Here is a 54544-nt window from a genome sequence, read left to right on the forward strand (position 1 = left end):
CCACGAGACCGCGCCGCCCTCGACGTCACCCCGGCCGACGCCCGCCTCCGCCGGCTCCGCGCCACCGCGGGGCACGATGCGGCCGGCCGCACTTCCCTCGTCATCTCCTCGGACCAGGGCCCCGCCGTCATCGGCTCCTTGGGGCCCGCCGTCGGCGGTCGCCCGGTCGGTGGCGGTTCCGTCGGGCGTGGTCCCGGTGGTGGCCGGGCGGTCGCGGGTGGTGTGTTCGGATTCTTCGTGGACGGCGAGGAGCCCGGCGCGTTCGGCGGCGTGGCGGGCCTCCGCGCGGGCGCGTTCGGCGAGGCCTGCCGCCGTGCGGGCCGCCGCTTCGGCCTCGGCGGCGAGCTCCTGCTTGGCCGTGACCGCGCGGGCCGCGTGCCCGGCCTGGTCGCGCAGGCGGGCGGCCGCCTCGTGCGCCGCCTGCGCCTCCGTGCGCAGGCGGTGCAGGTCGCGCCCGGACTGGTACGCCTCGCTCTCCTTGAGCCCGTCGATCTGCGCGGCCAGGGCGAGCTCCTGCGCCTCCTGCTCCCCCAGCCGCGCGGTGGTCGCGTCGAGCTCCCGCTCGGCCTCCTTGAGCGTCTCCCGCCTGCCCCTGACCTCGGCGGCCAGCGACTCCAGCGCCGAGCCGGCCGAGGTCACCGCCGCGGCGGCGGCGCGCAGCACCCGCTGGGCGTAGCCGCGCTGCCGGCCGGCGAGCCGTTCGGCCTCCGCCACGTCGCGGTCGAGCAGCCGCAGCTCCTCCCGCTGCCGGTCGAGCCGCTCGAACCCTTCGGCGATCTCGTGGATCTCGCCCTCCCCCAGCGGCGGCAGCGCGCTCGACAGCAGGTCGGACAGCAGCCCTGGGTCGAGCCGTTCGGACAGCTTGGGGGTGCGCAGCTGGCGCAGCGCGGTGAGCAGCGAGTCGTAGCGCTGCTCGTTGAGGCCGCGGTAGAGCGTCTGGCGCACGACCGTGCGGTACGCCTCCGCGGAGTCGTACACGGTGCCGGAGGCCCCGAGCTCCTCGGCGAGCTGGGCCCTGGTGAGGGGCTGCCCGTTCTCGCCGCTGAGCCGGATGCCGTCGGCGGTGTCGACCCGCGCCTCGGAGGTGAAGTACGCGGCGGTCACGTTCTTGGTGTGCACGGTGGCCTGCAGCCGGGCACCGCAGGTGAACCAGCGCCCGTCGCCGTGCCCGAACTCCAGCCACACGTACCCGACCCTGGTGGCGCCGCCGGTGCCGTCGCCCATGAGGTTCCAGTGCATGGTGCGCTCGGTGCCGCCGAACGTGGACAGCCGGCTCGGCTTGAGACTCGCGTCCAGCACGTACGGCAGCAGCAGCTCCAGCACCTTCGACTTGCCGCTGCCGTTGGGGCCGCGCAGCAGCACCCGGCCCCGGTGGAACTCGAACACCTCGTCGTAGTAGCGCCACACGTTGAGGATCCCGGCGCGTACGGGGATCCAGCGGGCGTCCACGCCCCGCGCGGCACGGGGCGCGGCGAGCTCGGTCACGGTCATCGGTCCTCCTGATCGTCCGGCCCGGGATCGACCCGGTAGCGGGCGGCGGCGGGCAGTGCGGCGACCCGCTCCCCCGTCCGGCGGGCCAGGCCGAAAAGGGTGAGCACCTCCAGCGCGTCGGCCGCCAGCCGCGGCCCGCCGCCGTCGGACTGGTAGGCCTTGGCCCACTGCGGGAAGCGGCGCAGCAGGTCGGCGGCCTCGGCGTCGAGGCGGGCCGTCGTGACGGGCCCGGCGGTGACGAGGAGGTCGAGCAGGAGCAGGGCGGCCACCTTGGCGTGGCCGCCGTCGTCGGGGAAGCGGGTGTCGGTGGCGATCGCGTCGGCGTCCACCAGCAGCAGGCCCTCGGCCCGCTCCTCCAGCACGAACCCGGCCTCCTCGGCCGCGCGGCGGATGAGCCGCCGGCCGGTCGCCGAGGCGGCGTACGCGGCCTCGGCGGGGGGCAGCTCGTGGCGGTAGACGACGGGCTCGTCCAGCAGGCGGCGGATGAGCGAGTGGCGGGCCTGCAGGGCGCGCTGGGTCGCCGTCTGTTCCCCGCCCTGTTCCTCGCCCTGTTCCTCGCCGCCGTAGCGGGACTCGGTGGTGAGCGAGCCGGGCAGGCCGCGGGCGTCGGCGCGCGAGGGCGGCACGGGCGCGGCGAGCAGCCTGATCACGAGCGTGGTGTCGACCCGGTAGAGCACCTTGGCGTCCTCGTCGCCGAGGTAGGAGTCGGTGACTCCGTCCATGGCGGTGAGGGCGCCGTAGTGCTCCAGCAGCTTGAGTGCGTCCGCGAACGCGGCCCGCTCGTCGCTCCTGACCGGGTCGAACGCCGGCACGCCCGGCTCGACCGCGGCCGCCTGGGCGACCCGCCGGGCCAGCATCCCGATGGTGGTGACCGGCGCGGCGAGCAGCTCGGCCGCGCACAGGCACAGCAGCGTGTAGCGGCGGCGGTCGAAGGGCGCCCCCGTGGCGCGACGGCGGCGCGCGGGCCGGGTGGCGGCGGGCTCGGACCTGACCTTGACCAGGCGGGCGTAGCCCTGGCGCGGCTCGACGACGAGCCGCCAGCCGCAGAAGTAGTCGAACCACTGCACGAGCGGCCGGCGGCGTTTCCTGATGAGGTCGAACGCGGCAGGGTCGTCGTGCCGGGACACGAGCGGCCGGCCGAGGAGGGTCCTGATCGCGCGGGCGATCTCCTCCTTCTCGGCCCTGACGAGCTGGTTGGCCAGACTGCTCATGCGCCCGCCGCCCTGACCGCCATCGGGGCCTCGCCGGCCGCCGCTCCTGCCGCCGCTCCGCCCGCCGCTCCGGCCGCCGTTCTGGTCGCCGTTCTGGTCGCCGTTCTGGTGGCCATCGGGGCCTCGCCGATCGCGCGGACGTCGACGAGGTAGTCCGGCCCGCGCAGCCATCCTTCCGGGGTGCGCAGCACCGCCACGGCCCCGTCGCCGGGGGCCCGCAGCATGATCTCCACCCGCCCGTCGGAGGTGACCGCCCGCCGGACGCCGGTCGCGTCGGGGCGCTCGGCCAGGGCCCGGCCGAGCAGGTCGAGGAGCCGGCCGAACGTGTCGTGATCGAGCTCGCCGAGCTCCGACAGCCGCAGCGCGCCGGTGGTCGCCAGCGCCGCCCAGGCGGCCTCCAGCTCGGCGCGTTCCTTCTCGGCCCTGGCCCGGCGCTCGGCCCGCAGCGCCGCCACGTCGCGGATCCGGCCGGTGCGGCCCATGCGTTCGGTGCGGCCGCTGGAGCGCAGCAGCGCCGACACCTCGACCGGCTCCGCCTGCGCCCACGGGATGCCGGGCGGGATCAGCTCGGCGTCGGCGTGGCCGAGGTGGGCGTGCCGGGCCGAGCCAAGCCCGAACGCGGCGTCCCACAGCCGGTGGGCGTCGTCCTCGCCGGGTGCGGTGGCGAACCAGCGGGCCAGCGTACGGAAGTCGGCGGCGGCGCTGGAGGAGCGGCGGCGGGAGTCGGTGATCCGGTCGAGCACCTGCAGCAGCGCCACGATGGCCCGCCGGGCCACGTCGTGCAGCAGGCGCACCCGCGGCACGGCGCCGGCCTCGCCGGGCGCGAACCACAGCAGCAGCCCCTCCCACCGCTCCCGCCGCGCCGCCAGCCAGTCGGCCGCGGGGTCGGCGCCCGGGGTCTGGGGAAGGTCGGCGCCGTCGAGCGCGCGGGCGTGCAGCACGCCGACGCCGTGCGCCGCCACCGCGCGCAGGGCGGCGGCGATGCTGTCGCCGCGCTGCTCCAGGTCGGTCACGAACTCCTGCAGGTAGGCCACCGTGGCGGCCTTGACCTCGTGGAACGTGGCCAGGTCGGCGCCCTCGACGCGCAGCAGGCGCTGCAGCTCGCCGTTGAACCGCCGGGTGTTGCCGCGCAGCGCGTCAAGGTGGGCCTCCAGCTCCTGCAGGCTCGTGAAGATGCGCCGGTTGCGGCCGGGGTCGGGGTCGCCGACCAGGCCGTCCAGCTCGGCCAGCCGGTCGGCGACGGCGTCGAGCACGGCGGTCTGCAGCGCGCCCGCCGAGGCCAGCACGGCCATCGCGTGCTGCATCCCGGCGAGGGCGGCCTCGCCGCGCCTGGTGAGCGCGTACTGCAGGTTTCTGCGTTCGTACTCCTCGGCGGTGGCGAAGGTGCCCGCGTGGTTGAAGATCACGTCGAGCAGGCCCCAGCCGGTCAGCTGCTTCAGCGTGCCGGCCAGGTCGTGCTCGCCGACCGGCGCGTACCAGCCCACCGCGCGCAGCCGCTCGCGCACCTCCTCCGCCGTCAGCGCCGTCTCCAGCCGCTCGTCGGCCTCGCCGAAGGCGTGGAGCACCGCGGTGTGCAGGTCCGCCCGCTCGGTGGTGGTGAACCGGAACATCTCGGGCGGCACTCGTGGCGGCTCCGCCATCACCCCGCTCCCTCCCCCCGGACGATTACAACGAGCAACCGTAGCGTCACAGGGCTTCGCGGCGACCGCTGTTTGCGAGCACATCACGGGGGTACGGCGCCACCATTATCGGAACCCGGGGGGACGGCAATGGCGGAGTTCGAGGCGACGCGCGGGATGCCCGCGGAGAGCATGGTCGTCTTCGGCGTCGCGTCCGACGTCGAACTCATGGACCGCTGGCTGCCTCAGGGCCTGTCGGTGCACGACACCGGGCCCGGCACCATCGAGGCCGACGGCGACCTCATCCCCGGCACGGGCCACCACGAGGGCCTGTTCCGCGTCTCGGAGGAGCAGCTCAGGGTCGAGTGGGGCGGGCGTGACCACTCCGACTACTCGGGCTGGCTGCAGGTTTCCGACGCGGCCAGCGGGACCAGCGAGGTGACCGTGCACATCAGCCTCCTCGACGAGCCCGACTCAGGGCCGCGGGCCGACGAGGTGCGTGAGCTGCTCGACCGCTCCCTCGACCGCCTGGCAGAAGAGGTCGACAGCCGTATCCACGACGCAGGATGATCTACCTTCGGCCGGAAACCACGGCCTGACAGGGCATGCCGCGGCGAGGACGGGAAAGCGCAGCACTAGCGGTACTGGCGGTTCAGATGTGACCGGGAATTTTACCCGTCATGGTATTCGTTCGACCCTCTGAGCTCCGCTACCCTGATTGGGACGTTTCCCGCAAACGATCTATTCGGCCGTCAATCTAGCGCGTCGGATCCTTTGCCGTCCACCCCTTGGAACCATGCGAATCCTGTCAAAACTTCTTTCGCCTGTTATGGCAGGCGCGCTCGCCATGTCGGGATTCACCGGCACGGCCGAAGCGGCGGCCCCTGGAAAGCTGGACCGTTTCTACGGCCAGCATCTGACCTGGGGAGACTGCGGCAGCGGTTTCGAATGCAGCAAAATGTCCGTACCACTGGACTATGCGCAGCCCGAAGCCGACCAGATTCAGATCTCGCTGATCCGCCTGCCCGCCACAGGAAAGAAGATCGGCTCGATCGTCCTCAATTTCGGCGGCCCCGGCGCGTCCGGTGTCGAGTCGCTGAAAGACAGCAACGGAACCGTTTCCCCTGCCGTTCGCGAGCATTTCGACGTGGTCAGTTTCGACCCGCGCGGCGTCGGCGGCTCCTCACCGGTGCACTGCATGGGCACCCTCGGCCTCGACGCCTACCTGTCGATCGACCCGACGCCCGACACGCCGCGCGAGGAGAAGCAGTCCGAGCGCTGGGACAGCACGTTCGCCAAGAACTGCCTGGAGCGTTCCGGCAAGAAGCTCCTCGCCCACGTCGGCACGGTCGACGCGGCGCGCGACATGGACGTGATGCGGGCCACCCTGGGCGACGCCGGCCTGACGTACCTGGGCTTCTCCTACGGCACCTACCTGGGCTCGCTCTACGCGGACATGTACCCGAAGCGGGTGCGGGCCATGGTGCTGGACGGCGCCGAGGACCCGTCGCTGGACATGGACGCGTTCACGGAGGACCAGGACCGCGGTTTCCAGATCGCGACCGAGTCGTTCCTGCGCGACTGCTTCAAGTCCGCCGACTGCCCGTTCCGCACGCGCTCGGTCAAGGGCGCGCTGGACGAGCTCGACAAGCTCTACATGCGGGCCGACGACGCGCCGCTGCGCAACACCCGCGACGCCCGCCAGGTGAACGAGGCGGTCGTGCGGGCGGCGGTGGACTTCTCGATGTACCAGACGTCGTCGTGGCCGCACCTGCGCCAGGCGCTGACGGACGCGTTCAAGGGTGACGGGACGAAGCTGCTGCGCCTGGCCGACGTCGGCAACGGGCGGCGCTCCGACGGCACCTACGACAACGACTTCGAGGCCCTCATGGCCATCAACTGCGTCGACCACCCCGAGGCGCCATGCCCGCACTGGCCGGTCAAGGGCACCCGCTACCCGAAGAAGGTGCGGGCCGAGGGCTCGCCCCCGATCGTGGTCGTGGGCACGACGCGTGACCCGGCGACGCCGTACAAGCTGGCCAAGTCGCTGGCCAAGCAGCTGGCCAACGGCGTGCTGCTGACCAACGACGCCGACGGCCACACCGCCTACGGCGGGTCGTACTGCCTCGACCGGAAGATCGACGAATACCTGATCAGTGCGAAGCGCCCGCAGGACGGCGCCTGCAAGGCGTAACTCCCCCGCGCTCAGCCACCGGCCCCGCACCGTCCCACACGACGGTGTGGGGCCGGTGACGTTCGGGTCAATCCCGGGAGCGCCTGCGCTGCGGCGGTGACATGACGGGGCAGATTGGGCGGACGTACCCGGAGATTCCCGCCCGAGGAGCCCATGGAGTCGCTGCTGGTCCTGCACGCGGTCGCGGCCGTCTGCGCTCCCTGGCTCGCCGCGCGCCTGGGCCGCGCCTCGTTCTTCCCGCTGGCCGTTCCCCCGGCCGCCGCCTTCGGCTACACGGTGTGGCTGGCGGTGCGCGGCCTGCCCGCGCGGGAGAGCCGGCCGTGGGCGCCGGTGCTGGGTCTGGAGCTGTCGTTCCGCGCCGACACCCTGGCGGTGCTGATGATGGCGCTGGTCACCGGCGTGGGCGCGCTCGTGCTGGTCTACAGCGTGCGCTACTTCGGCCGCGGCGACGACGGGCTCGGCCGCTACGGCGGCGCCATGGTGGCCTTCGCCGGGTCGATGCTGGGCCTGGTGGCGGCCGACGACCTGATCCTGCTGTACGTCTTCTGGGAGCTGACCACCGTCTTCTCCTACCTGCTCATCGGCTACGACCCCGAGAGCCGGGCCAGCCGACAGGCGGCGATGAAGGCGCTGACGGTCACCACGTTCGGCGGCCTGGCCATGCTGGCCGGGTTCGTCCTGATCGGGGAGGCGGCCGGCAGCTACCGGATCTCGGAGATCGCCGCCCGCCCGCCGGACGCCGGGCCGGTGGCCCTCGTGCTGGTGCTGACAGGGGCGCTGGCCAAGTCGGCGATCTTCCCGTTCAGCACGTGGCTGCCGGCGGCGATGGCCGCGCCCACGCCGGTGTCGGCGTACCTGCACGCGGCGGCCATGGTGAAGGCCGGGGTGTACCTGGTGGCCCGCCTGGGGCCGGTGTTCGGCGACGTGATGGTGTGGCGGACGGTGGCGGTGCCGCTCGGGCTGGTGACGATGTTGCTGGGCGGGTGGCGGGCGCTGCGCGAGACGGACCTGAAGCGCCTGCTCGCGTACGGCACCGTCAGCCAGCTCGGATTCCTCGTTGCGCTGTTCGGCTCGGGGAACCAGGGGGCGGCGCTGGCCGCGGTGGCGATGCTGCTGGCGCACGCGCTGTTCAAGGCGTCGTTGTTCCTGGTGGTGGGCATCGTCGACCACGCGGCCGGCACGCGGGAGCTGGGCGAGCTGAGCGGGGTGGGCCGGCGGATGCCGTGGGTGTGCGCGGCGGCCGTGCTCGCGGGCGCGTCCATGGCCGGGCTGCCGCCGCTGGCGGGGTTCGTCGCCAAGGAGGCGGCGCTGGAGGCGTTCCTGGAGGATCCGTTCGCGCTGGCGGGCGTGGTGGCGGGGGCGGCGCTGACGGCGGCGTACACGCTGCGGTTCCTGTGGGGGGCGTTCGCCGCGAAGCCGGGCGTGGCGGCGTCCGAGGTGCACGGGACACCGGCCGTCATGTACGTGCCGGCGGCGCTGCTGTCGGTGCTGGGGCTGCTGCTCGCGCCCCTGGCCTCCTCGTACGCGGGCGCGATGTCCGGCTACACGGGCACCTTCCGCGACCCTGGCCACGAGACGCACCTGGTGCTCTGGGCCGGTTTCTCTCTCCCGCTGCTGCTGTCGGCGGTGGCGCTGGCCGCCGGGGTGGTGCTGTTCCTGGCCGGCGAGCCGGTGGCGCGGGTGGGGGCGGCACTGCACGCGGTGGACTCCTCGCGGCTGTTCTGGGCGGTCGTACGGCGGCTCGACCGGTTCGCGGTCCAGGCCACCGGGTTCGTCCAGCGCGGCTCGCTGCCCGACTACCTGGTGCTCGCGCTGGCGACCACGGTCGGGGTGGGCCTGTTCTCCGTGACGTACGGCGGCGCGCCCCGCCTGGGCCTGCCGGTCGTGGCCTGGCAGCGGCTCGAGCAGCCGATCGTGGCCGTGCTGCTGATCGCGGCGGCGGTGCTGGCCCTGTTCACCCGGGCCTACATCGCGCTCGCCGTCGTCGTCGGTATGACCGGGTACGGCGCCGCGCTGCTGTTCCTCGCCCACGGCTCCCCCGACCTGGCGCTGACCCAGTTCCTGGCCGAGACGCTGAGCCTCGTGATGTTCGCGCTGGTGCTGCGGCGGCTGCCGATCGAACCTCCGAGGGGACGGCTGCGCTTCCGGTTCCGCCTGGCGCTCGGGCTGGCGGTCGGCGTGGTGGCGACCGGCGGGGCCATGCTCGCGATGAGCGCGCGGACGACGCGGCCGGTCGGAGAGCTCATCGGCGCGGCGGCCGAGCGGCAGGGCATCCGCAACATCGTCAGCGCGATCATCCTGGACGTCCGCGCCTGGGACACGATGGGCGAGAGCGCGGTGCTGGTCGTGCTGACCCTGGGCGTGACGAGCCTGGTGTTCCTGCGGCGCACGGCGTACCGGATCGAGCGCGTCGGGACGCGGGCACGACGGGACCGGGGGCCGCACTGGCTGGCCTCCACGCTGCCGCGCGGGCAGTGGGCGCTGGCGTTCGAGGTGGTGGCCACGCTGACGTTCCACACGGTGCTGGTGCTGTCGGTGTTCCTGCTGTTCATCGGGCACAGCGGGGTCGGCGGCGGGTTCGCGGGCGGCATCGTGGCCGGCCTGGCGATCACCGTGCGGTACCTGGCGGGCGGCAGGAACGAGCTGGCCGCGGCCGTGCCGATGCACGCGGGCGTGCTCATGGGGGTGGGGCTGACATTGTCGACGGGCACCGCGCTGGCCGGGTTGCTGTTCGGCCGCGCGGCCCTGGAGATGCTGGCCACGGACGTGACCGTGCCGCTCGTCGGCCACCTGCACCTGTCCACCGATCTGATCTTCGACCTCGGCGTGTACGTCTCCGTCGTCGGGATGGTGCAGGACGTGCTGCGCGGCCTCGGCGCCGAGCTGGACCGGCAGATCGACGCGGAGAGCGAGTCGTGAGCATCTCCCTGCTGCCCTTCCTGGCCTGTGGCGCGCTGATCGCCGCGGGTGTGACCCTGCTGCTCGAACGGAGCCTGGTCCGGGTGCTGACCGGCGTCATCATGCTGGGCAACGGGGTCAACCTGCTCATCGTCACCTCGGGCGGCGACGCCGGCCACCCTCCCTTCGTCGGCACGGCCGGCATGGCCGACCCGCTGCCGCAGGCCATGGTGCTCACCGCCATCGTCATCACCCTCGGCGTGACGGCGTTCCTGCTGGCGCTGGTCCACCGCACGTGGCAGCTGTCCGGCAGCGACGAGGTCCAGGACGACACCGAGGACCGCCGGATCCGGCTGCGCTCGCGGCGCGGCGAGCTCAGCGACGCCGTACGCGCCCGCCGCGACGCCTACCGGCGGCTGGTGGCCGAGCAGCGGGCCGAGCTGGCGCACCTGGAGGCCGAGCAGGCCGAGCGGGAGCGGCTTCAGGAGGCCGACCTGGAGCAGCGCATCTCCCGCGTGCACACGGAGCTGGAGGAGTGGTCGCGCGGGCTGCGCGAGGCGGGGGTGCCGGAGGAGGAGCTGCACCGCCGCCTGGAGGAGGCGGGGCTGCGCGCGGAGCAGGCCGCCATGGACAACCAGGAACGCATCGAGCAGCTGCGCCGGGAGCACACGCGCGGCCGGGAGGAGCAGGCGGCCAGGGAACGGGATCTGCGCAGGCGGCTCAAGGCGCGCCAGCGGGAGGCGCGCCGCCAGATGCGGGCGGCGATCAGGGACGAGCGGGAGCGGCAGGCCCTGGCGCAGGACCCGGAGCTGGAAGGCGAGGACTGACCCGTGTCGCTGGAGAGCCTGATCTGCGTGCCCGTGCTGCTGCCGCTGCTGGCGGCCGGGGTGAAGCTGGCCATCGGAGGGCGGCTGCGCCACGTGCAGGCGCTCATCAGCCTCGGCACGCTCTGCGTGACGCTGGCGGTGTCGGTGGTGCTGCTGGTCGCGGCCGACCGGCACGGGCCGCTGGTGACGGAGATCGGCGGCTGGGCCGCACCGGTCGGGATCAGCCTGGTGGCCGACCGGCTGTCCACGCTGGTGCTGGTGGTCTCGCAGGCGGTGACGCTGTGCGTGATGACGTACTCGGTGTCCAACGCCTACGACCGGCAGGAGCACGACGCTCCCATGGCGATCTTCCATCCGGCGTTCCTCGTGATGGTGGCGGGGGTGAGCGACGCGTTCCTGTCGGGCGACCTGTTCAACCTGTTCGTGGCGTTCGAGCTGCTGCTGAGCGGCTCGTACGTGCTGCTGACGTTCGGCGGGACGGAGTCGCGGATCCGGGCGGGGGCGACGTACACGCTGATGGCGCTGGCCTCGTCGATGTTGTTCCTGATCGCGCTGGCCATCACGTACGCCGCCACGGGGACGCTGTCGCTGGCGCAACTCGCCGTGCGCTTCGGCGGCCTGCCGGAGCAGGTGAAGCTGCTGGTGGAGCTGACGCTGCTGCTGGTGTTCGCGATCAAGGCGGCGATCTTCCCGCTGTCGGCGTGGCTGCCCGACTCCTACCCGACGGCGCCGGCCCCGGCGACAGCGGTGTTCGCCGGGCTGCTCACCAAGGTCGGCGTCTACTCGATCATCCGGCTGGAGGCGCTGCTTTTCCCCGGCGGGCCGGTGGCGGGGCTGCTGATGTGGATGGCGCTGGCCACGATGCTGGTCGGGGTGCTGGGCGCGGTCGCGCAGACCGACATGAAACGCATGATCTCCTTCACGCTGGTCAGCCACATCGGCTACATGGTGTTCGGCGTCGCGTTGTCCACGGTGGCGGGCCTGGCGGGCGCCATCTTCTACGTGGTGCACCACATCACCGTGCAGACCACCCTGTTCCTGGTGGCGGGCATGATCGAACGGCGCACCGGCACGACGTCGGTGAACCGGCTGGGCGGGCTGATGAAGGCGACGCCGCTGATCGCCGTGCTGTTCTTCGTGCCCGCGATGAACCTGTCCGGCATCCCGCCCCTGTCCGGGTTCCTGGGCAAGCTCATGCTCGTGCAGGCCGGGCTGAGCGCCGGGGGCTGGCACGCGTTCATGCTGGTGGCCGGCAGCCTGGTGACGAGCCTGCTGACGCTGTACGCGGTCGCGAAGACGTGGGGCAAGGCGTTCTGGCGCCTGCCGCGCGAAGACCGGGTGGGCACCGTGGTGGAGAGCGAGGAGGCCACCGGTGAGGAGCCGACCGTGACGACGGTCGCGCTGCCGGCGGCGCTGCCGCTGTCGGTGACGGCCCTGGTCGCGCTCGGGCTGGCGTTCACGGTGCTGGCCGGGCCGCTGTCAGGGCTGGCGCAGCGGGCGGCCGGCGAGCTGATGGCGCGCGATCCGTACATCTCGGCCGTCCTGGGGAGGCAGCGGTGAACCCTGAGCGGCTGGCGCCGCGGCTGTTCGGCCGGCGAGTGCCGCTGGTCCTGGTGGCCTGGCTGGCGGCGGTGTGGGTGACGTTGTGGGGCGACCTGTCGGTGGGCAACGTACTCGGCGGGCTGGTGGCCGGGCTCGTGGTGACATGGCTGCTGCCGATGCCGGTGCTGGACCCGGGGTTGCGGGTGCGGCCGGTCGCGCTCGTGTCGTTCCTCGTGTGGTTCGCGTGGGACCTGGTGCTCTCGACCGCGCGGGTGGTGTTCTGGGTGGGGCATCCGGGCCGGCCGCCGTCGCAGGTCGTCCGCACGCCGCTGCGGACGACGTCCGACTCCATGGTGGTGCTCGTCCTGGTCGCGCTGAGCACGGTGCCCGGCACCCTCGTCCTGGAGGTGGACGGGCAGGAGCTGGTGGTGCACGTCCTGGGCCGGCGGGGCGACGCGACGCAGATCGCGCGGGCGGACGTGGCGGATCTGGAGTCGCGGATCGTGCGGGCGTTCGGCACCCGCCGCGACCGGGAGGAGCTCGGATGACGGCGGTGTACCTGGTGACGCTGGTGCTGCTGGCGTGCGGGGCGGCGGCCTCCCTCTACCGGCTGGCGCGCGGGCCGTCCATGCTGGACCGGGCGGTGGCGCTCGACGTGCTGACGGCGCTGTCGATGTGCGGCGTGGGGGCGTTCGCCGTGGCCAGGGACGACTACTCCGACCTGCCGATCCTGCTGGTGCTGTCGCTGCTGGGGTTCGTCGGCGCGGTGTCGCTGGCGCGGTTCTACTCGGGGAGATCCCAATGAGCGCGTTCGACGTGGCGGTGGCGGTCTGCCTGCTGACAGGCGCGGCGCTCGCGCTGACGGCGGGCGTCGGGCTGATGCGCTTCGGCACCACTCTGGACCGCATGCACGCCGGGACGAAGCCGCAGATCCTCGGCGTGCTGCTGGTGCTGCTGGCGATGTGGCTGCACCGGCCCTCCTGGGCCTACGCCGGGCCGCTGCTGCTGGTGGGGGCCGCGCAGGTGGTCACCGTGTCGGTGGCGGCGTACATGGTGGCGCGCGCCGACTACCGGGGTCGGTCCGCCGGCGACGACGGCTCCTCGGGCGAGTGATCCGAGCGGTTGAGCGCCGCCTGCCCGAACCACGTCCACAGCGACAGCGCGGCAAGCGCGCCCGCGGTGATCCAGGCGAGCACCGCGTCGAACAGGTAGTCGATCACGAACATGGTGGACGTCGTCATCGACACCGCCAGGGCCAGCGCGCCGAAGATGCCGTAGAAGTTGGAGCGGCGTACCAGGATCTCCTTGCGGCCCTGGCGGAACAGCACGCGGTGCTGCGCGGTCGGCGCGATGTAGCAGATCGACGCGAGCGCTGCGCTGACCAGCGCCGCGTAGTACAGCCACCGGTCGGTCTGGTCGAGCCGGGCGAAGGCGGAGGAGAACGGCACCGTCAGCAGGAACGCGAACAGCACCTGCACCCCGGTCACCGCGACGCGCGCGCCCTGCAACAATTCCACGAAGTTCCGGTCCGCGCGCTCCTCGTGCGACTCGTTCTTCACGTGTCCCTGCCTCCCGCCCTGCAAACGAGAGACTTCTTCTTCCTTGCCAAGAGAGGCTAAAACCTCGGCATCAGGATCTTGTCCGGTGTGATGGGCAGTTCGCGCACGCGGTGGCCGGTGGCGTGGTACACCGCGTTGCCGATCGCGGCGGCCGTGCCGACGATGCCGATCTCGCCGATGCCCTTGCTGGCCATCGGGTTGAGCTCGGCGTCGCGCTCGTCCAGCCAGACGGCCTCCACGTCGGGCACGTCGGCGCAGGCGGGCACGTGGTACTGCGCGAGGTCGCGGCGCAGGAAGCCGCCGAACTCCTCGTCGGTGAGCGTCTCCTCCATCAGCCCCATGCCCATGCCCATCGTCATGCCGCCGATGAACTGCGACCTGGCGAGCTTGGGGTCCACGATGCGGCCGGCGGCGAAGACGCCGAGCAGGCGCGGGACGCGTACCTCGCCGGTGACGGAGCTGACCCGCACTTCGACGAACTGGGCGCCGAAGGCGTGCCGGGAGAACGCGGCGTCCCCCCGGACCTCCTCGGTGGTGTCGGCGAGGCCCTCCTTGCCGTCGCTCTTGAGCTCCTCGCAGGCGCGCACGATCGCCGACCCCCACGACGCGGTGCCCATCGAGCCGCCCGCGACGGGCGCCTCGGGCAGGTCGCTGTCGCCCAGTTCCACGTGCACCCGCTCCGGGGCGACGCCGAGCGCCTCCGCCGCGATCCTGGTCAGCGCCGTACGCGCGCCGGTGCCGATGTCGGCGGCGGCCACCTGGACGAGGAAGTCGCCGTCGTCCTCCACCACGGCCCTGGCCTTCGACGGCCGGCGCCTGGCCGGGTAGGTGGAGGCGGCCACGCCGGTGCCGATCAGCCACTCCCCGTCGCGCCGGACGCCGGGCGTCGGGTCGCGGTGCTCCCAGCCGAAGCGGCGGGCGCCCTCGCGCAGGCAGCCCACCAGGTTGCGGGAGCTGAACGGCAGCCCACTGTCGGGCTCGGTCTCCGGCTCGTTGACCACGCGCAGCTCGACCGGGTCCATGCCGAGGGCGTAGGCGAGCTCGTCCATGGCGGACTCCAGCGCGTACATGCCGGGGCACTCGCCGGGGGCGCGCATCCACGACGGGGTGGCGACGTCCAGGCGGACCAGGCGGTGCGCGGTGCGCAGCGCGGGCGTGGCGTACATGATGCGGGTCGGGGTCGCGGTCTGCTCGGCGAACTCCTCCAGCGTGGAGGTCTGCTCGTACGCCACATGCTCCAGCGCCGTCAGCCGGCCCTGGGCGTCCGCGCCGAGCCGCAGCCGCTGGATCGTGGGCGTGCGGTAGCCGGTGACGTCGAACATCTGCTGCCGGGTCAGCACGATCTTGACCGGGCGGCCGACCACTCTGGCGGCCATCGCGGCCAGCACCGCCTGCGGCCGGGTGGTGCCCTTCGAGCCGAAACCGCCGCCGACGTGCCGGGACACCACGCGCACCCGCTCCTTCGGCAGGCCGAACACCTGGGCCAGGGTGTCCCGGCTCAGGGTGGTGCCCTGCGCGGTGTCGTACACCAGGAGCCCGCCCTCGTCGTCCCAGCAGGCCAGGGCCGCGTGCGGCTCCATCGGGTTGTTGTGCAGGACGGGCGTCTCGTAGACGACGTCCACGACGGTGGCCGCCTCCGCCAGGCCGGCCTCGATGTCGCCCTTCTCGCTGTCGGTCGGGTAGGCGGGGTTGACGTGGTCGGGCTTGTAGAGGCCCGGATGGTCGGCGCGCAGGCTCACGTCGTGGTCGTCGGAGTCGTAGTCGACGCGGACGACCGCGGCGGCGGCCCGGGCGTTCTCGTAGGTGTCGGCGACCACGGCGGCGACGATCTGGCCGCGGTAGGCGACCTCGCGGCTCTGGAACAGCGCCAGCTCCCCGTCGGCGCCGGAGGCCAGCGGCGGCGGGTCCTCACCGGACAACACGGCGAGCACACCCGGCATCGCCAGCGCGTCCTGGGCGTCCACGTGCCTGACCCGGCCCTTGGCGATCTGCGACTGCACGGGGAAGGCGTAGGTGACGTCCTCCACCGGGTACTCCGCCGCGTACGTCGCCAGGCCGGTGACCTTGACGCGACCCTCGATGCGGTTCACGATGCCAGCCCCTCCAGCGTGGAGACGATCAGGTTGCGGGTCAGCGGCACCTTGTACGCGTTGCGCGGCAGCGGCCTGGCCTGTTCGAGCTCGGCCTCGGCGGCCCGCAGGAACGCCTCGCCGGTCGCCGGCCCGCCGATCAGGGCCTGCTCGGCGCGCTCGGCCCGCCAGGGCGCGTGCGCCACGCCGCCGAGCGCGATGCGGCAGCCGGCGACCACGCCGTCGTCGCCGACGTCCAGCACCGCGGCGATGGACACCAGCGCGAACGCGAACGACGCCCGCTCGCGGACCTTGCGATAGACCGTGGCGCCGGCAGGCGGGGGCGGCAGCTCGACGGCGGTGATCAGGTCGCCGGGTTCGAGCACGGTGTCGCGTTCCGGCTCCTCGCCGGGCAGGCGGTGCAGCCCCGGCATGGGGATGATGCGGTCGCCGCCCGGCCCGGTCACGTGCACCTCTGCCTCGAGCGCGGCCAGGGCCACCGCCATGTCGGACGGGTGGGTCGCCACGCACGCCTCCGAGCTGCCGAGGATGGCGAGGTTGGTGTGGTCGCCGGCGATCGCCGGGCAGCCGGAGCCGGGGCGGCGCTTGTTGCACGGCCTGGTCACGTCCTGGAAGTACGCGCAGCGCGTGCGCTGCAACAGGTTGCCGGCGACCGTGGCGACGTTGCGCACCTGCCCGGACGCCCCGGTCAGCACCGCTCTCGCGAGCATGGGGTAACGGGCGCGGATCATCGGGTCGACCGCCAGGTCGGTGTTGCGCACGGCCGCGCCGACGCGGACGCGGTCGCGGACGGACTCGATCGTGTCGAGCGGCAGGCGGCTGACGTCGACCAGCCGCTCGGGCTCGGCCACGCCCAGCCGCATGAGGTCGACCAGGTTGGTGCCGCCGCCGAGGTACATGGTGCCGGGGGCGTACTCGCGCACGGCCTGGGCCGCGCTGTCCGCGCGGGTGTAGTCGAAGGGCTTCACCGGGCCACCTCGGAGATCGCGCTGACGATGTTGACGTACGCGCCGCACCGGCACAGGTTGCCGCTCATGCGCTCCCTGATCTCCTCGGGCGTCAGGTCGGGATCGACGAGGATGTCCTCGGTGACGGCGCTCGGGCCCGGCTCCCCCAGCATCCCGGCCGCCGAGCAGAGCTGGCCCGGCGTGCAGTAGCCGCACTGGAAGGCGTCGTGCTCGATGAAGGCCGCCTGCAGGGGGTGCAGCTCGTCGCCGTTCGCCAGCCCCTCGACGGTGGTGACCTCGGAGCCGTCCACCGCCACGCCCAGCGCCAGGCATGACAGGGCCCGCCGCCCGTCGATCAGGACCGTGCAGGCGCCGCACTGGCCGTGGTCGCAGCCCTTCTTGGCGCCGATGAGCCCGAGGCGCTCGCGGAGCAGGTCCAGCAGCGACATCCGCGGGTCGACGTCCACCGTGCGTGGTTTGCCGTTCACCTGCAGGGTGATTTCCATAGGCGCACGACTACCCGAGGGGCAGAAGGGACAACCCCTGACCGCGGTAAAGCCGATGGTTCCGGACGTTTCAGGCGTTCGTTTCGCCGGAACGCCGTCGGGTAGCCGGGCGGCATGGGCTGGGCAGCGGGCGCGGAGATGGACGAGCCGGCGGCGATCCTCACGGTCAACGCGGGCTCGTCGAGCCTGCGCCTCGACCTCGTCCAGGGCGGGAGCGTCCTGGACAGCGCGCACAGCGAGCGAGCCGCCGACCCGGGCTCGGCCCGCGAGGAGCTGGCCTCGTTCCTCGGCGGCCACTTCGACCGCGACGTCCGCGCGGTGGCGCACCGCGTGGTGCACGGCGGCGACCTGGTGCCGCAGCCGTCGGTGGCGGACGACGAGACGGCGGACGGGCTGCGCGGCCTCGTCCCCCTGGACCCGCTGCACCTGCCGCCCTCGCTGGCCCTGCTGGAGGCGGCCCGCGAGCAGCTGCCGGCCGTCCCGCACGTGATCTGCCCCGACACCGCCTTCCACGCCGGCCTGCCGGACGCCGCCGCCACGTACGCGCTGCCGCGCGAGTGGCGTGAGCGGCACGGGCTGCGCCGCTACGGCTTCCACGGCCTGTCGTACGCCTGGGCCGCCGACCGGGCCTCGGAACTGCTCGGCCGCCCGGCGGACGAGCTGGACCTCGTGCTGACGCACCTGGGCGGCGGCTGCTCGGTGTGCGCGGTGTCGGGCGGGCGCAGCCTGGACACCTCGATGGGGTTCACGCCGCTGGACGGGCTGCCCATGAGCAAGCGGTCGGGCAGCGTGGACCCGGGGATGCTGGTGTGGCTGCTGTCGGAGGGCCACCTGTCGGTCGAGGAGCTCGCCGAGGGGCTGGAACGCCGTTCCGGCCTGCTCGGCCTGTCGGACGGGCGCTCCGGGGACACCCGCGACCTGGTCGCGGCCGAGCGGGACGGCGACGAGGCCGCCGCGCTGGCGCTGCGCGTGTTCGCCCACCGGGTGAGCCGGGAGATCGCCGCCGCGGCCACCTCGCTCGGCCGGATCGACGCGCTGGTGTTCACCGGCGAGATCGGCTGGGACCAGCCCGAGGTGCGCGAGGCCGTGTGCCGCCGCCTCGGCCTGCTCGGCGTCGAGCCGCCCGTGCTCGGCAACCGTAACGACGACGGCGCGGTCAGCGCGGACGGCGCCGCCGTGCCTGTCCTGGTGGTGCAGGTGCGGGAGGAACTGCAGCTCGCCCGCGAATGCCTGCGGGTCCTCGCGGAGGAGGACGACGCATGACCGACCTGGAGGAGATGCGCCGCGCCGCGCTCCCGCTCATGGGGCCGGAGGACCTCGGCCCGCTGCTGGAACGGGTCGGCGAGGCCACCTTCGTGCTGATCGGCGAGGCCAGTCACGGCACCCACGAGTTCTACGCCTGGCGGGCCGAGCTGACCCGCCGGCTGATCGCCGAGAAGGGGTTCGGCTTCGTCGCGGTCGAGGGCGACTGGCCCGACTGCCGGCGCGTGCACCACGCGGTCACCACCGGCGCCGACCCCTTCGACGCCCTGTACGCCTTCGAACGCTGGCCGACGTTCATGTGGGCCAACGAGGAGGTCGTGGACTTCTGCCGGTGGCTGCGGCGCTGGAACGCCGGCCGGCCGCCCGGTGAGCGCTGCGGCTTCCACGGCCTGGACGTCTACAGCCTGTGGGACTCGCTGCACGCCGTCCGCCGCTACGCCGCCGCCCACCTGCCGGAGCAGATGGAGACGGTGATGGAGGCCCTGCACTGCTTCGAGTCCTACGGCCACGACGCGGAGCGGTACGGGCTGGAGACCCGCCTGGTGCCGGACAGCTGCGAGGACGAGGTGGTGAGCCTGCTGGCCGCGGTGGCCGGCACCGCGCCGGGCGGCGAGGGCGGGCTCGGTGTGCGGCAGAACGCCGAGGTCGTGGCCGGGGCCGAACGCTACTACCGGGCGATGGTCCGCGGCGGCCCCGACTCCTGGAACATCCGCGACGTCCACATGGCCGACACCCTCGACCGGCTGGCCGAGTTCCACGGGGCCAGGGGCGTGGTGTGGGCGCACAACACGCACGTCGGCGACGCCCGCGCCACCGACATGGCGGCCGCCGGGCTGACCAACCTCGGGCAGCTGGCCCGCGAACGGCACCGCGAGGACGTCGTGCTCGTCGGTTTCGGCACCCACCGGGGCACGGTCATGGCCGGCGAGCGGTGGGGCGCCCCGCATCAGAGCATGCCGGTGCCGCCCGCGCGCTCGGCGTCACTGGAGGCCCTGCTGCACGAGGCGCTGGGCGGCCGCGACGCCCTCTTCCTGGTGCCGCCCGCCGGACTGCGGGCCGAGTGGTACGACGAGCCGATGGCGCACCGGGCGATCGGCGTCGTCTACCGGCCGCAGCGGGAGCGGTGGGGCAACTACGTGCCGACCATCGTGGGCCGCCGCTACGACGCCTTCCTCTGGGTGGACGAGACCACCGCCGTACGCCCGCTGCACGGCGAGCCCGCCGGGGACGCCGAGCCGGAGACCTTCCCGACGGCCATGTGAGCGGGTTTGTCGGTGGGTGGTGGTTGGATCGGTGCCGTGGAGGCTTCGGTCGAGCAGCTCGTCTACGTCCGCGACGACGCGTACACCGTGGCGCGCATGAGCGCCGACGGCGTGCCCGGCTTCGTGGCGACCGGGCGGGCGCTGGCCGGGGTGCAGCCGGGTGAGACGCTGCGGCTGCTCGGCGACTGGAGCACGCACGCGCGTCACGGCAGGCGGTTCGCGGTCACCGGGTGCGAGCGGGTCACGCCGTCGTCGGTGCGGGCGATCCGCGTCTACCTGGGGTCGGGGCTGATCCGGGGCATCGGGCCGCGGCTGGCGTACGCGATCGTCGACCACTTCGGGGAGAACACCCTCAAGGTCATCGACGCCGAGCCCGAGCGGCTCACCGAGGTGGTCAACATCGGGCCGCTGCGGCAGGCGCAGATCGTGCAGGCGTGGCAGGAGCAGAAGGCCGTCGCCGCGCTGATGGTGACGCTGCAGGGGCTCGGCGTCAGCCCGCTGCTGGCCGCGAAGATCTACCAGGTGTTCGGCTCCGACGCCGACGAGGTGCTGGCCACCGACCCCTACCGCCTCATCGGGCGGGTCCGGGGCATCGCGTTCCGCGTCGCCGACAAGATCGCGTTGCAGGCGGGGGTGCCCGAGCGCAGCCCGCAGCGGGTCAAGGCGGCGCTGCTCGACCGGCTGGAGGCGGCCGGCAGCCGCGACGGCCACTGCTACCTGCCGGTGTCCGCCCTGGTCAGGCAGGCGGCCGAGCTGATCGAGCAGGACCAGGATCTGGTGCGGCCGGTGGTCGACGCGCTGGCGGCCGAACGGCGGCTGGTGCTGGAGGCGGCGCCCGACCAGCCGGGGCAGGTGGTGGCGTACGCGAAACACGTCCACAGCCGCGAGGTCGCGCTGGCGGCGCAACTCGCCGCGCTGCTGCGGGCCCGCTCCACGCTGCCGCTGCGCGCGTACCGCGAGGATCCCTCGCTCCACGACGACCAGCGCGCCGCCGTCACCATGGCGCTGACGAGCACGGTGTCGATCATCACCGGCGGGCCGGGCTGCGGCAAGAGCCACACGGTCAGGGCCATCGCGACCACCGTGCGGGCCGCGGGCGGCTCGGTGACCCTCGCGGCGCCGACCGGCAAGGCCGCCAAGCGGCTGTCCGAGCTGACCGGCATGCCGGCGATGACCGTCCACCGCATGCTCGCCCAGCAGGAGGCCGACCCCGACCCCGAGACGCTGTTCGACGAGCGGCCCGCGCAGGCCGACCTGGTCGTGGTCGACGAGGCGTCCATGCTCGACCTGCATCTCGCCACCCGGCTCACCGCCGCGGTGCGGCCGGGCAGCCACCTGCTGCTCATCGGCGACAGCGACCAGCTGCCGAGCATCGGCGCCGGCGACGTCCTGGCCGACCTGCTACGGGTGCCGGCGGTTCCGCGCGTGCAGCTCACCCACGTCTTCCGGCAGGCGGCCGGCAGCGGCATCGTCGACGCCGCCCATCGCATCCGGGCCGGGCGGCTGCCGGCGCTGCCGGGCGGGGGCGGGTTCTGGTTCGAGGAGCTCGACGATCCCGTGCGGGTGGCCGAGCGGGTGGCCCACCTGGCCATGGTGGCGATCCCCCGCAAGCAGGGCGTGCCGCCCGGCCAGGTGCAGGTGCTGTGCCCGATGCGCAAGGGCGAGACGGGCGCCACGGCCCTCGCACGGCTCATCCAGGAGCAGCTCAATCCGGCGGCCGACGACAAGCCGGAGCACTGGTCGGGGTCCACGGTGTTCCGGGTGGGCGACCGGGTGATGCCGATCCGCAACAACTACGACAAAGGGGTCTTCAACGGGGAGACCGGCACGGTGACGGCGGTGGTGCTCGAGGAGCGCGCGATCGAGATCCGCACCGACGACGGCGACAGCGTGCGCTACGGGTTCGACGAGCTCGACGACCTGACCCACGCGTACGCGATCAGCGTGCACCGGTCGCAGGGCAGCGAATACCCGTTCGTGGTGGCGCCGATCGTGGCCGAGTCCGGCGGGATCATGCTGCGCCGCAAGCTCCTCTACACCCTGGCGACCCGCGCCAAGGCGTGGGTGGTGCTGGTGGGCCAGCGCGAGGCCCTGGAGCTCGCCGTCCACCGCCTCGGCCAGCGCCGCAACACCGGCCTGCCCCGCCGCCTGGCCCTCACCCTCGACTCGTGACCCCGTCATCCGCCCGCGTGACACAATGGGCGGCGATGTCAGGGGATCCTCTGGAGCGGGCGACCGCTTCGCTTCGCGGGCTGCTCGCGGGTGACGCTCTCGGGTCGCAGTTCTTCGTTCCGGGCAACCGGGGGGCACTGGCGGACCGGGCCCTGCCGCCGGAGCCGTGGCAGTGGACCGACGACACGGAGATGGCCTGCTCCATCCACCGCGTCCTGGCCGAACGCGGCCGCATCGATCAGGATCTGCTCGCCGCCTCCTTCGCCGCGCACCACGACTTCGACCGCGGGTACGGACCCGCGACCGGGCGGATGCTGCGCCTCGTCCGCGCGGGCGGCGACTGGCGGGCGCTGGCGGCCGAGCTGTTCGACGGCAAGGGGTCGTGGGGCAACGGCGCGGCCATGCGGGTGGCTCCGCTCGGCGCGTGGTTCGCCGGCGACCTGCCCCAGGCGGCGGCGCAGGCGCGGCTGTCGGCCGAGGTCACGCACACGCACCCCGAGGCGGCGGCGGGCGCGATCGCCGTCGCGGTGGCCGCGGCCGTCGCCGCCGGCGATCCCCGGCCCACGCCGGGCGGGCTCATCGACCAGGTGCTCGGCCACACACCGCCCGGCCGCGTCCGCGACGGGATCGCGCAGGCGCGGAAGCTGCTGACGATCAGCGACCCGGTGCTCGCCGCCCGGGCGCTCGGCAACGGCCGCGAGGTCTCCGCCCAGGACACCGTCCCCTTCACCCTGTGGGCCGCCGCCCGCAACCTCGGCGACTTCACCGCCGCGTTCTGGACGACGGCGGCGGCCGGCGGCGACGTCGACACGACCTGCGCGATCGTCGGCGGAATCGTCGGCTCCCGCACCCCGCCACCCCGGCAGTGGCTCGCCCGGTCGGAGCCTCTCCCGCCGTGGGCGCACGTGTAACCGGCCGCTACGAACCGCGAGTCACCGTTCGGACGCGGCGGGCCGGACTGAACGGCACGGATGCGCTCGACGTCGAGCCTGGCCGTCCGGTCGAAGCGGTAGACGCCGTTCCGGGTCAGCTGTGTGTAGCAGTAGCCGAACATGTCAGGCTGTCGCGGCCGATCGTCGCGGCGGTGGCGATCTCCACGTGGAACGACTTCCTGCGGCCGTACCTCGTGGCCAACGGCCCCGACCTGATGGCCCTGGCCCGTCGGGCTCCCGAGCGTGATAAGCGGTTACGGCGTGGTCTTCGCCAAGAACATGGCGAGCCCCTCCTGGCCGCGCTGCCCTTTCTTCCCGTGGCAGATTTTTTCACCGCCGGCCGAGGTCAGCGGCCGGCTACCGGTGGCCGGGCGGGAAGGTGCGGTCGTAGGTGAGGGTGAACGTGCGCCTGACCCAGCCGGCGCCGCGCGGGTCGCCGTCCGGATCCGGGATCACGCGGTCGAGGATCGAGGCGCGGACGCCGGCGACGTCCGCCGACCTGTCGCGCCGGGCGACCACGTGGCCGGCGTCGAGGACGAACTCGACGACGTGCGCGTACTTCCAGCCCGGGGCGAAACCCATGTCGGCGTCCGCGATGAGGTCGCGCCCGGCCAGCAGCCGGCCCGAGAACGGCACCGCCACGTCCAGCGGGGCCGCCGTGAACGAGCCGTCGTCGGCGTTCTCGGCGACCTGCGTGCCGAACACCGTCATGCCACGGCCGATCGGGCGCCCGGCCACCGTGGCGTGCGGGCCCAGCGTCAGCTCCCGCAGCGCCAGGCGGTCGTTCTCGGTCGTGTACGAGCAGACGTACCCGCGGTAGCAAGCCGTGTGGAACGGCCCCGGGATGAGGTCGTGCTCGACGGGGTCGAAAAGCGGATCTCCGTCGACGGCGGCCAGGGCGTGGCTGCAACCGTCGATGTCGATCGTGTCCGGGATTTGCGCGGTCACCGAGAGAAACTCTCATGCCCGCCGGGCGTGGCGGGAACGTTGAGACTCTTTCGTAATCCGCTTGGCCGCACGACCGGTGCAGGGCACCATGACATCGATGGACGAGCGGCGCATGACGCGCATTTCCAAGTACCTGGCCCGGCATCTGCGCCACGATCCGCACCGCATCGGGCTCGTACTCGATCCCGCCGGCTGGGTGGAGGTGGACGCGTTGCTGCGGGCCGCCGCCGAGCACGGGTTCCCGATCTCCGCCGGGGAGTTGCGGGAGGTCGTCGCGTCCAACGACAAACGCCGCTACACGCTTGAGGACGGGCGGATCCGGGCGAACCAGGGGCATTCGGTGCCGGTGGACCTCGGTCTGCCGGTGACCGAGCCTCCCGAGGTGCTCTACCACGGCACCGTGGGGCGGTTCCTGGCGGCGATCCGCGACGAGGGCCTGCGGCCGATGAGCCGGCACCATGTGCACCTGTCGCCGGACCGGGAGACGGCCACGCGGGTGGGGTCGCGCCGGGGCGTGCCCGTGGTGCTGGTGGTGGCGGCGGGCCCGATGCACCGCGACGGGCACCCCTTCCGGCGCAGCGCGAACGGCGTCTGGCTGGCGGACCACGTCCCGCCGCGTTACCTGCGTTTCCCGTCCTGAGCCCGCACGCACCCGGCCGCGCGGGCCGCCGTCAGGGGCGGTCGCGGAGGGTGGCGCGGGCCGCCATCAGGGCGAAGCCCAGCAGGTTGAGGCCCTGCCAGGCCGACGGCGAGGCGGCCTGTTCGTCGGTGGCGGTCAGGCCGATCCCCCACACCCGGTCGCGCGGGCTCGCCTCCACCAGGACGCGGTTCCCGGTGCCGAGCAGGAAGTCCCTGAGCTGCGGGTGCTGCCCGAACTTGGCCACGTTCCCGCGTACGACGATCTCGAAGCGGCGGGCCCGCCAGGTGTCCTCCTCGAAGCCGCGCACGGTTCGGCCGAGGTCCTTGGCCTCGCCCGGATGCCCGGCCGCGAGGATCAGGGCGGCGCTCTCCCCGTCGCCGAACAGCCACGCCTTGTGCACCATCATGTAGTGCTCGGCGGAGGCGTACGTGTGCCCGTCCTCGGTGAAGGTGATCGGCCACCACTGGCTCAGGCAACCGGGGCCCACGCCGCCGTCCCGTGCGGGCTGGTGGCCCCAGAAGAAGAGGTATTTGAGGCGGCGGCCGGACTTCTCCGCGGCGATCGCCTCGTCGACCGTCATGGGCAGGGGCAATTCGTCTGACATGTCGCCCACGGTGCCACATCACGCCCGTCAAGATCGCGTGCTTTTGCCGTCAAGGACGGGTAAGTACGGTGGCCGTCCTGGGCACTGTTACGGTAGGGCCCTGCGCCCGGAGCCCGGCCGGAGGATCTCTCGAGGGCGCTACACCGAGGAGCGAGTCATCGTTGGCTGAGTACAAGGGCGACCCGGTGGTCGTCATCGGCCTGGGCCGGTTCGGCACGTCGCTGGCGCTGGAGCTCACCCGGCGCGGCACCGAGGTCCTGGCCATCGACAACCGGCCGAAGATCACCCAGAGTCTGGCGGGGCAGATCACCCAGATCGCGACCGCCGACGCCACCGACATGGAGGCGCTGCGCCAGCTCGGCGTGCCCGACTTCTACCAGGCGGTGGTCGCGGTGGGCAGCGACATCGAGGCCAGCATCCTGACCACGTCGCTGCTGGTCGAGCTGGAGATCAACGACATCTGGGCCAAGGCGATCAGCACCCAGCACGGCCGCATCCTGAGCCGCATCGGCGCCCACCACGTCGTCTTCCCCGAGCACGACATGGGCGAGCGGGTGGCGCACCTGGTGAGCGGTCGCATGCTCGACTACATGCAGGTCGACGAGAACTTCGCGCTGGCCAAGACCACCCCGCCCAAGGAGTACGTCGGCGTGCCCCTGGGCAGCTCCAACCTGCGCCGCAAGTACGGCGTCACCATCGTGGCGGTCAAGCCGTCAGGCGAGGAGTTCACGTACGCCACGGCCGACACCGAGCTGTCCTACGACGACGTGGTGCTCGTGTCCGGCCGCACCGAGCAGGTCGAACGGTTCGCCGAGCTGCCGTAGCGCCGCGGGCGGAGCCCGTTGGCTAGGCTGGCGACGGAGGCCACTGATGCGCACACGCGATCTCGCCGTCGAGTTCCCGACGGTCACCATGGACACCCCCGCGATGGAGGCCGCCAGACTGCTGGCCGAGCAGGACCTTCCGGGGCTGATCCTCGTCGACGACGAACTGCGGCCGCTCACCATCCTGCCCGGCACTCAGGTGCTGCGGCTGGCCGTGCCGGGCTACTGCCAGGACGACCCGGCGCTGGCCCGGGTGGTGGACGAGGCCCACGCCGACCAGTTCCTGCACCGGCTGGACGGCAAGACCGTCCGCCAGTGCCTGCCGGAGCAGCCGCGCGAGCTGCCCGTGGCCGACACGAAGGCCACCGTGCTGGAGCTGGCCGCGCTGATGGCCCGCACCCGCAGCCCCGTCGTCGCCGTGGTCGAGAACGAACGCCTCGTCGGAGCCGTCACCCTCCAGGCGCTGATGGACCGCGCTCTGGAGCTCTGACAAGCGCGCGCCCCCGTCCGGGCACGACGGGGCGCGGTCGTAGGGTGGGCATATGGTGAAGACCGCCGCACGACAGCCCGTACCGGCCCGGCGCGCGGACGCCGAGCGCAACATCGCCGCGATCCTGGAGGCGGGAACGCGGCTGCTGAGCGCCGATCCCACGGCCAGCGTCGCGGACATCGCGAAGGCGGCGGGGGTCGGCCGGGTCACCCTGTACGGTCACTTCCCGTCGCGTGAGGCGCTGGTCGACGCGGTGCTCGACCACGCGGTGCGCATGGCCGACGACGTGCTGGAGAACGAGTCGATCGACGCAGCGCCGGCGCCGGAGGCCATGGCGCGGCTGCTGCGCTCCGCGTGGGAGATCCTCGACCGGCACCGCCGCCTGTTCCTGGCCGCCGACCGGGTCCTGGCCACCGAGCGCATCCGCGAGCACCACGAGCGGCCGCTGCGGCGGGTCGAGCGGCTCATCGATCGGGGGCGGCGCGACGGCGACTTCCGTACGGACCTGCCGCTGCCGTGGCTGGTGACGGTCTTCTTCTCGGTCGTCCACAGCGCCGCGCAGGAGCGGGAGGCGGGGCGGCTGGCGGCGGACGAGGTCGAGCGGGTGCTGGTCCAGACGATGCTGTCACTCCTGCGCCGCGGCGAGTAAGCGGGATGTCGCAGGCGACGTCCGCGGATTATGCTTCGTTGATGATGCATGTTCCACGGGCGGTGAGCCCGTAGATGCCGTCGCTGGGGCTGGCGCACCGGCATCTGACCGGCGTGACGGTGATCATGGTCTGCGGTGAGATGGACGCCACCAACCGGGGGCAGATCGAGCGCTACCTCAGCGAAGCCCGGCGGGCGCCCTCCGACGCGGTGGTGTTCGACCTCTCCCAGGTGCCGTTCATGGACAGTTCTGGCCTGCACGTGCTGCTGACGTGCGCCACCGACTGTCTCCGACATGGTGGCGCGATCCATCTGGCCGCCGTGCAGCGTCTGCCCGCCCGGCTCTTCGAGATCACCGGCGTGGTGGCGCACATCCCGATCCACGAAACGGTCGACGACGCCGTCGCCGCCGCGCTGGCACCGTTCAAACGCTCACTCTGACACCCGGACATGAAAGAGAGCCGGCGGCTTCAGCCGCTCGGCTCTCACAGGGCTGGACTACCACCAGAAGTCGTCGTCCCAGTGTCCCCAGCCACCCCACCACCTGCGACGGCGGCGGCAGGAGCGGCGGCGACGCCAGCGGCGCGGGCATCCCCCTAGGTGGAAGCCAACCTGGGACACATGCGGACTAGCCATGGTTCCTCCCCCGTTGGTTGATTTCCAAAAACGACGCTAGCACCCAAATCGTGACAAATCATCCAATATTCACTCATTTCACATAGCCTTGACGGGACCCCTCAATCGACCACGTAACAGCAAAATTGGTTGATTTTCGAACTACATCGGGCGCAGATCAGGAACCAGGAGGTCACGGCGTCCTTCACCCCGACATCCGGCATCCGCGAGCCTCCGCGCCCGGCCCGCTACGCAAAGCCCAGGTCGGCCCACCCCCGCCCCCAGGGTGCGCGCCGGTCACGTGAGCCGCGGCGAATCAGGGTCGCGGCGCCGGCTGCGTGCCGGCGTGGTGCCAGGCGTAGGCGCTCAGGGACAGTCCCGCGAGGGTGACCGCGGCCCCGGCGAGGTAGAGGGCGGGCAGGCCGAGGCCCGTGTCGATGACGCGGCCCCCCAGCCACCCCGCGAAGGCGGCGGCGAGCTGGTAGGCGGAGGCGTTCACCGCCATGGCCAGGGTCGGCGCGGCGGCGGCGGTGGCGAGGACCCGCGCCTGCATGCCGGGGATCACCGCGAACCCGAGCGCGCCGACGGCGAACACCATCACCGCGGTGGCCGCCATGCTGCCGCTGACCGCCCACATCACGACGAGCCCGGCCGCGAGCGCCGCGAGCAGCCCGAGCTGCGAGCGCCGGGGCGCGCGGTCGGCGAGCCGGCCGCCGGCGAGGTTGCCGGCCGCCGCGCCGATCCCGTACACGAGCAGCAGGACGGCGACCGCCCCGGCGGCGAACCCGGTGACGCCGGTGACCAGCGGCGCGAAGAACGTGAACACCATGAGCAGCCCCGTGTTCGCCGGCGGTGACGGCGATGGCGAGCCGCACGTCGCGGCCGCGCAGGACGCGCAGCTCGGCCACGGCGGAGGTGGCCGGGGCGGCGTCGCGTACGTCCGGCACGAGCCGCGCCACCAGCAGGAACCCGGCCGCGCAGCAGAGGGCGACGGCCAGGAACGCGGCCCGCCAGCCGTGGCGCTCACCGATGAACGTGCCGATCGGCGCGCCCAGGATCATCGCCAGGTTCATGCCGAACACCAGCCGCGACACGGTGGACGCCCGCCGGTCCGGTGACGCCGTGGCTACCGCGATGACGATCGCGTTGGCGAAGAACGTCGAGGTCACCAGCGCGGTGACGATCCGGGCGGCGAAGAGCACGGGATAGGACGGCGCGAGCGCGGAGCCGAGGTTGCCCGCGATCGCGATCGCGAGCAGGACCATGACGAGCGGCTTGCGCGGGAACCTCGTGGTGAGCGCCGTCAGCAACGGCCCGCCGGCGACCATCCCGATGGCGTACGCCGTCACCAGCAGCCCGGCGGCGGGGATGGAGACCGCGAGGTCGCCGGCGACGCCGGGCAGGATGCCGGCGATGACGAACTCACCGGTCGTGATGCCGAACACGCACACCATCAAGGACGGCACGGCCACAGGTCTCATGGCTTCCGCTTTCTTTACAGGTCAGTACAGAACTGGCGCAGCACAAGAAGGCACCCCCTTGGAGGGGATCAAAGAGCGGCGACGGCCCCTTCGACGACGTCGAGCAGCGCGTCGCGGTCATCGGTGACCTTGGCGAGCACGCGCAGCCCGTAGTAGGCGCTCTGGAAGGCCCGCGCCACCTGCTCCGGCGGCCGGCCGGACGACAGCTCGCCGCTGCTCTGGCCGACCCGCACCAGCCGGAGCACGGCCTGCTCCAGGTCGGCGAACTGGCGGTGGACGAGCGCGGCGACGGACTCGGTGCGCCCGCTGGACTCGGTGGCGGCGTTGAGCGCGAGGCAACCGCGGCGGCCGGGGTCGCCCATGTCGGCGTCGATGACGCCCAGCATCAGCTTCCGCAACCGTTGCTTGACCGGTCCAGGCCGGTCGAGCATCTCGAGCTGGGCCTGCGCCCAGGTGTCGGCGTAGCGGCGGATCGCGGCCTCGTACAGGTGGTGTTTGCTGCCGAAGGCGTTGTAGAGGCTGCCGCGGCCGAGCCCGGTGCGGGCGCACAGGTCGTGGGTGGACGTGGCCTCGTACCCCTTCTCCCAGAACACCTCCATGGCGGCGTCGACCACTGCCTCATCGCTGAACTCGCGCGGCCTTCCCATGGCGGAAGGCTAGCGCGTTATGTACACATCAGTAAAGAACGGTCAGCCGGTCGAGGTGGTAGCGGACCACGGCGAGCGCCTCGGCGGGCTCGCGCACGCCGACCACGAGGGCGGAGGCGAGCCCTTCCAGCAGGGCGAGCAGCACGACGGCCTCGCGCCCCGGGTCGAGGCCGGGCCGCAGCTCGCCGTCACGCACCCCCTGGGCGATCAGCTCGGCCACCCGGCCGTGCAGCCATCGGTCGCCCTCGCGAAGGTCGCCGATCAGCTCGGGCGCGGCCACGGCGCGCGCCTCGAACGCCTGCCCCGCCCGGCGCTCGGCGCGGCGGCGGGCGTCGAGCGGCAGCACCTCGGCCGCCATCGACAGCAGGAACGCGCGCACCGGCCGCTCCCCCGCCTCGCCCATCCCGGCCAGGATCCGCTCGGTGACGCGCTCGCCCAGATAGCGGACCACGTAGCGGAGCATCTCGTCCTTACTGCCGAAGTAGTGCTGCACGGAGCCGAGCGACATGCCCGCCTCGGCCGCCACGTCGCGCAGCTTCGCCTGGTCGAGGCCGTCACGGCCGGCGATGCGCAGCACGACCTCGGCGATGTGCCGCCGCCGCTCCTCGTGGTCGACCTTTTTCGGCATATCCCTCCTTTTGTCATACCGTGGTATTAAAATACAGCGGTATGGCAACGATAGCGTTCTTCGCCCCCCTCGGCGCGGGCCACGTCAACCCCCAGCTGGGCCTGATCGCCGAGCTCGTCCGGCGGGGCCATCGGGTCACATTCGCCACCGACGAGTCGAACGCGCCCCGCGTGGCCGAGACCGGCGCCGAGATCGTGCCCTGGACCTCCACCTGGGAGTCGCTCGACACCGGCGACGCGCCGCAGATGCACGGCAAGGAACTGGTCCGTGCCATGGGCCTGCTGCTGGAGGAGACCAGGGCGGCCCTGCCCCAGCTCGACGGGGGCGAGCGGCCCGACCTGGTCGTCCACGACGGCACGATGTGCTGGTGGGGCCGCATCCTGGCCGAACGCTGGCAGGTGCCCTCGGTCGAGACCTGGCCCAACCTGGTCGGCAACGACCACTGGTCGATGCACCACGACTACACGACGGTCAACCCGCTCAGCTTCGGCTTCCTGCGCACCGGGGTGCGCCTGGCCCGGTTCCTGCGCAAGGAGGGGTTCGGCGACGTGCGGGCGTTCATGCGGGGCGACCGGGCGGCGGTCCGGCTGGTGATGCTGCCGCGGGCCTTCCAGTACGCGGGCGAGACGTTCGGTGACGGCTACGTGTTCGTCGGGCCGGGCCTGAGCGAGCGGGCCGGCGAGGGCGGCTGGGAGCCGCCGGGCGACGGGCGTCCGGTGCTGCTGGTCTCGCTGGGCACCGCCTACAACCACCGGCCCGATTTCTACCGAACGGTGCTGGACGCGGCGCGCGACCGGCCCTGGCACGTCGTCCTGGCCGTCGGCGGAGTGGACCCGGCGACGCTCGGCCCGATCCCGCCCAACGTGGAGGTGCACGCGCGCGTGCCGCAACTGGCCGTGCTCCGCCACGCCCGGGCGTTCGTCACCCACGCGGGCATGGGCAGCACGATGGAGAGCCTGCATTTCGGCGTCCCGATGGTGGCGGTGCCGCAGATGGCCGAGCAGCGCGCCAACGCCGACCGCATCGCCGAGCTGGGCCTGGGCCAGGCATTGCCCGCCGACGGGGTCACCGGCGCGGCGCTGTGGGAGGCGATCGAGGGGGTGGCCGCCGACGAGCGCGTACGCGAGCGGCTGCGCTGGATGCACGGCGAGCTGGCCGCCGCCGGAGGGGCCGGGGCGGCGGCGGACGAGGTGGAGAGGGTGCTTAACTGAGCACGGCAAATCCGGATCTTCCGCGAAAGGTCATCCTTGGACTACGAACGACAGCCGTACCGCAGGTGCGGCCGCAGCGGCCTGCTCCTGCCCGCCGTGTCCCTCGGCCTGTGGCACAACTTCGGCGAGGGCAAGACCCTCGAAAGCCAGCGTGCGATCCTGCACCGGGCGCTCGACCTCGGCATCACCCACTTCGACCTCGCCGACCGCTACGGCCCGCCGATCGGCGCCGCCGAGGCCGCGCTCGGCCGGATCCTGCCCAGGTCGCTGCGCGACGAGGTGGTCATCACCACCAAGGGCAGCAACCCCATGTGGGACGGCCCGTACGGCAAGGGCAACTCGCGCAAGCACCTGCTGGCCACGCTCGACCGCTCGCTGGCCCGCCTCGGCCTCGACTACGTGGACATCTTCTACCTGCACCGTGAGGACCCGGACACCCCGCTGGAGGAGCAGCTCGCCACGCTCGACCACATGGTCCGCACCGGCCGCGCCCTCTACGTCGGCGTCTCCAACTTCTCGCCGGAGAGCACGGCCGAGGCGGCGCGGCTGCTGCGCGACCTCGGCACCCCGCTCCTGGTGCACCAGCCGCCCTATTCGCTGCTCGACCGGCGGATCGAGGATTCCCTGCTGGGCGTGCTGGAGCGCGAAGGGGTCGGCTGCGTGGTGTACTCGCCGCTGGCGCAGGGCCTGCTGACCGACCGCTACCTCAACGGCATCCCGGCCGACTCGCGGGCGGCCGAGGGCCGCTTCCTGACGCCGGACCGGGTGACGCCGCAGGTGCTGACGTTCGTCCGGACGCTGGCGGAGCTGGCCGAGTCCCGTGGGCAGACGGTGGCGCAGCTGGCGCTGGCGTGGGCGCTGCGCGACCCGCGCGTCACGTCGGTGCTCGTGGGCGCCTCCAGCCCCGAGCAGCTGGAGACGAACGTGGCCGCCGTGGACCGGCTGGACTTCACCGATGACGAGCTGGCCGCCATCGACCACGCCGCCAAGGAGGCCGTCGCCGGGTGAACCGGCGGCGGCCCGTGGGCGTGTTCATGGTGTGAAACGTGCCGGTTGGATCGGGCTCACGGCCGCCGCCGTCGTCGTGGCGTGCGCGGCGGCCGTCGTCGTCCCGTACGCGGTGGGCGAGGAACGGCCGGTGCCGAGCACCTGTCCCGCGCGATGGGGCTCCGAGCAGATCGGCGGCTGGGTGCCGGCCGCCGCCGACCTGGACGAGGTCGAGGACACGCTGGTGCCCGGGGAACCTGTCAGCGCGCTGATCTGCGTCTATCCGGGCCAGAACGCGGGCACGGGCGGCGAGCCGCTGGCCGGGTCGCGGACGCTGACCGATCAGGCCGCAGCGATGGCGCGCGACCTGGCCCATCTGCCGGTCGCCCGGCACCTCCCCGGGCGGGCGTGCACCCTGAGGGGCGGCCTGCCGACGAACTACCTCCTCCGGTTCGCCTACCCCGACGGGCGCGCCCTGTGGGTGGGCAGCGCCGAGGAGCCCAACTCCTGCGTGACGACCACGAACGGCACGGCCGAGACACCCGCGTACATCGGGCCGGGCCTCGCGGCCGCGTACCGCGAAGGCGTCTGGCGGCTCCCCCAGCGGGCCGACCCGTGTGCCGGCGTGCCGGGGCGGCGCGGGCAGGGTGAGTCGCTGGTGCCCGGGGAGCCGGTCGAGGTCCTGGTGTGCGCGCACGGCCGGAACGGCGACCCGCGTCCGGCGCCGAGCCGGGCGGCCGGCCGTCCGTGATGAACGGCCTGCTCGCGAGCGACCTGAGCGACGGCGCCCACGACCTGCTGACCCGCCTGGCACCGCGCTGAGCCCGCCGGCCAGGAGCCAGGCGGCGGGCACCACGACGTTCCCGTCGTCACGGACCCGGATCAGCAGGACGCGGCCGTCCGGATCCGGTGACACGCGCGGAAGCCTTGCCGGCTTCTCATAATTCGCCCCTTTTCTTCCGGTGGAACGGTCGCTTCTCCGCCCTAGTGGTCAATTTTTCTTGGGGATCGCGGTGCGGGGTGGTTCGTGGCGTGAGGGGTTCCGCTCACCTACGTTTTCGGCTGCAGATCACTTCTGTGTGTAACCGAAAGGGGACTCCATGTTCCGTCGTACCCTGGCGGGCGGGCTCGCACTGGCCGCCGCCGGTCTCGTCCTGGCCACCGCCCCGGCGGCGAACGCCGAAATCTACGCCCCGTACACGAGGGCCGCGGCGATCGTCAACGCGAACGGCATGCTGATCAATTCCAAGAACATCATCCACTCGCGGCGTGCCGCGGCCGGAACGTACTGCGTGCAGGTCAAGAGCCGGGTGGACGTGGCGGATTCGCTGATCCAGCTCACCCCGCGGCACGCCAGGCGACTGCCCTTCATCGCCTACCGCAGCCCGTCGGCGGTCTGCGGCAACCAGGAGAACACGGTCACCGTCCAGGTGTACAGCACGATCACGAACCGGCCCGCCGACGGCGGCTTCGATCTCGCGATTCTCTGACCGATGGCGATCGTGAAAACCATCCACCGCCTCGCCGCGGGGGCGCTCGCGGGCGCTGCCGTGCTGACGTTCACGGCTCCCGCCGGGGCCGACACGCCGTACGCCCAGGCGTCGGCGCTGGTCGCTCCCGACGGTTCGCTGGAGAACGGCACGAACATCATCCGCACCTGGCGCGTCGGGGCCGGCGACTACTGCGTCGCGGTCGACCCGAGCGTCAACCTGGAGGAGACACAGGCGGTCCACGCGACGCCGGCGGGCCACGACCACGCCGTCCGTGTGCTGTCGGTTCACGTCGGTGCGCCGATGTGCGGGAACTGGCGGGTCGACGTCATCGGGGTTCACAGCAGGGACGTGCGCGACCGCGGGCGTGACACGGCGTTCTACCTGACCGTCTCCTGACGTCCTGAAGGGCGCCACAGCCGCGCCGGCACCGCGAGGACGGTGCCGGCGTGATCCCCGGGCCCGGCCGTGAGACGTGATCCCCAGGCCCCCGGCCGTGAGAGAATAAGAGAACACACAGCCCTCTCCGCTTCGGCGAGAGGGTTTTTTCGTGCCCGCGTATCCGTGGTGAGGCTCTTCCCGCGGCGGGCGCTCCCCCTTCTCACCCGTTCAAGGAGTGCTCTCATGGACCTCGGTCTGACCTGCCCGCGTTTCCTGTGGCCCGGCGGCGACGCCGCCATCGGCGAGCGGTTCGCCGCCGTCGCCGTCGGCGCCGACCGGGCGGGCCTGCGCAGCCTGTGGGTGATGGACCACCTGTTCCAGATCCCGAACTTCGGCGCGGTGGAGGACCCGATGCTGGAGGCGTACGGCGCGCTGTCGTACGCCGCCGCGCTCACCTCCCGGGTCACCCTGGGCGCGCTGGTGACCGGCGTCGGCCACCGCGAGCCCGGCCTGCTGGTGAAGCAGGTCAGCACCCTGGACGCGCTCTCCGGCGGCCGCGCCGTGCTGGGCATCGGCGCCGGCTGGTACGAGGCGGAGGCCCGCGGGCTCGGCCTGCGCTTCCCGCCGGTGGCCGAACGGTTCGAGCGGCTGGAGGAGACGCTGCGGATCGCCCGGCTCATGTGGAGCGACGCGGACGGGCCGTACGAGGGCCGCCACTACCGCCTGGAACGGACGCTCAACGCGCCGCAGGCGAACCCGCCCATCCTCATCGGCGGCAGCGGCGAGAGGAAGACCCTCCGCCTGGTCGCCCAGTACGCCGACGCCGGCAACCTCCTGTACGGCGCCGACGTCCGGCACAAGCTCGGCGTGCTGCGCGCCCACTGCGAACGGCTCGGGCGGCCGTACGAGGAGATCGAGAAGACCCTGCACATGCGCATCGCCGAAGGGCAGAGCATGGAGGAGAGCGTCAAGCGGTGCGCGGACCTGGCCGCCATGGGCATCGACCACGTGATCGCGGCCGTGCCCGACCCGGCGGACGGCGCGTGGCAGGCGTACCTGGCCGAGCTGGCCGAGCGGATCGCCCCCATCACTCCGGCCGGTCGCTGAGACCCTCCAAGAGCGGCAGGCGAAGGACGAAGCGGGCGCCGGTGTCGGAGTCCTCGACGGTGAGGGTGCCGTTGTGGACCTGGGCGATCTCGCGGGCGATGGACAGGCCGAGCCCGGTGCCGCCGACGTCGCGGCTGCGTGAGGCGTCCAGGCGGGTGAAGCGCTGGAAGACGATCTCACGCTGCTCGGGCGCGATGCCGGCGCCGTCGTCGAGCACCTCCATGACGGCCGTTCCGTCCTCGCGCCGCACGGTCACGGCGATCCGGCTGTCGGCGTGCCGTTCGGCGTTGTCCAGCAGGTTCGTCAGCAGCCGGGCCAGCTGCAGGCGGTCGCCGGAGACGACCACGCCCTCCCGCGTCGAGGTGGTCACGTGCTTGGCGCGCGCCCGCGCGGTCTCGTCCCTGACGAGACCGGCCAGGTCCACCGGCACCCGCTCGGCGGTGACCTGGGAGTCGAGCTTGTTCAGGGTGAGCAGGTCGGCCACGATGGCCTGCAGCCGGTCGAGGCTGGTCAGCACCTCGCCGCCCACCTCGCGCCACTCGGTGTCCTCGGGGTGCAGCAGGGCCCCCTCGATCTGGGTGCGCATCGCGGTGATCGGGCTGCGCAGGTCGTGGGAGGCGTCGGCGGCGAACCTGCGCTGCTGCTCCATCGCGGCCTCCTGCTGCCGCAGCGCCGTCTGGAGCCGTTCCAGCGTCTGGTTGGCGGTCCGGGCCAGGTCGCGGATCTCGTCGTCGCACTCAGGGACGGGGATCTGCATCCCGCCGCCGCCCGCGCTGATCTCGCCAAGCCTCCTGGTGATGCCGCTGACCGGCGCGAGCGTCCTGGAGACGACGCGGGAGACGCCGAACCAGGTCAGGCCGACGAGCAGCAGCGTGACGCCGATCTGGAAGAGCAGCGCCTCGAGGCTGACGTACCAGGGGATGGCGGGGCCGAAGGCGTAGACGACCCATTCGCCGTCCGACTGGAAGGCGACCAAGGTCACGACGAGCTTGCACGCCTCGTGGAAGGCGGGCAGGCCGCAGATCTCGGCGCTGTCGTTCGCCAGGCCGCGGCGGGGGAGCGCGTTCAGCTGGCGCGGCTCGCCGGACAGGTTGGGCGTCCACGCGACCAGGCGCCCGGCGGCGTCGACCACCTGGATGCCGTCGAGGCCGTCGGCGTCGAGGATCCGGGGCAAGGTGTTGCGCTTGACCATGAGGAGCACGCGTACGGCCTTGCCCGACACGTCGTGCGCCCGGATGTCGGCGACCTCGCCGCGGATGCCGAACAGCACGAACGCGCCGACGACGATGTTCAGCAGCAGCATGGCGATGCTGGCGAACAGCGCCAGGCGCGTCCGCAGCGAATGACCCAACCGTGTGCTCACGCCCCGTCCCCCGGGAGACAGAAGACCACGGGGGCGGCTTTCACTGCTAATTCCGGGAGATTCCTACATAAAGGGCATGACAAAATCGCCGCGGCCGCGCAACCGGCTGTCACGATGAGTGAGCCGAGGGCCGTCACCGTCACGAACCGTATGCTGACAAAGAGTCAACCCGCCATTCGTGATTTTTCCTCACATGCGCACCTTGAAGTACATGTGCCCCATCGGCATAGTGGACGGGTCACAGACGTAGCCAGTCGTGGCGGACATTCTTCGGGGGGCGGTACCGGATCACGGCTGCCCTAGCGCACCAGAACGCGCGGAATTGGACATGATGCATGAGTTCGCCCCCGCCGATTCGTACCAAGCTGCTCAGGATCCTGCTGCTTCCGCTGGTCTCCATGGTGGCGTTATGGGGGTTCATCGCGTACTCCAGCGTCGATGAGATCAGGACGGTCTCGCAGACGCAGGACCGGTGGGAGGCCATCGGCGCGCCGGTGCTGCAGCTGATCGTCGAGCTGCAGCGGGAGCGGCAGCTCTCGGCGGAGGCGCCGGGCAGCACGGCGGCCCACCGGCCGCTGGCCGAGCAGCGGCGGGTCACCGACGGCCAGGTGGCGCGGCTGCGCGAGGTGATCGGGACCGTGGCCGCCGACCCGGACAGCGGGCAGCAGCCCGAGCAGGTACGGGCGATGGTGCAGGCACTCGACGGGCTGCAGGAGCTGCGCGCGTCGGCGGACGGCGGCGTGCTGGCGCCGCCGCTGACGATCATCCAGGCGTACGACGGCCTGATCGCCGTGGCCAACCGGCAGTTCAACGACCGCGACGTGCTGAGCGACGTCTCCTCCTTCCAGGCGGTGCGCGGCATGGCCGCCTACAGCACCGCCGCCGAGTACCTGGGCCGCGAGCACGCCGTGCTCACCAGCACGATCGTGCACCGCAGGATGACGCCCACCGACCGGGCCGCGTTCGTCGCCGCGATGACCGGCCGCCGGCTCGCCTTCTCCAACGCGGGGCGCGACGTGGGGCCCGAGCTGCGGGCCAAGTACGACACGCTGGTGGCCAGCTCGGCGTACCAGCGGCTGGAGGCCGTGGAGGACCTGCTGTTCTCGTGGGACACGGCCGGCACGCCACCGGTCGGCGCGCTCGCGTGGCGCGGCGACGCCGAGACCGTGCTCGCCGCGATCAACCGCGACACCCAGACGGAGCTGGCCCGCGTCCAGGCCGAGAGCGAGGAGCTGAAGACGGGGGCGTACCTGCGGATCGGCCTCGTCGTGCTGCTGGGGCTGGCCGCGGTGCTGCTGTCGCTGGCGCTGTCGTTCCGGTTCGGGCGTTCGCTCGTCGACGAGCTGACGCGGCTGCAGAGGTCGGCGGTCGAGCTGGCCGAGCAGCGGCTGCCCCGCCTGGTCGAACGGCTGCGCCGCGGCGACGACGTGGACCCGGCCGCCGAGGCCCCCGTGCTGGAGCCCGCCGCCACGGCGGAGGTCGACCGCATGGTGGAGGCCTTCTCCGCGGTACGCCGCACCGCGGTCGAGGCGGCCGTCGGCCAGGCGGCCCTGCGCAAGGGCGTCGGCCAGGTCTTCCTCAACCTGGCCCGGCGCAACCAGGCGCTGCTGCACCGCCAGCTCGCGCTGCTCGACACCATGGAGCGCCGGGTGGAGGAGCCGGAGGTCCTGGAGGACCTGTTCAAGCTCGACCACCTCACCACCCGCATGCGCCGGCACGCCGAGAACCTGATCATTCTGTCCGGCGCCTCCCCCGCCCGCCGCTGGCGCGACCCGGTGCCGCTGTTCGACGTCGTACGGGCGGCGGTGCTGGAGGTCGAGGACTACACGCGCGTCACCGTGGTGCCGATGCAGCACCCCGCGCTGCTGGCGGGCGGCGCGGTCACCGACGTGATCCACCTGGTCGCCGAACTGGTGGAGAACGCCGCCGTCTTCTCCCCGCCGGACACGACCGTGCACGTGCGGGGGATGACGGCGGCCAACGGCTTCGCGATCGAGGTGGAGGACCGGGGTCTCGGGCTGACCGAGGCCGGTCTCGCCGACCTCAACGCGCGGCTGGCGGACCCGCCGGAGTTCGACCTGGCCGACAGCGACCGGCTCGGCCTGTTCGTGGTGGCCCGGCTGGCGGTGCGACACGGCATCAAGGTGGTGCTGCGCCGCTCGCCGTACGACGGGACGACCGCGATCGTGCTGCTGCCCAGCACGCTGCTCTCCCCCGCCGAGCCGCCCGCGCTGACGCCCGTCCTGGCGCTGACTTCAGCCGGGCCGGCGGGGCGCGCCAGGCCGCCGCGCGCGCTCAGCGCGGCGAGCGCGCCGTCCACGACAGGTACGGACCCGGACGTGCCGTCCAGGCCGCCGCAGGGCGGCGGGGTGGCCGTCGCCTCGGGGCCGCAGCCGTCCACCTGGTTCGAGCCCGGCCCGCCACGACGCCCCGCGCCCACCGAGCCGGGCCCGTCACCGGAGCGGCCGGGGCCGCCGGCCGGGTGGAGTGTCACGGTGCCCGCTCACGAGGCGGACGAGGACCTCGACGGGCTGCCCATGCGGATACCGCAGGCCAGCCTCGCTCCCCAGCTGCGCACCGACGCCCGCGCCGACCGGCGCGTGGCCGCGGAGCGTTCGCCGGAGGAGCTCGCACGGATCATGGCGTCCATGCAACGCGGCTGGCAGCAGGGCCGCAGCCAGGCGGGGCAGGAACACGACGCGCGCAACGGAAAGGACGACCATCCCGATGCCCGATTCCAGAAGTGAACTGAGCTGGCTGCTCGACGACCTCGCCCAGCGCGTCCCCGGCGTCCGGCACGCCATCGTGCTGTCCGCCGACGGGCTGGCCATGGGCGCCTCGCGCGACCTGACCCGGGAGGACGCCGAGCACCTGTCGGCCATCTCCGCGGGCAGCCACAGCCTCGCCGCGGGCGCCGGGCGGCACTTCGGCCTGGGCGGCGTACGGCAGACGATCATCGAGCTGGACGAGGGCTTCCTGTTCGTCACCGCGGCCGGGCAGGGCGCCCGGATGGCCGTGCTCGCCTCGGGCGACGCCGAGCTGGGCCTGGTGACGTACGAGATGGCGCTGATGGTCAAGCGGGTCGGCGAGCACCTGAGCGCGCAGCCGAGGGGGGCGGCACCGGCACCCGTCTGGAACGGCGCGGGCCGTGACAGGTGAGGATCCCGGGCCGCTGATCCGGCTGTTCGGGCTGACCGGGGGCCGGGCGCGCCCCCAGGGTGAGATGTTCGACCTGGTGGCCATCGTCACGACGGTCTTCGGGGCGCGCCCGCCCGCGGACCTGCAACCGGAGCATCACGCCGTGCTGGCGCTGTGCCGCCGGCCCAAGCCGGTGGCGGACGTCGCGGCACACCTGCGGCTGCCGGTCAACATCACCCGGGTGATCCTGGGCGACCTGCGGCGCGAGGGCCTGGTCGGCATCGAGCGCCCGCGCCCGGCCGCGCAGACGATCGACGAACGCATCTACAGGGAAGTGCTGGATGGGCTACGCAGCCTCTGAGCCGGGGACCACCGCGGTCGCCCCGGCCCTGGCCATCAAGATCCTGGTCGCCGGCGGATTCGGCGTCGGCAAGACGACCATGGTCGGCACGATCAGCGAGATCCGCCCGCTGCACACCGAGGAGCTGCTGAGTGACCGGGGCGTCGGCGTGGACGACACCTCGGGCGTCGAGGAGAAGATCACCACGACGGTGGCGCTGGACTTCGGCCGCATCACCATCCGCGAGGGGCTGTGGCTCTACCTGTTCGGCACGCCGGGGCAGGACCGGTTCTGGTTCATGTGGGACGAGCTGGCGCTCGGCGCGCTCGGCGCGGTCGTGCTCGCCGACACCCGCCGGCTGCAGGACTGCTTCCCGGCCGTGGACTACTTCGAGCAGCGCGGCATCCCGTTCGTGGTGGGAGTGAACTGCTTCGAGGGCGCCCGCCGCTACGACCCGGACAAGGTGCGGCGGGCGCTCGGGCTCAACCCGTCCATCCCGATCGTGCTGTGCGACGTGCGCGAGCGCGCGTCGGTCAAGGAGGTGCTGACGACGCTGGTCACGTACGCGGTCGAAGGGCCCTGACCCCACGGGCTACCCGGGGCGGCTGTGGGCGTGGGTGTTGCGGTAGTGGGACGGGGCGACGCCGTACGCGCCGACGAACGCCTGGCGGAGCGTCTCGGCCGAGCCGAAGCCGCAGCGGGCCGCCACGGCGGGCATCGTCAGCGACGTGCCGGCCACCAGGTGGGCGGCGGCTTCGAGGCGGGTCCGGCGGACGTACTGGCCGGGGGTCTGGCCGAGCTCGGCGAGGAAGAGCCGGGTCAGGTGGCGGGCGCTGACGCCGGCCACCGCGGCCAGGGCGGTGGTGGACAGATCGTCGCCGAGGTGGCAGCCGACGTGGTCGACCACCCGGCGGACCAGGTCGTTGCCGGGCGGCGGCGCGGCGGTGAACATGCTCATCTGCGCCTGGTTGCCCGGGCGCTGGAGGTAGATCACCAGCTCGCGCGCCACCCGCCGGGCCAGTTCGGGCCCGTGGTCCTCCTGGATCAGCGCCATCGACAGGTCGAGCGCGCTGGTGACGCCCGCGGAGGTGACGAGGTCGCCGTCGCGGATGTAGATCGGGCCGGGGTCGACGCTCACCTCGGGGTGGCGGGCGGCCAGGTCGCCGGCCCAGCGCCAGTGGGTGGTGACGCGGTGGCCGTCCAGCAGCCCGGCGGCGGCCAGGATGGCGGCACCGGTGCAGACGGACGCGACGCGCCGGCTCTCGCGGGCGATGCGGCGCACGTGGGCGACGATCAGCGGGTCGTCGGCGGCCCGCCGGTGCCCCCAGCCGCCGGCGACGACCACCGTGTCGAAGGGGCCGGTGATGCGTTCGAGCGCGTCGCCGCCCGCCAGGGCCAGCCCGGTGGGCAGGGTGATCTGGCGCGCCCCCGGAGTGACGAAGGCGGTCCGGTACGGCTCCCGCGGCGAGCCGATCTTGTTCGCCATGCCGAGGCTGGTGGTGACGGCGGCGATCTCGATCAGCTCGGCGTCGTCGTAGCCCACCACGACGACCAGACGCTCGTTCACGCGCCGAGTGTAGTCCGACAGGACATGCCTCCCAATATTTACGACATATCACCGCAGCGCCTCGGCTGTCGGCGGCGCCCTGCTCCAGCATCATGAGCATGACCGACACTCCTCACGCCCGGATCGCCCCCGCCGAGTCCCCCGCCGAGTCCCCGGCCGTGCCCACGCACCGGTCGTCGCCGGGCCGGGTGGTCGCGGCGCTCGCGAGCCGCTGGCCCACCTGGTGCGGGCTGGCGGCCACCGCGCTGAACCTCGCGGACGCGCGGGACGGCCGCGCCCTCGGGTTCGTCGTGTACCTGGCCGCGCTCATCTACCTCGCCACGGCGGTGATCGACCGGCCGGGCATGGTGTGGGTGCTGTTCGGGCTCTCGGTGGTGGCGGTGACGCTGCTGAAGGTGTTCGACGTGGATCCATGGCCGCTCCTGATCGCCAGCGCGGTCACCGTCGTCGTCCTCGGCCTGACCGCCGGGCTGCTGCGCCAAGGTGGGCTCACCGCCGCGCAACTGCCCGCGATGCTGGTCTTCGGGGCCGCCGCCGTGTTCGCGCTGTCCCTCTCCCCCGAGGCCGGGGGCGCTCTCGTGGCGGCGGCCCTGATCGGCCACGCCGTGCAGGACGTCGCCGTCTGGCGGGCCGGCAAGGTCGTGGCGCGCTCGATGGCGGAGTTCTGCGCGGTTCTCGACTTCACGCTGGGGGCGGCGATTCTCGCCCTGATTCTCCTCCCGCTCGGCGGCTAGACTCCGGTCATGAAGGCCGCAGTACGCGCCGCCTACGGACCGCCGGACGTGGTGCGCGTCGCAGAAGTGCCCGAACCGGCGGTCCAGGACGGTGAGCTGCTCGTCGCCGTGCACGCGACGACGGTCAACCGCACCGACTGCGCGTTACGCGCGGCGAAACCGTTCTTCTGGCGGTTGTCCACCGGGCTCGTCCGCCCGAAGGTCGCGGTTCTCGGCAACGAGTTCGCGGGCCGGGTGGCGGCCGTCGGGCGGGAGGTCACGGCGTTCAAGGCCGGTGACCGGGTGTTCGGCTACAACGACGTCGGCTGGGGCGCGCACGCCGAGTACATGACCATCTCCCAGCACGGCACGGTCGCTCTCATCCCCGACGGGCTGGCGTACGACGAGGTGGCCCCCGGCCTGGAGGGCGCCCACTACGCGCTGTCGATCATCCGCGGCGCGGGCGTCCGGGCCGGGCACGACGTGCTGGTCAACGGCGCGACCGGGGCCATCGGGTCGGCGGCCGTCCAGCTGCTCCGGATCGCCGGGGCCCGGGTGACCGCGGTCTGCGAGCCGGTGCACGCCGGCCTGGTGAGCGGCCTCGGGGCCGAGCGGGTGATCGACTACACGGCCGAGGACTTCACGAAGGACGCCGGGCGCTACGACGCCGTCATCGACGCGGTCGGCAAGAGCACGTACGGCCGGTGCCGGCGGCTGCTGAAACCGCGCGGCGTCTACGTCGCGTCGGACCTCGGGCCGCTGTGGCAGAACCCCTTCCTCGCGCTGGCCGGCCCGCTGCTGGGCGGCAGGCGGGTGCGGTTCCCGCTGCCGAGGAACGACGCGGCGACGGCGCGGCATTTCGCGGAGCTCATGGCGTCCGGCGAGTTCCGGCCGGTGATCGACCGGTTCTACCCGCTCGACGACATCGTGGCGGCCCATCGCTACGTCGAGACCGGCCGGAAGACGGGGAACGTCGTCATCACCGTCTCGCGATGAGCTCGGCCTGCCGCGTGACCGCGTCGGTCAGCGCCGCGTCGGCCGCCAGCGCCGGGTCGAGGAAGCCGAGCACCGTGCGCGCGGCCTCCCCGAGAGGCCCGGCGGCGGTGGGGGCCGCGTCGTCGCGCACCGGCACGCCGCCGCCGCGCAGGTGCAGCAGCCAGGCCGCGACGACCCGGACTGCCCCGTCCGGCATCCGGCCCGCCGCCCGCTCGGCGCGCAGCACCGGCAGGACGCGGACGGGCACCTTCCGCGATCCGTCCTCGGCGATCTTGGCGAGGGTGTGCCGGATGCGCGGGTTGGCGAGCCGCTCCAGCAGCGCCGCCCGGTAGGCGGCCAGGTCGGGGCCGGGCAGGCCGAGGTGGCGCGTGGCCTCCGCCCACCACTCGGCCAGCCAGGCGCGGCAGGCGGGATCGGCGACGGCCTCGGCGACCGTCGTGTGCCCGCGCACGGAGCCGGCGTAGGCCAGCAGCGAGTGGCCGCCGTTGAGCAGCCACAGCTTGCGCCGCTCGTACGGGGTGACGTCGGTGACGAACCGGGCGCCCGCCTCCTCCCAGCGCGGCCGGCCCGCCGGGAACTCCCCGCACAACATCCACTCGGCGTACGGCTCGGCCACCACGGGCGCGCCGTCGGCCCGTCCGGTCGCGGCGGCCACCACGGCGGCGTCCTCCTCGGCCGGGTACGGCGTGATCCGGTCCACCATCGCGGTCACGTACGACGCGGCGCCGGTCAACCCGGTCAGCCCAGCCAGCTCGGCCAGCTCGCCGACCACCCGCTCGGTGACCTCGCCGTTGCCCGGCAGGTTGTCGCACGACACGATCGCCACCGGCCCTCCCCCGGCGCGGCGCCGCGCGGCCAGCCCGGCCAGCAGACGGGCGGGCGCGGTGCGTACCGGGGCCTCGGGGCCGGCGCGCAGGGCGGCGAGATCGGCGCGGACGGCGGGCAGCCCGGTGTCGAGCCCGCCTCCGGCGGCGCGCGCGTAGCCCGCCTCGGTGATCGTCAGCGTGACCACGGCCGGCTCCGGCCGCCGCCAGTGGCGCAGCCAGGCGTCGTGGTCGCCGCCCGGGTGCGCGGCCGACAGGGAGCAGATCACCTCGTACGCGTCCGCGTCCGGGCCGCGGGTGACGAGGGTGTAGAGGCCGTCCTGGGCGGTCAGCCGCTCGGCGATGCCGGTGCTGCGGCCGGTGAAGGCGGCGATGCCCCAGCGGTCGGCGTCCGGGGCGTGCTCGGTGTACCAGGCCTGGTGGGCGCGGAAGAACCCGCCCAGCCCGAGGTGCAGCATGCGCACGGGCGCGGCGGGACGGCCGTCGGCGGCGCGGGACAGGGGCTTCACACGTCTCCCTGGGGCGATCTTCCGTCACCTCCACCGTAGCCCGGGTCGGCAGCACTGAGTTGAGTCGATTGACTTAAAACGATGGGACGGCTTGAATGGGCCTTTGGTCCACGATCGTGGGAGGCATCGTGAGCAACGCCGATGTGCACGTACCGGATTATCCGTTCAGCAACCCCACGGCGCTGGAGCCGCCCGAGGAGTGGGCGCGGTTGCGGGAGGGGTGTCCCGTGGCGCCGATCCGGCTCCCGAGCGGCGACCAGGCGCTGCTGCTGACCCGCTACGACGACGTGAAGCAGGTGTTGTCCGACCCCCGCTTCACCCGCGACCTCGACGCGCCCGACGCCGCCCAGGTGACCGCGAACGAGTCCGGCGGCGTGTTCGGCGGCATGTCGAGCATGAGCAGCGACAACCACAAGGCGTGGCGGCAGCTCATCGGCAGGACGTTCACCGCCAAGCGGGTCTCGGCCATGCAGCCGCGCATCGAGGCGATGACCGGCCACCTGGTCGGCGAGATGGTCAAGCAGGGCTCGCCCGCCGACCTGGTGAGCTCGCTCGGCTTCCCGCTGCCGGTGTGGGTGATCTGCGACCTGCTCGGCGTGCCCGACTCCGACCGCGACAAGTTCGCGTACTGGTCCGACACCATGCTGAGCCTGACCAGATTCACCCAGGACGAGATCGACGCGGCGCAGGCCGACTTCGAGAGCTACCTGAAGGCCCACGTCGAGGCCAAGCGGGCCGAGCCGGGCGACGACCTGATCAGTGAGCTGATCTCCATCGTGGGCTCGCTCGACGGGCGGCTGACCGAGCAGCTCATGATCGGCACCGCGAAGGGACTGCTGGTCGCGGGGCACGAGACGACCGCCAACATGATCGGCAAGATGGTGGCGATGCTGCTGGCCGACCGTACGCGCTGGGAGCGGCTGCTGGCCGACCGCGCGCTGATCCGCACGGCGGTGGAGGAGAGCCTGCGCTTCGACGCCAACCCGGGCTTCGGCATGCCGCGTTACCTCAGCGAGGAGGTCGAGGTCGGGGGCGAGCGGCTGCCCGCGGGGACCACGGTCGTGTGCAGCATGGCCTCGGCCAACCGCGACGAGCGGCAGTTCGCCGACGCCGCCACCATGGTGCTCGACCGGCGGCCCAACACGCACGTCGCCTTCGGCGCGGGCCCCCACTCCTGCATCGGCCAGGCGCTGGCCCGCACCGAGCTGCAGACGGTGCTCCAGGTGCTGCTCGACCGCCTGCCCACGCTGCGCCTGGCCGAGCCCGCCGAGGCCCTGACCCGCCGCGAGGGGCTCGTGGTCGGCGGCCTGCAGGCGGTGCCGGTCGCATGGTGAACGTCGCCCGCGCCCGCGAGTCAGGCGGGCGGGCCGGCACGACCCGGGCGGCGATCCTCGACGCCGCCGAGCGGCTGTTCGCCGAGAACGGCGTGGCCGCGGTGTCCAACCGGCAGATCAGCGAGGCGGCCGGGCAGGGCAACCACTTCGCGGTCGGCTACCACTTCGGCACCAAGGCCGACCTCGTCCGCGAGATCGTCCGCCGGCACGCCGCCGCCATCGAGCACCTGCGCGTGCGGATGCTGGACGAGGTCGCCGGCTCCTCCGACCTGCGTGCCTGGGTGTCCTGCCTGGTGCGGCCGTTCACCTGCCACCTCGACTCGCTGGGGGTGCCGAGCTGGCGGGCCCGCTGCATGGTCCAGGTCACGACCGAGCCGGCCCTGCGCGAGATCGTGATCGACGAGACGGTCGCGACGCCCGCCATGCGCGGCACGCTGGAGGGCCTGGGCCGCGCGGTGCCCGGCGTGCCCGGCCACGTCCACCGCGAGCGCTCCGACATGAGCCGCGTGCTGATCGTGCACACGCTGGCCGAGCGTGAGCAGGCCCTGCACGAGGGCGGCCCCACCACGCGCACCTCCTGGGAGGCGACCGCCGTCGGCCTCATCGACGCCGTGGTCGGTCTGTGGCTCGCCCCCGTCACCGCACTCCCCGACGACCCCTCGACGACAACGGACACCTGAATGCGCGGCCTTGCGAACCAGAGCATCGTCGTCTGCGGCGGCGCCACCGGCATCGGCGCGGCGACCGCCGAGCGGCTGGCCGAAGAGGGCAGCCGGGTGCTGATCGGCGACGTCAACGCCGCCGGCGCCGAGGCCACCGCCAAGCGGATCACCGCCGCCGGCGGCACGGCGGTGTGAACCGAGTTCGGCTTCAAGGCCGCCGGGCTGGCCGGCACCCGCAGCATCCGTCTGGGCAAGCCGTCCGACCTGGCCGCCGCGGCCGCGTTCGTGCTGTCCGGCAACGCCGAGTGGATCAACGGGCGGACCTGGTCGATCGACAGCGGCGGCTCGCTCCACGACTGAGAGCCGGTTCAGACGCCGTCAACCGGCGCGAAAGCGCCTGCGTCCGGTCTCCGCCGGCATGGAGAACGGCGTCCACGCCGCCGCGTTCACCTCCCGATGACGCCTGGTGACTGACCTGCCGCGGCGTGCAGGGCGGCCAGGTGGCCGAACACCACCGCGGGGCCGATGGTCGAGCCCGGGCCCGGATAGGTGCGGCCCATGACCGAGGCGGTGGTGTTGCCGGCGGCGTACAGGCCGGGGATGGGGGCGCCGTCCTCGCGCAGCACGCGGGCGTGCTCGTCGGTGAGCAGGCCGCCCTTGGTGCCGAGGTCGCCGGGGTGCACGCGCATCGCGTAGAAGGGGGCCTTCTCCAGGGGGCCGAGGTTGGGGTTGGGTTTGACGCGCGGGTCGCCGTAGTAGCGGTCGTACGCGGTGCGGCCCCGGCCGAAGTCCTCGTCGACGCCGGTGCCGGCGAACCCGTTGAACCGCTCGACGGTCGCCCGCAGCGCGGCCGGGGCGACCTCCATCTCGGCGGCCAGCTCGCCGAGGGAGCCGGCCTTGAGCAGCAGGCCGGCGTCGTACCACCGCTGCCGACCGGCCAGCAGCGCGGCCGACAGGTAGCGGCGGGCGTGGCGGGCGTCGGTGACCAGCCAGGCGGGCAGCTTGCCGAGGGCGAGCAGGTCGTGCCCGAAGTCGATGTACGACGCCGACTCGTTGGTGAAGCGCCGCCCTTGCGTGTCCACCACGATCGAGAACGGCATCGAGCGTTCCCACAGGACGAAGTTGGGGTGACCGTCGGGGCCGATCACGGCCGAGCCCCACCAGGCGTCGTCCATCAGGGCCAGCGCCGCCCCGGCCCGCGCGCCCAGCTCGATCGCGGTGCCGAGATCGCCTTCGGGGGCCGAGGACCAGCCGGGGACGCCGTGGTGCTTCTGCCGCCACTCGGGGTTGTGCGCGAATCCGCCGGCGCCCAGGATGACGCCGTTCCTGGCGCGTACGCGGAGCGAGCGGCCCTCGCGGGAGACGACGGCGCCGGTCACGCGGCCGTCCTCCATGATCAGCTCGGTCAGGGGGGACGACAGCCAGACGGGGGTCTGCTGGTTGCGGACGACGTACATGAGGGAACAGGCCAGCGCGCCGCCGGAGCCGAGCAGGCGCTTGCCGGTCGCCACGCCGCCCAGCGTGCGGAGGACGAGGCGGGCGCCGCGGACGAAGCCGTCGGGGCTGGACCAGGCGCGGGAGAGCTGCCACACGTCGTCGGTCATGACGGGCACCGGCAGGCCGTCCAGCGCACGGGAACGCTCGGCCCACGGCCCGAGCAGCTTGGCGTCGAACGGCCTGACCTCGATCGCCCGGCCGATCTTGCCGCCGGGCCGGTCGGGGTAGTAGTCGGGGTAGTCCTTCGAGCGGGCCCAGCGCACGCCGTGCCGGTGCAGGAACCGCACGACCTCCGGCGCCGTCCTCAGGAAGGCCAGCTTGCGTTCGCGCGAGGAGGCCGGGCCGACGTCGCCGATGACGTCCTCCATGTACGCCAGCGCCTCCTCCAGGGAGTCGTGCGCGCCGGCGTGCCGCATGAGGGGGTTGTTCGGCATCCATAAGCCGCCGCCGGAGATGGCGGTCGTGCCGCCCCACTTGTCGGTGCTCTCGACGAGCAGCACGTCGAGCTTCCTGTCGGCCGCCGTGATGGCCGCGCTCATGGCCGCGGCGCCGCTGCCGGCGATCAGCACATCGACGATCTTGTCCCATTCCTCTGCCATCGCGGCTCCTTTGCTCGAGCGTGCACGGTCGAACGGGCGCTTTCCGACGGATGCGGGAGGCGTTGGAAGCTGCAGCGTAAGTCGGCCAACTTGTTAAATCAAGTGACTTATCAGGACTTCTGGCGCTTGACGGAGCGCCCGTCAGCGCTTACGTTTCCGGCGATCGGTGAAAATATCGTCACATATCCGAAACTTTCTGAAACGTCCCCGGCATCCCCCCGGAGGTCAGCTCGGTGAAGCCCCTGCTCATCGCCCTCGCCCTCATCCTCGCCGCCCCCTTACCGGCCCACGCCCACCCGAGTCAGCCCCGCGACCTGCGGGAGCTGGCTCAGCGGCACGGCATCAAGATCGGTTCGGCCGTCGACGTCGCCGCGCTGCGCGCCGAGGCCGACTACCGCAAGGTCCTCAACCGCGAGTTCAACCACGTCACCGCCGAGAACGCGATGAAGTGGGAGTCGGTCGAGCCGCAGCGCGGCGTGTACACCTGGGCCGACGCCGACGCCGTCGTCGAGAACGCGCGCCGCAACCGCCAGCAGGTCCGCGGGCACACCCTCCTCTGGCACAACCAGCTGCCCGCCTGGCTCACCTCCGGCGTCGCCGACGGCTCCATCGGCGCCGCCGAGCTGCGCTCGATCCTGCGCGACCACATCACCACCCAGGTCGGCCGCTACAAGGGCAAGATCAGGGCCTGGGACGTGGTCAACGAGGTCGTGGAGGAGGACGGCACGCTGCGGCAGAGCATCTGGCTCACCCACCTCGGCCCCGGCTACATCGCCGACGCCTTCCGCTGGGCGCACCGCGCCGACCCGCGCGCCAAGCTCTTCATCAACGACTACAACCTGGAGTGGAACCAGCCCAAGATCGAGACCACGCTGTCGATCGTCAAGGACCTGCAGGCCGAGGGCGTGCCGATCCACGGCGTCGGCTTCCAGGGCCACCTCGGCATCCAGTACGACTACCCCGGCGACTGGGCCAACGTCATGCGCCGCTTCGCCGACCTCGGCCTGGAGATCGCCATCACCGAGCTGGACGTGCGCATGGTGCTGCCGGTGACTCCCGAGAAGCTCGCCACCCAGGCCGACTACTACCGCCGGGCGCTCACCGACTGCGTCAGCGTCAGGGCGTGCGAGGAGATGACCCTCTGGGGCTACACCGACCGGCACTCGTGGGTGCCCGGCTGGTTCGAGGGCGAGGGATCCGCCTGCGTCATGGACGAGAACCTCGCGCCCAAGCCCGCGTACCACGCGCTGCTGGCGGTGCCCCGCCAGCGCCGCTAGCCGCGTCCGCCCGGGCCCGGTTCGAGGCGCTGCAGGAGGCCGTGGACGAACCGGGCCCGGTGGGCCGTGCCGCCGTACGGGAAGTCGACCGTCCAGTGTTGCGGTGCGGGGCCGTCCATTTGGACGGCGCCGGGGAAGCTCGCCCCCACGTCGGCCACCACGCACGCCCACGGGACGAGCTCGGCGAAGGTCAGCGCGGCGGCGCCGGAGGGCCGTACGAACCACTGGTTCCACAGCTGCCCGCCGGGACCGAGCAGCACCTCGAACTCCAGCCCCGGCCAGGACGGCAGCGGCCAGCGCAGCACCTGGCAGCGCAGGCTCCCCGCCGTCCTGCTCCCCCGGTACGGCGCCGGCCCGAGCGCCCGGCGCACCGCCGCCGCCCCTCTGGGCGCCCTCGACGCGTGGGCCGTGCGCGTCCAGTGGGCGTGCGCCGCCCGAAGCTCGCCCCGGGACGCCCCCATGGCCTCCAGCGCCTCCTCGACCCGGCCGGGGTTGAGATCGCGCATACGATGCATCAACGCCAGCTCGAACTCCCGCACCCCGAACGCCATGCCGTCCAGCTTGCCAGCCCCCCGTCACCTGTCGCTGATCAGGGCTTTGACGATGAGCTGTTCCTCGCCCGCGGGCCCGTCGAGGCGGAGTGACACGTCCCAGACGCCGCTCATCGAGAACAGCTCTCCCTCGGCCAGGAAGCGGCCCGGCCGCTGTTCGCGGGCGGTGATTTCCGGCGTGGAGTGGCCCATCTCCGGCATGACCGCCGACACGGCCACGGTGTCGGCATCACCCGAGTCCACCACCACCTCCATCGAGACGCGGCCGGTGACGGGCTCCTCGATCAGCACGGTGGCGGCGTAACGCGTTCCGGTGGTGCTCGTGCGGAGCGGCTCCGCCGCCGCGTTCCGGCCCGCCACGAACAGCGCCACCGCGGCCGCCACCAGCACGGCCACGACCGCGAGCCGCTTCATCGGGCGCTCCCCGCCGCCGCGACGTCCACGGTGAACGGCGCGGTCACGATGCGGTCCGCGGTCGCGTACTGGGCCCAGGCCAGGTAGCGGCCCGGCTCGGGGAAGCTGAAGGTGAAGCGCAGCGGGGAGCCGGGCGTGCCCATCTCGTGGACGTGCCCCATGAACGCGCCGTCCTGGCTGCGGACGAGCAGATGGCCGGTCATGCCGAGCCAGGGCCGTACGTCGCCGGGCGCGTCCAGCTCGATCGTGGCCGGCCGCCCCGCGACGGGGGCCGCCGGCCGCAGCCGTGGCGCCGCGGCCGCCGCCTGGATGCTCTCGCCCGCCGGATCACCGGCGGGGTGCACCGTGAAGGCGCCGGTGAGGAGCTGGCCGCCGGAGTCCTGGCGTTCGACCTCCGCGTGGGCGAAGTAGCGGCCGGGGCGGTCGGCGCGCAGCCGGACCTCCAGCCGTCCCGGCGCGGTGCGCAGCGGGTGGACGTGGCGGAAGTACCGTCCGTCCTCGCTGGTGACGACCACGTGGGCGATGGCCTCGTGGTGGACGGCGAGGTCGTCCACGGGCCGCCCGGTGGAGCCGTCGACGAGGTCGAGCCGCAGGGTGAACTCCTCCCCCTCCGCCGGCCGGTCCGGCACCGTGGCCACCTTCCCCTGCGCGAACGGCCGCCCGCCCACGGGCGTCGCGGCCGTGGGCGCGGCCCCGTCGGGCGGCGGCGCAGGCAGGGCTTGCTCGAACACGACGACCATGGCGGCCACCGTCACCCCGGCCGCGGCGCCCCCGGCCAGCAGCATCGCCGTGCCCCTGCGGGCGAGGCCGCCGGTGAGCACGCCGCCGACCAGCAGCGTCCCGGCGAGGAACAGACCGCCGTAGATGAGGAAGTCCCCCGCCGAGCCACGTTCGACCAGGACGCGGAAGGGGATGACGGCGACCTCGTCGCCGGCGCGCAGCGTCAGCTCGTGCGGGCCCGTCCTGGTCACCGTGAGCTGCGTGTAGCGCGGGTCGCGGGGCGCCGCCTCGGCCGTGCCGGTCACCGTACGGCCGTCCTCGACCGAGCGGACCCGCAGGCCGATCCGCAACGGGGTGACCGGTTCGTACGCGACCACCCCGATCCGCAGCGGCCCCGGCACCCGGGACGTCCCCTTGATCACCACCGTCAGCTCGGCGCCGGCGATCGTCTGGGCGATGCGCAGGTCGGCCCCGGCCGTGACGTTGTGCGCAGCGGCCGGGGCCGCCATCGCCAGCAGCAGCACGGCGACGAGGCAGAGGAGTCGGATCATGCCCGCTCGGGGGCGGCGTTCGGCAGGAACAGCGCCCCGAGCGCGAGGCCGATCAGCCCGGCGATGATCGGCGCGCCGGTCCACAGCTCCGGCACGGCGGGCAGGCCGCCGCCGGTGGCCGAGGCGACCCCGATGAACAGCGTCCAGGTGGCGAACGCCGACAGCCCGGCGAACGCCCAGTACTCCCCCCGCCGCGACGCCGACGGCCGCAGCCATCGGATCAGCAGGTCGCTCACCGCGCCGCCGGCCACGAACCCGAGCAGCATCGGCAGGTTCTCGAACTCCGTCTGCGCGCCCGGCATGAGGACGGCGATCGCGTACATGAGGGTCACCGACCCGAACGGCAGGTTCCAGCGGCGTACCAGGAGCAGGACGGGGGCGAGCAGGACGACGTTGGTGAGGACCATCGCGGCGGCGAGCCGGTCGGCGCCGGGCCCGTCGAGCAGGGAGAACGCCTCCACGACGCGCTCGGCGCGGTACTGCATGGCGTCGCCGTACATGAGGAAGAGCGACACCAGCGTGGTGGCGAACGCCAGCCCGATCAGCGCAGGCAGCAGGCGGCCCAGCGACGGCCGTTCGCCCACGTCGGGGGCGCTCCACGCCGAGCGCAGCGGCGTGGTGACGATGAGGAGCATCGTCACGATCAGCCCGAGATGTGAGGGGCTGAACAGGATGTCGATGGTGGTCTCGATGCCGAGGAACGTGTGCCACATCATGTCGACGAAGCCGAAGGCGGCGAACGCCGGGATGGCGAGCAGCCCGGCCAGGTAACCCTTCGGGACGGCGGCCAGCCCCTGCCGCCCGGCGCGGACGCCCCGCCACGCCTGCCAGAGGATCCACCCCGAGACGACGGCGAATCCTGAGTAGAACACGGCGTGCCAGGGCGTGAAGAACGTCTCCAGCTCCGCCAGGTTGGTGTGAGCCCAGGCGTCGATCATCAACCCGATGCCGAACCAGACCCCGAGCAGCGCTGTGACGAGGTCTGTTCTGGGCGACACCCATGCGCGAGGTTCCCCGGAATCGGCCAGTAATCGGCGCATGCCCGTGTGCGCGACAGCCATCGTGGCTCCCTTCTGTCGGCTCGAATCTATCCACCCGAGGCGGGGTGCAGGCGGGCTCAGGGGAACGCGACAGCGCCGTCCGGCCCTTCGGCCGTTCGCCGGGAAATGTTGCGCGTTATCGGCCTCGCCGACGGAAGGTTTACCCTGTTGACCCCGCTTGAGACGGACGCCTCCTCTGCGGGATGCTGGTACGTCAACGGCGGTTGATTTCTGCTCGGGGGTCGGATGAGGTCTTTGCGGGTCCTGCGCTGGCTGCCCTTCGTCGTGATGTTCGGCGTGGCCCTGACCGATGTGCTCGCCGGCCGGTCCCTGGTGTTCCTGCCGCTGCTCACGCTGGGCCCGGCCTTCGCGTCGGTGTCGGGCGGCGTACGGCGCACCGCGATGGTGGGCGCGGTGGCGCTGGCCATCTGCGTGCCCATGGCGATGCACAACGGCCTGCTGTTCACCTGGGAGAACAACCTCACGGTCGTCAGCATCGCCGGGGTGACCGCGGCGAGCATGCTGGCCGCCCGCCTGCGCCTGAGGCGGGAGCGCGAGCTGGCGAGTGTCCGGCAGGTCGCCGAGGCCGCCCAGCGGGTGCTGCTGCGGCCCGTGCCCCGCAGGGCCGGCGACCTGAGGGTGGCGCTGTCGTACACCTCCGCGGCGGCCGAGGCCCAGATCGGCGGCGACCTGTACGAGATCGTCACCACGCCGCACGGCGTGCGCCTGCTGATCGGCGACGTGCAGGGCAAGGGCCTGGCCGCGGTGGAGACGGCGGCCTGGGTGCTCGGCGCGTTCCGCGAGGCCGCCTACGACCAGGCCGACCTCGCCGACATCGGGGAACGGCTGGAGGTCAGCCTGGCCCGCCACCTGGGCCCCGAGCAGTTCGTCACCGCGATCATCGCCGAGGTCCGCGACGACGAGCTGACGCTGGTGAACTTCGGCCACCCGCCGCCGCTGCTCGTCCTCGCCGGCGGCGAGCCGCGCACGGTCGAGCCGCCGGAGGCCGGCCTGCCGCTCGGACTGCGCGTGTTCGGCCCGGGTGTGCCCAAGGCGCATCGTGTCCCGTTCCACAGCGGCGACCGCATCCTGTTCGTCACCGACGGGGTCATCGAGGCCAGGAACGCGACCGGCGACTTCTACCCCCTCACCGAACGCGCCGGGCTCCTCACCCGCGACGACCCCCAGGAGGCCCTCGACGCCCTCCGCGCCGACCTCGTCGCCCACGCCGGCGG

The 54544-nt window shown here is 73.0% G+C and carries 53 protein-coding genes and 2 pseudogenes; 34 read left to right on the forward strand and 21 right to left on the reverse strand.

Translation table 11 applies throughout. The annotated features are described in order from the left end of the window. The 3 genes and pseudogenes from E1286_RS14655 to E1286_RS14665 all read right to left on the reverse strand — a co-directional run. Nucleotides 1-1491, reverse strand: a pseudogene (locus E1286_RS14655) (hypothetical protein); the annotation flags it as partial. Continuing rightward, nucleotides 1488-2702: a TIGR02678 family protein gene (locus tag E1286_RS14660; protein ID WP_132612706.1), complete on the reverse strand. Its 1215-nt coding sequence runs from the start codon at nt 2700-2702 to the stop codon at nt 1488-1490. The gene E1286_RS14660 and the pseudogene E1286_RS14655, both read right to left, overlap by 4 nt. Continuing rightward, nucleotides 2699-4342 carry a TIGR02677 family protein gene (locus E1286_RS14665; RefSeq protein WP_223189958.1) on the reverse strand — a complete coding sequence of 548 codons (1644 nt, stop codon included), beginning with the start codon at nt 4340-4342 and terminating at the stop codon, nt 2699-2701. The genes E1286_RS14660 and E1286_RS14665 overlap by 4 nt, the downstream gene beginning before the upstream one ends. A gap of 129 nt (nt 4343-4471) precedes the next feature. Between E1286_RS14665 and E1286_RS14670 the strand changes: the two genes are divergently transcribed. The 8 genes from E1286_RS14670 to E1286_RS14705 all read left to right on the forward strand — a co-directional run bounded on the left by E1286_RS14670 (nt 4472) and on the right by E1286_RS14705 (nt 12895). After that, on the forward strand, nt 4472-4891 hold the full coding sequence (locus E1286_RS14670; RefSeq protein WP_132612708.1) for an SRPBCC family protein: 420 nt from the start codon (nt 4472-4474) through the stop codon (nt 4889-4891). A gap of 388 nt (nt 4892-5279) precedes the next feature. Then, entirely contained in the window at nt 5280-6515 is a 1236-nt protein-coding gene (locus E1286_RS14675) for an alpha/beta hydrolase (protein ID WP_246074860.1), read from the forward strand. Nucleotides 6516-6668: 153 nt separating this feature from the next. Beyond that, a complete protein-coding gene (locus E1286_RS14680) occupies nt 6669-9434 on the forward strand; it encodes a Na+/H+ antiporter subunit A (RefSeq protein ID WP_132612710.1) in 2766 nt (921 codons plus the stop codon). Then, nucleotides 9431-10240 (forward strand): Na(+)/H(+) antiporter subunit C, encoded by an 810-nt coding sequence (locus E1286_RS14685; RefSeq protein ID WP_132612712.1) that lies wholly within the window; start codon nt 9431-9433, stop codon nt 10238-10240. The genes E1286_RS14680 and E1286_RS14685 overlap by 4 nt, the downstream gene beginning before the upstream one ends. A 9-nt stretch (nt 10241-10249) precedes the next feature. Continuing rightward, entirely contained in the window at nt 10250-11800 is a 1551-nt protein-coding gene (locus E1286_RS14690) for a Na+/H+ antiporter subunit D (RefSeq protein WP_132612799.1), read from the forward strand. Then, a complete protein-coding gene (locus E1286_RS14695; protein ID WP_132612714.1) occupies nt 11797-12330 on the forward strand; it encodes a Na+/H+ antiporter subunit E in 534 nt (177 codons plus the stop codon). The genes E1286_RS14690 and E1286_RS14695 overlap by 4 nt, the downstream gene beginning before the upstream one ends. Continuing rightward, nucleotides 12327-12587 (forward strand): MrpF/PhaF family protein, encoded by a 261-nt coding sequence (locus E1286_RS14700; protein ID WP_132612716.1) that lies wholly within the window; start codon nt 12327-12329, stop codon nt 12585-12587. Before E1286_RS14695 ends, E1286_RS14700 begins: the two co-directional genes overlap by 4 nt. After that, nucleotides 12584-12895 (forward strand): cation:proton antiporter, encoded by a 312-nt coding sequence (locus E1286_RS14705; protein WP_132612718.1) that lies wholly within the window; start codon nt 12584-12586, stop codon nt 12893-12895. Before E1286_RS14700 ends, E1286_RS14705 begins: the two co-directional genes overlap by 4 nt. Here E1286_RS14705 and E1286_RS14710 read toward each other — a convergent pair. Genes E1286_RS14710 through E1286_RS14725 form a run of 4 tightly spaced genes read right to left on the reverse strand, consistent with a single transcriptional unit; the run spans nt 12850 to nt 16884 of the window. Further along, nucleotides 12850-13341, reverse strand: a complete 492-nt coding sequence (locus tag E1286_RS14710) for a DUF6328 family protein (RefSeq protein ID WP_132612720.1) — start codon at nt 13339-13341, stop codon at nt 12850-12852. The genes E1286_RS14705 and E1286_RS14710 overlap by 46 nt on opposite strands. 56 nt (nt 13342-13397) lie before the next feature. Continuing rightward, nucleotides 13398-15431, reverse strand: coding sequence for a xanthine dehydrogenase family protein molybdopterin-binding subunit (locus E1286_RS14715; protein WP_132612722.1), 2034 nt, complete (start codon nt 15429-15431; stop codon nt 13398-13400). Further along, nucleotides 15428-16399 (reverse strand): FAD binding domain-containing protein, encoded by a 972-nt coding sequence (locus E1286_RS14720; protein ID WP_132612724.1) that lies wholly within the window; start codon nt 16397-16399, stop codon nt 15428-15430. Before E1286_RS14720 ends, E1286_RS14715 begins: the two co-directional genes overlap by 4 nt. Beyond that, entirely contained in the window at nt 16396-16884 is a 489-nt protein-coding gene (locus E1286_RS14725) for a (2Fe-2S)-binding protein (RefSeq protein WP_132612726.1), read from the reverse strand. The genes E1286_RS14720 and E1286_RS14725 overlap by 4 nt, the downstream gene beginning before the upstream one ends. Before the next feature lie 114 nt (nt 16885-16998). Here E1286_RS14725 and E1286_RS14730 point away from each other — a divergent pair, with 114 nt between their 5' ends. From E1286_RS14730 to E1286_RS14745, 4 genes are read left to right on the forward strand one after another with little or no spacing between them, the layout of a single operon-like run. Beyond that, nucleotides 16999-18147 carry an acetate/propionate family kinase gene (locus E1286_RS14730; RefSeq protein WP_132612728.1) on the forward strand — a complete coding sequence of 383 codons (1149 nt, stop codon included), beginning with the start codon at nt 16999-17001 and terminating at the stop codon, nt 18145-18147. Further along, complete coding sequence (locus tag E1286_RS14735; RefSeq protein ID WP_132612730.1) at nt 18144-19409, forward strand: erythromycin esterase family protein; 1266 nt, start codon at nt 18144-18146, stop codon at nt 19407-19409. Before E1286_RS14730 ends, E1286_RS14735 begins: the two co-directional genes overlap by 4 nt. A 36-nt stretch (nt 19410-19445) precedes the next feature. Further along, nucleotides 19446-21581, forward strand: coding sequence for an SF1B family DNA helicase RecD2 (gene recD2, locus E1286_RS14740; protein ID WP_223189960.1), 2136 nt, complete (start codon nt 19446-19448; stop codon nt 21579-21581). A 35-nt stretch (nt 21582-21616) separates the two neighbouring features. Beyond that, complete coding sequence (locus E1286_RS14745) at nt 21617-22492, forward strand: ADP-ribosylglycohydrolase family protein (protein WP_132612732.1); 876 nt, start codon at nt 21617-21619, stop codon at nt 22490-22492. Nucleotides 22493-22870: 378 nt separating this feature from the next. Here the strand turns inward: E1286_RS14745 and E1286_RS14750 are convergent, their stop codons facing one another. Continuing rightward, nucleotides 22871-23461, reverse strand: a complete 591-nt coding sequence (locus E1286_RS14750; protein WP_132612734.1) for a hypothetical protein — start codon at nt 23459-23461, stop codon at nt 22871-22873. A gap of 112 nt (nt 23462-23573) precedes the next feature. Here E1286_RS14750 and E1286_RS14755 point away from each other — a divergent pair, with 112 nt between their 5' ends. Next, nucleotides 23574-24101, forward strand: coding sequence for an RNA 2'-phosphotransferase (locus E1286_RS14755; protein ID WP_425464756.1), 528 nt, complete (start codon nt 23574-23576; stop codon nt 24099-24101). Nucleotides 24102-24132: 31 nt separating this feature from the next. Here the strand turns inward: E1286_RS14755 and E1286_RS14760 are convergent, their stop codons facing one another. Next, nucleotides 24133-24705: a riboflavin biosynthesis intermediates N-glycosidase gene (locus tag E1286_RS14760; RefSeq protein ID WP_132612738.1), complete on the reverse strand. Its 573-nt coding sequence runs from the start codon at nt 24703-24705 to the stop codon at nt 24133-24135. Nucleotides 24706-24866: 161 nt separating this feature from the next. Between E1286_RS14760 and E1286_RS14765 the strand changes: the two genes are divergently transcribed. The 4 genes from E1286_RS14765 (at nt 24867) to E1286_RS14780 (ending at nt 27108) form a co-directional block, all read left to right on the forward strand. Next, entirely contained in the window at nt 24867-25529 is a 663-nt protein-coding gene (locus E1286_RS14765; RefSeq protein WP_187368166.1) for a potassium channel family protein, read from the forward strand. A 46-nt stretch (nt 25530-25575) separates the two neighbouring features. After that, on the forward strand, nt 25576-26019 hold the full coding sequence (locus E1286_RS51270) for a CBS domain-containing protein (protein ID WP_132612740.1): 444 nt from the start codon (nt 25576-25578) through the stop codon (nt 26017-26019). 52 nt (nt 26020-26071) lie between these two features. After that, nucleotides 26072-26668 (forward strand): TetR/AcrR family transcriptional regulator, encoded by a 597-nt coding sequence (locus tag E1286_RS14775; RefSeq protein WP_132612742.1) that lies wholly within the window; start codon nt 26072-26074, stop codon nt 26666-26668. Between the two features lie 74 nt (nt 26669-26742). After that, complete coding sequence (locus tag E1286_RS14780; RefSeq protein WP_132612744.1) at nt 26743-27108, forward strand: STAS domain-containing protein; 366 nt, start codon at nt 26743-26745, stop codon at nt 27106-27108. 490 nt (nt 27109-27598) lie between these two features. Here E1286_RS14780 and E1286_RS50210 read toward each other — a convergent pair whose 3' ends face one another. The 4 genes and pseudogenes from E1286_RS50210 to E1286_RS14795 form a co-directional block, all read right to left on the reverse strand. Beyond that, on the reverse strand, nt 27599-28111 hold the full coding sequence (locus E1286_RS50210; protein WP_246074861.1) for an MFS transporter: 513 nt from the start codon (nt 28109-28111) through the stop codon (nt 27599-27601). Nucleotides 28112-28211: 100 nt separating this feature from the next. Continuing rightward, nucleotides 28212-28763, reverse strand: a pseudogene (locus E1286_RS52035) (MFS transporter); the annotation flags it as partial. Nucleotides 28764-28831: 68 nt separating this feature from the next. Then, complete coding sequence (locus tag E1286_RS14790) at nt 28832-29410, reverse strand: TetR/AcrR family transcriptional regulator (protein WP_132612746.1); 579 nt, start codon at nt 29408-29410, stop codon at nt 28832-28834. A 28-nt stretch (nt 29411-29438) separates the two neighbouring features. After that, nucleotides 29439-30038, reverse strand: coding sequence for a TetR/AcrR family transcriptional regulator (locus E1286_RS14795; RefSeq protein ID WP_132612748.1), 600 nt, complete (start codon nt 30036-30038; stop codon nt 29439-29441). Nucleotides 30039-30079: 41 nt separating this feature from the next. Here E1286_RS14795 and E1286_RS14800 point away from each other — a divergent pair, with 41 nt between their 5' ends. The 6 genes from E1286_RS14800 to E1286_RS14825 all read left to right on the forward strand — a co-directional run bounded on the left by E1286_RS14800 (nt 30080) and on the right by E1286_RS14825 (nt 35214). Next, entirely contained in the window at nt 30080-31249 is a 1170-nt protein-coding gene (locus tag E1286_RS14800) for a macrolide family glycosyltransferase (protein ID WP_132612750.1), read from the forward strand. A 36-nt stretch (nt 31250-31285) separates the two neighbouring features. Further along, a complete protein-coding gene (locus tag E1286_RS14805; RefSeq protein ID WP_132612752.1) occupies nt 31286-32257 on the forward strand; it encodes an aldo/keto reductase in 972 nt (323 codons plus the stop codon). 31 nt (nt 32258-32288) lie between these two features. Then, entirely contained in the window at nt 32289-32987 is a 699-nt protein-coding gene (locus E1286_RS14810; protein ID WP_132612754.1) for a hypothetical protein, read from the forward strand. 349 nt (nt 32988-33336) lie between these two features. After that, nucleotides 33337-33726 carry a hypothetical protein gene (locus E1286_RS14815; RefSeq protein ID WP_132612756.1) on the forward strand — a complete coding sequence of 130 codons (390 nt, stop codon included), beginning with the start codon at nt 33337-33339 and terminating at the stop codon, nt 33724-33726. A 3-nt stretch (nt 33727-33729) separates the two neighbouring features. Beyond that, a complete protein-coding gene (locus tag E1286_RS14820; protein WP_132612758.1) occupies nt 33730-34125 on the forward strand; it encodes a hypothetical protein in 396 nt (131 codons plus the stop codon). 225 nt (nt 34126-34350) lie between these two features. Further along, nucleotides 34351-35214, forward strand: a complete 864-nt coding sequence (locus E1286_RS14825; RefSeq protein WP_132612760.1) for an LLM class F420-dependent oxidoreductase — start codon at nt 34351-34353, stop codon at nt 35212-35214. On the opposite strand, the gene E1286_RS14830 is transcribed toward E1286_RS14825, so the two are convergent. Next, complete coding sequence (locus E1286_RS14830) at nt 35195-36577, reverse strand: sensor histidine kinase (RefSeq protein ID WP_246074863.1); 1383 nt, start codon at nt 36575-36577, stop codon at nt 35195-35197. The genes E1286_RS14825 and E1286_RS14830 overlap by 20 nt on opposite strands. Before the next feature lie 335 nt (nt 36578-36912). Here E1286_RS14830 and E1286_RS14835 point away from each other — a divergent pair, with 335 nt between their 5' ends. Genes E1286_RS14835 through E1286_RS14850 form a run of 4 tightly spaced genes read left to right on the forward strand, consistent with a single transcriptional unit; the run spans nt 36913 to nt 40638 of the window. Continuing rightward, a complete protein-coding gene (locus E1286_RS14835) occupies nt 36913-39324 on the forward strand; it encodes a sensor histidine kinase (RefSeq protein WP_132612762.1) in 2412 nt (803 codons plus the stop codon). Continuing rightward, nucleotides 39305-39736 carry a roadblock/LC7 domain-containing protein gene (locus tag E1286_RS14840; protein WP_132612764.1) on the forward strand — a complete coding sequence of 144 codons (432 nt, stop codon included), beginning with the start codon at nt 39305-39307 and terminating at the stop codon, nt 39734-39736. The genes E1286_RS14835 and E1286_RS14840 overlap by 20 nt, the downstream gene beginning before the upstream one ends. Next, nucleotides 39726-40076, forward strand: a complete 351-nt coding sequence (locus E1286_RS14845; protein WP_132612766.1) for a DUF742 domain-containing protein — start codon at nt 39726-39728, stop codon at nt 40074-40076. The genes E1286_RS14840 and E1286_RS14845 overlap by 11 nt, the downstream gene beginning before the upstream one ends. Then, the gene (locus E1286_RS14850; RefSeq protein WP_132612768.1) at nt 40057-40638 is read left to right on the forward strand and encodes a GTP-binding protein; all 582 of its coding nucleotides are present in this window, start codon (nt 40057-40059) and stop codon (nt 40636-40638) included. The genes E1286_RS14845 and E1286_RS14850 overlap by 20 nt, the downstream gene beginning before the upstream one ends. A 9-nt stretch (nt 40639-40647) precedes the next feature. On the opposite strand, the gene E1286_RS14855 is transcribed toward E1286_RS14850, so the two are convergent. Next, the gene (locus E1286_RS14855; RefSeq protein WP_132612770.1) at nt 40648-41622 is read right to left on the reverse strand and encodes a GlxA family transcriptional regulator; all 975 of its coding nucleotides are present in this window, start codon (nt 41620-41622) and stop codon (nt 40648-40650) included. Between the two features lie 98 nt (nt 41623-41720). Between E1286_RS14855 and E1286_RS14860 the strand changes: the two genes are divergently transcribed. Together E1286_RS14860 and E1286_RS14865 are read left to right on the forward strand one after the other, a co-directional pair. Continuing rightward, nucleotides 41721-42356 (forward strand): hypothetical protein, encoded by a 636-nt coding sequence (locus E1286_RS14860; RefSeq protein ID WP_132612772.1) that lies wholly within the window; start codon nt 41721-41723, stop codon nt 42354-42356. Between the two features lie 9 nt (nt 42357-42365). Beyond that, a complete protein-coding gene (locus E1286_RS14865) occupies nt 42366-43331 on the forward strand; it encodes an NAD(P)-dependent alcohol dehydrogenase (protein ID WP_132612774.1) in 966 nt (321 codons plus the stop codon). Here E1286_RS14865 and E1286_RS14870 read toward each other — a convergent pair. Next, nucleotides 43315-44664 carry a mannitol dehydrogenase family protein gene (locus tag E1286_RS14870; RefSeq protein WP_246074864.1) on the reverse strand — a complete coding sequence of 450 codons (1350 nt, stop codon included), beginning with the start codon at nt 44662-44664 and terminating at the stop codon, nt 43315-43317. The genes E1286_RS14865 and E1286_RS14870 overlap by 17 nt on opposite strands. Before the next feature lie 95 nt (nt 44665-44759). On the opposite strand from E1286_RS14870, the gene E1286_RS14875 reads away from it, so the two are divergent. The 3 genes from E1286_RS14875 to E1286_RS14885 are packed head-to-tail and all read left to right on the forward strand — an operon-like array spanning nt 44760 to nt 46855. Beyond that, a complete protein-coding gene (locus E1286_RS14875) occupies nt 44760-45998 on the forward strand; it encodes a cytochrome P450 (RefSeq protein WP_132612776.1) in 1239 nt (412 codons plus the stop codon). Then, nucleotides 45992-46678, forward strand: coding sequence for a TetR/AcrR family transcriptional regulator (locus tag E1286_RS14880; protein ID WP_132612778.1), 687 nt, complete (start codon nt 45992-45994; stop codon nt 46676-46678). The genes E1286_RS14875 and E1286_RS14880 overlap by 7 nt, the downstream gene beginning before the upstream one ends. Continuing rightward, nucleotides 46679-46855 carry an SDR family NAD(P)-dependent oxidoreductase gene (locus tag E1286_RS14885; RefSeq protein WP_132612780.1) on the forward strand — a complete coding sequence of 59 codons (177 nt, stop codon included), beginning with the start codon at nt 46679-46681 and terminating at the stop codon, nt 46853-46855. 251 nt (nt 46856-47106) lie between these two features. On the opposite strand, the gene E1286_RS14890 is transcribed toward E1286_RS14885, so the two are convergent. Then, nucleotides 47107-48756 (reverse strand): FAD-binding protein, encoded by a 1650-nt coding sequence (locus E1286_RS14890; RefSeq protein WP_132612783.1) that lies wholly within the window; start codon nt 48754-48756, stop codon nt 47107-47109. A 233-nt stretch (nt 48757-48989) separates the two neighbouring features. Between E1286_RS14890 and E1286_RS14895 the strand changes: the two genes are divergently transcribed. Further along, nucleotides 48990-50033 carry an endo-1,4-beta-xylanase gene (locus E1286_RS14895; RefSeq protein ID WP_223189962.1) on the forward strand — a complete coding sequence of 348 codons (1044 nt, stop codon included), beginning with the start codon at nt 48990-48992 and terminating at the stop codon, nt 50031-50033. On the opposite strand, the gene E1286_RS14900 is transcribed toward E1286_RS14895, so the two are convergent. Genes E1286_RS14900 through E1286_RS14915 form a run of 4 tightly spaced genes read right to left on the reverse strand, consistent with a single transcriptional unit; the run spans nt 50030 to nt 53330 of the window. After that, nucleotides 50030-50584: a hypothetical protein gene (locus E1286_RS14900; RefSeq protein ID WP_132612787.1), complete on the reverse strand. Its 555-nt coding sequence runs from the start codon at nt 50582-50584 to the stop codon at nt 50030-50032. The two genes, E1286_RS14895 and E1286_RS14900, sit on opposite strands and share 4 nt — an antisense overlap. Nucleotides 50585-50608: 24 nt before the next feature. Beyond that, on the reverse strand, nt 50609-50998 hold the full coding sequence (locus E1286_RS14905; protein WP_132612789.1) for a hypothetical protein: 390 nt from the start codon (nt 50996-50998) through the stop codon (nt 50609-50611). Continuing rightward, nucleotides 50995-52269, reverse strand: coding sequence for a hypothetical protein (locus E1286_RS14910; protein ID WP_132612791.1), 1275 nt, complete (start codon nt 52267-52269; stop codon nt 50995-50997). Before E1286_RS14910 ends, E1286_RS14905 begins: the two co-directional genes overlap by 4 nt. Beyond that, complete coding sequence (locus tag E1286_RS14915; protein ID WP_246074866.1) at nt 52266-53330, reverse strand: hypothetical protein; 1065 nt, start codon at nt 53328-53330, stop codon at nt 52266-52268. Before E1286_RS14915 ends, E1286_RS14910 begins: the two co-directional genes overlap by 4 nt. 225 nt (nt 53331-53555) lie before the next feature. Between E1286_RS14915 and E1286_RS14920 the strand changes: the two genes are divergently transcribed. Then, nucleotides 53556-54544 (forward strand): PP2C family protein-serine/threonine phosphatase (locus E1286_RS14920; protein WP_132612793.1); only part of this gene is annotated, 989 nt, incomplete at its 3' end.

This window comes from Nonomuraea terrae (assembly GCF_004348995.1).
GTDB lineage: Bacteria > Actinomycetota > Actinomycetes > Streptosporangiales > Streptosporangiaceae > Nonomuraea > Nonomuraea terrae.

Bases quoted from the DNA above. Each gene is read 5' to 3' on its own strand.
- E1286_RS14865 (WP_132612774.1), top strand. From the start codon at position 42,366: ATGAAGGCCGCAGTACGCGCCGCCTACGGACCGCCGGACGTGGTGCGC.
- E1286_RS14775 (WP_132612742.1), top strand. From the start codon at position 26,072: ATGGTGAAGACCGCCGCACGACAGCCCGTACCGGCCCGGCGCGCGGAC.
- E1286_RS14795 (WP_132612748.1), bottom strand. From the start codon at position 30,038: ATGCCGAAAAAGGTCGACCACGAGGAGCGGCGGCGGCACATCGCCGAG.
- E1286_RS50210 (WP_246074861.1), bottom strand. From the start codon at position 28,111: ATGGTGTTCACGTTCTTCGCGCCGCTGGTCACCGGCGTCACCGGGTTC.
- E1286_RS14680 (WP_132612710.1), top strand. From the start codon at position 6,669: ATGGAGTCGCTGCTGGTCCTGCACGCGGTCGCGGCCGTCTGCGCTCCC.
- E1286_RS14825 (WP_132612760.1), top strand. From the start codon at position 34,351: ATGGACCTCGGTCTGACCTGCCCGCGTTTCCTGTGGCCCGGCGGCGAC.
- E1286_RS14910 (WP_132612791.1), bottom strand. From the start codon at position 52,269: ATGATCCGACTCCTCTGCCTCGTCGCCGTGCTGCTGCTGGCGATGGCG.
- E1286_RS14900 (WP_132612787.1), bottom strand. From the start codon at position 50,584: ATGGCGTTCGGGGTGCGGGAGTTCGAGCTGGCGTTGATGCATCGTATG.
- E1286_RS14760 (WP_132612738.1), bottom strand. From the start codon at position 24,705: ATGTCAGACGAATTGCCCCTGCCCATGACGGTCGACGAGGCGATCGCC.
- E1286_RS14840 (WP_132612764.1), top strand. From the start codon at position 39,305: ATGCCCGATTCCAGAAGTGAACTGAGCTGGCTGCTCGACGACCTCGCC.
- E1286_RS14755 (WP_425464756.1), top strand. From the start codon at position 23,574: ATGACGCGCATTTCCAAGTACCTGGCCCGGCATCTGCGCCACGATCCG.
- E1286_RS14880 (WP_132612778.1), top strand. From the start codon at position 45,992: ATGGTGAACGTCGCCCGCGCCCGCGAGTCAGGCGGGCGGGCCGGCACG.
- E1286_RS14890 (WP_132612783.1), bottom strand. From the start codon at position 48,756: ATGGCAGAGGAATGGGACAAGATCGTCGATGTGCTGATCGCCGGCAGC.
- E1286_RS14780 (WP_132612744.1), top strand. From the start codon at position 26,743: ATGCCGTCGCTGGGGCTGGCGCACCGGCATCTGACCGGCGTGACGGTG.
- E1286_RS14815 (WP_132612756.1), top strand. From the start codon at position 33,337: ATGTTCCGTCGTACCCTGGCGGGCGGGCTCGCACTGGCCGCCGCCGGT.
- E1286_RS14730 (WP_132612728.1), top strand. From the start codon at position 16,999: ATGGGCTGGGCAGCGGGCGCGGAGATGGACGAGCCGGCGGCGATCCTC.
- E1286_RS14745 (WP_132612732.1), top strand. From the start codon at position 21,617: ATGTCAGGGGATCCTCTGGAGCGGGCGACCGCTTCGCTTCGCGGGCTG.
- E1286_RS14735 (WP_132612730.1), top strand. From the start codon at position 18,144: ATGACCGACCTGGAGGAGATGCGCCGCGCCGCGCTCCCGCTCATGGGG.
- E1286_RS14705 (WP_132612718.1), top strand. From the start codon at position 12,584: ATGAGCGCGTTCGACGTGGCGGTGGCGGTCTGCCTGCTGACAGGCGCG.
- E1286_RS14790 (WP_132612746.1), bottom strand. From the start codon at position 29,410: ATGGGAAGGCCGCGCGAGTTCAGCGATGAGGCAGTGGTCGACGCCGCC.
- E1286_RS14670 (WP_132612708.1), top strand. From the start codon at position 4,472: ATGGCGGAGTTCGAGGCGACGCGCGGGATGCCCGCGGAGAGCATGGTC.
- E1286_RS51270 (WP_132612740.1), top strand. From the start codon at position 25,576: ATGCGCACACGCGATCTCGCCGTCGAGTTCCCGACGGTCACCATGGAC.
- E1286_RS14875 (WP_132612776.1), top strand. From the start codon at position 44,760: ATGGGCCTTTGGTCCACGATCGTGGGAGGCATCGTGAGCAACGCCGAT.
- E1286_RS14675 (WP_246074860.1), top strand. From the start codon at position 5,280: ATGTCCGTACCACTGGACTATGCGCAGCCCGAAGCCGACCAGATTCAG.
- E1286_RS14915 (WP_246074866.1), bottom strand. From the start codon at position 53,330: ATGGCTGTCGCGCACACGGGCATGCGCCGATTACTGGCCGATTCCGGG.
- E1286_RS14660 (WP_132612706.1), bottom strand. From the start codon at position 2,702: ATGAGCAGTCTGGCCAACCAGCTCGTCAGGGCCGAGAAGGAGGAGATC.
- E1286_RS14850 (WP_132612768.1), top strand. From the start codon at position 40,057: ATGGGCTACGCAGCCTCTGAGCCGGGGACCACCGCGGTCGCCCCGGCC.
- E1286_RS14835 (WP_132612762.1), top strand. From the start codon at position 36,913: ATGAGTTCGCCCCCGCCGATTCGTACCAAGCTGCTCAGGATCCTGCTG.
- E1286_RS14860 (WP_132612772.1), top strand. From the start codon at position 41,721: ATGACCGACACTCCTCACGCCCGGATCGCCCCCGCCGAGTCCCCCGCC.
- E1286_RS14800 (WP_132612750.1), top strand. From the start codon at position 30,080: ATGGCAACGATAGCGTTCTTCGCCCCCCTCGGCGCGGGCCACGTCAAC.
- E1286_RS14665 (WP_223189958.1), bottom strand. From the start codon at position 4,342: ATGGCGGAGCCGCCACGAGTGCCGCCCGAGATGTTCCGGTTCACCACC.
- E1286_RS14885 (WP_132612780.1), top strand. From the start codon at position 46,679: ATGCGCGGCCTTGCGAACCAGAGCATCGTCGTCTGCGGCGGCGCCACC.
- E1286_RS14725 (WP_132612726.1), bottom strand. From the start codon at position 16,884: ATGGAAATCACCCTGCAGGTGAACGGCAAACCACGCACGGTGGACGTC.
- E1286_RS14905 (WP_132612789.1), bottom strand. From the start codon at position 50,998: ATGAAGCGGCTCGCGGTCGTGGCCGTGCTGGTGGCGGCCGCGGTGGCG.
- E1286_RS14820 (WP_132612758.1), top strand. From the start codon at position 33,730: ATGGCGATCGTGAAAACCATCCACCGCCTCGCCGCGGGGGCGCTCGCG.
- E1286_RS14700 (WP_132612716.1), top strand. From the start codon at position 12,327: ATGACGGCGGTGTACCTGGTGACGCTGGTGCTGCTGGCGTGCGGGGCG.